Source organism: Micromonospora sp. NPDC049301, assembly GCF_040678715.1.
In the GTDB taxonomy this organism is placed as follows: domain Bacteria; phylum Actinomycetota; class Actinomycetes; order Mycobacteriales; family Micromonosporaceae; genus Micromonospora.
Map to the genome: position 1 here is coordinate 1 of NZ_JBFAQO010000013.1, position 54,712 is coordinate 54,712.

Sequence of the window (54,712 nt, forward strand, 5' to 3'; positions counted from 1 at the left end):
CACCTCCCACCGTGAACGATGAGAGACAGCCTGCCGGACGAGTCCTCAGAACCGACGGATTACACGATCAACGTTCAAAGACGAGGCACTAGCCGATCAGTTTTCCGTCAGCGTCGCCACCGCATACCGCGCTGTGTCGCTCCTGCACGACCGGGACCTGGTCGTGGGGCAGCCCGGCCGGGGCGTGTACGTGGCTGGGGAGAAGTAGTCCGGGTTCACCGCCGATGGACTCGACGGGCCACGACTAGCATCCGTTCTCATGACTATGGGGATCGCCACGACGGAGGTGACGCGGCGGCGAATGCCCGCCCTCGTCGTCGGGTCCAGCCTGCTGTTGGTGCTGAGCGGCCTGGCACGGCTGGGGCAGGTGGCCGCGGAGGCGGTCAACCAGGACGCGTACCTGACGGCGCACGAGCGGGTAGGCACGCCGAGTACGTTCGCCGCCCTGCCGATGGTGTTCCTCATGGGCGTCGCCCTGGTCGTGTCGCTGGTCGCACTCGCCATCCTGCTGCTGGCGTTGGTCAACCTCGTCGGCAGGAACTGGACCCGGGTCGTCACCTGGATCATCGGCGGCGTGACGCTTGTGGTGGCGGGGTGTTGGCGGGCCCTGGCCCTGATCCCGGACCCGTCAGGAGACGTCCCGGAGGTGCCCGAGTGGGACAGCGTCAAAGCGGTCGCCGGTCAGTTGATACCCGCGTGGGTTGAGCCCGTGGCCACTGTTACGGGGCTCGTGGCGTCGCCGTCGCTGCTGGTCGCCCTCGTCCTGCTCGCCCTGCCGCCCGCCAACGCCTTCTACCGGCGGCACCACGTGGTCGCGGACTGACAAAGGACGCCTCCTTCGAACGGCGGCTAGACACCGCCGGCGCTGGTCCTATCCCCTCCGTTGGGGGACAGGTCGCGGGCGAGTTCGCCGACCAGCACCTTGGGCCGGCGCCGCAGCCACCAGGGGTCGGTCACGCCGAACGGCCAGCAGGCCGCACCGTCGTCGACGGTCACCTCGCGGAACTTCTCGTCCAGCTCATCCACAATGACCTGCCAGTTCGCCCGCACGGGCTCGGTGAGCAGGGGCAGCGCCTGCTCAAGCCATTCGCGGCGGCTCAGGTCATTCCGGTACTCGTCGACACACCAGTCGTAGCCTTCACGGATTTCCTCGATCAGTCCGGACCACCCTTCCGCCATCTGCGGAAGGCTGAAGGCCTGTCGCCAACCCCGTTCGCGCAGCACTTCCCCTACGCGTAAGGCAGATTGGTAATCCTCGCGGCTGAGGTTCTGGCGCTCCATCGCCCCATCATGCATCTGGCAGCAGACCGCCACGCCACCGCTGGCGGGATCGCTGAAAGAACCGGAGCAGCGGCTGACTCAGTCCCGACCCAGCAGCTCGGTCAGCGTGGCGTCGCCCTGCCCGAGCTGCGCCCGACCGGCGGGCGGCACGACCAGGAAGCGTCGGCAGCCGTCGAGCTCCACGTACCGGTCGGGCCCGGCGGCGCCGTCCGGTGGGCGCAGCACCGCGAAGCGGGACGCCGGGGTGGCGCACGCCGTCGCCGGTCCGGCGGCGGCCAGTGCGCGCAGCACGGCCGTCTGCCGATCGGGAGACAGCGGCCCGCCGTACGCGAAGTCACCCGCCGGTTTGCCGCCGTGCTGCTCCGACGGGGGTACCTGGTAGACGCAGAGACGCAGCGGCTCCGTGGCCGGGATCGTCGCCGGTGTGGGCGGTCCGGGCCGTCCCGCCGTGCTCTCCACCCACACCATGTCCGCCCACCGCTGCTCGCAGCCGGCGGCCTCGGCCGCCGGGGATCCGACCTGCCCGACGGTACGGCTGTCCACGGTGGTCAGCCGCAGCCCGTCCAGCGCCGCGCGCACCTCGGCGCGGGGCTTGCCGCAGACGTCGGTCGGCAGGTACGGGCGCAGCCACCGACCCCGCTCGTCGAGCAGGGCCAGCCAGGGCGGGACGACCATGTCGAGAGTGCAGGCGATCTCCCCGTACGTTCGCCGGTTCGGCAGGCGCAGCGCGGCGACCAGCGCGGCAATGTCGTCGGCGCGCCGCTCGGTGGCCACCTGCTCCGCACCGCCACCGGGGCGTGGTCGGGTCTCCCGGCCGCAGATCACGGCGGCGACCGGCGTGAACGCGGGGTCGATCCGCCCGATAGCCGGGTCGTCCCCGGTCGGCGCGGGTTCAGCCCCGTCCGGCGCGGGCAGCACGACGCCCGCACCGGCCCGCGGTGCGGCCTCGGCGCAGGAGGTCCACTTCTCGACGATCCGGGCCGGGCCGGGCTCGTCCCCCACCTCCGGCCCGACGCTCCCACCCGCGCAGCCGCCCAGCGCGAGCAGCGCAACCGCCAGTGCCGTCCGGCCCGAACGCATCGGCCCCACCACCCTCTCCGCCAGATGATGGGACGGGCGGGAACCGCTCCCGGTTCCGACGGCGACCGGGGCGGGTGCAGCTCACATCCACCGAACGCCGTGCGCGGTTGCCGCCCGACCGCCGGCATGATGGCCGAATGGCACATCTGGGACTGGTCGCGTTGCTGGTGCGGGAGTACGACGAGGCCATCGACTTCTACGTCGGCGGCCTCGGCTTCGACCTGGTGGAGGACACCGCCCGTCCGGACGGCTCCCGCTGGGTGGTCGTCCGCCCGCCGGGCGCCCGGGAGACGGCACTGCTGCTGGCCCGGCCGAGCACCGCGGAGCAGCGGGCCCGGATCGGTGACCAGACCGGCGGTCGGGTCGGCCTGTTCCTGTACACGGAGGATTTCGCCCGGGATTACGCCCGGATGGTCGCGGCCGGGGTGCGGTTCCTGGAGGAGCCGCGGCACGAGGCGTACGGCTCGGTCGCGGTCTTCGCCGATCTGTACGGCAATCGGTGGGACCTGCTCCAGCCGCGCAACACGGCGTGACTCATCGGCGACACTCCGGGCACAATGGGTGATTGCTTGCCATCGGCCATGTTATTCTCCGATGTCGATCTATGCCGTGTGGACCCGGACCGGGTCGTTGTCGGAAGGACACCTCCCGATGCCGGCCGTTGCCGCCCCCACCGCGCCGTCGCCCGCGCTGGACAATCCGGCCGGCGGCGCCTTCACCCTCATCTTCACCACGATGCCGGCGCTGCTGCGGCTGACCTGCGGGTTGGTCGGCGCGGTGGTGGCGCTGTCGGTGCGTACCCCGCCGGTCGAGCCGACCCTGCTCCTGCCCGGCGTGGCCGTGTTGACCGCCTGGTCGTTCTGGTACGCCGTCCGCGCGCTGCGCCACGGCATCACCCCGGCCCTGGTCGCCGGTGACGTCGCGCTGACGGCGGTGGCCTGCCTGCTCATCCCCCGCCTGGTGGCGCCCGGGGTGCTTCCCGGCGAGGGCAGCTGGATCGCGGTGCTGGCCAGCACCACCGTGATCAACGCGCAGGCCACCGCCCCGGCGCGCTGGTCGGTCCCGGCCGGGCTGCTGGTCACCGCCGCGTACGTCTCGGGCACGCAGGCGGCCGGCAATCCCGCCGAGGCCCGGGCGCACGCGGCCACCCTGCTGGTGCAGACGGCCTGCACGGCGATGATGACGGCGGTGATGCGCCGCCGGATCGGCCGGGCGGACCGGGCGTTCGCCGAGCACCAACGGCTGACCCGGGACGCGATGGTCGCCCGGGCCGCCCGGGAGGCCGAACGGCGGCAGAACCGCGACCTGCACGACACCGTCCTCGGCACGCTGACCATGGTGGGGCTCGGCGCGGTGCCCGGGCCCTCGGCCGCGTTGCGCGAGCGGTGCGCCGCCGACCTGCGTACCCTCGTCGCCCTGACGGACGTCGGCCCGGTGCCCGGCGACGGCCCGGTGCCGCTGGACGGGCGGCTGCGGACGCTGCCCGACCGGCTGCCCGCGCTGCGGGTGCACCTGGACCTGGCGTCCTGCGCGGTGCCCGCCGGGGTGGCCGACGCGATCACCGAGAGCGCCTACGCCGCGCTGTCCAACGTGGACCGCCATGCGCCGGGCGCGCACGTCACCCTGCGGTTGACCCGGGACGCGGTCGCCGTCGTGGTCGAGGTCGCCGACGACGGCCCCGGCTTCGACCCGGCCACCGTCCCCCCGCACCGGTACGGGCTGCGCGAGTCGATCCGCGGCCGGATGGCCGCGGTCGGCGGGCGGGCCGAGGTCCGCTCCGCCCCCGGCGCGGGCACCACGATCCGGCTGGAGTGGCCCGGTGTCGGCTGACCTCGGCGCCCCCCGCGCGGCGGCACCCGAGGAGCCGGTCCGGGCCAGGGCGCCGCAGCCGGGTCGGGCCAGCGTGCCGGCGCCCCGGGGCCCGGCGCCCACGGCGGTGCTCGCCGCGCCGGCGGCCGTGGCACACGCCTCCGACCGGGGTGCCCGGATCGTCTCCGTCGCGATCGCGCTGGCCTGGCACGTCGCGATCGGGCTGCCGGCGGTGCTGAACGCCCGCACCGAGTTCACCGCGCCGGCGGTGGTCCTCGGCGGCTGGATGCTGGTCGCCGTGGCCGGGGTGGTGGCCGGGGTACGGCTGCTGCGGGGAGCGCCAATGCCTCCGTGGCCACTCGCCGGGCTGCTGCTCGTGGTCGACGCGGCGGTCTTCGCCGCAGCGGGCGAGAGGCAGCTCTTCGCCGCCGCGAACTGGGTGTGGAGCACACTCGGCTGGTTCTTCGTGCTGGCGATGTGGGGCCGGCGGGTCACCGGGCTGGTGGCGCTGCTCGCCACGCACGCGCTGATCGCGCTGGTCGCCGTGCTCGGCCACGGCCACGACCCGGCCGACCTGGCCCGCTACGCGATGTACGTCTACGGCACCTTCTCGCTGCCGGTGGCGGTGTTCATGGGTGGCGCGGCGATCGTCGGCCTGGCCCACGAGCGGGCCGCCGCGGCGGCCGCCGTGCACGCGATGGCCGCCGAGCGGGACGCCGCCGAGCAGGGCCTGCGGGAACGCCGCGAGCGGCTCGCCCTGGTCGGCGCGGCGGCCGGGCGGGTGCTCGGCGAACTGGCCGCCGGGCAGGCCGACCCGGACGACCCGGAGGTGCAGCGCCGCTGCGTGCTGGCCGCGGCCCGGCTGCGCCGCCTGATCGCCGAATCCGACGACGTGCCCGACCCGCTGCTGCACGAGCTGCGGGCCGCCGCCGACCTGGCCGAACGCAACGGGCTGCCGATCGACCTGGTCACCATCGGCAACCCCCCGCCGCTGCCGGTGGAGATCCGCCGCCGGCTCGCCGACCCGCTCACCGGCATCCTCGCCGACGCTCGTGGTTGGGCCCGACTGACCGTCGTCTCCGGGCCGGACGAGGTGGTCGTCAGCCTGGTCACACCGGACCGGGAGGGGCCGGAGGCGACCGGCCCACCGCCCGGGGAGCACGACGACGGGCCGGTGCAGCACCTTCACGAGCGGGACGGGGACATCAGATGGGCGCAGACCCGGTGGCGGAGGTGACCGGCGACCGGCCGGTCGGGGTGGCGATCGTGGACGACCACCCGGTCGTGGTCGAGGGCGTCCGCGCCTGGCTCGCCATCGAACCGAGACTGACCGTGCTGGCCACCGGGGACGACCCGGACGAGGTGCTGCGGGCGGCGCCGGACGCCGACGTGGTCCTGCTCGACCTGCGGCTGCACGGCCGGATGGTGCTGGACAAGCTGGCCGAGCTGAGCGCCACCGGGCGGCGCGTGGTCGTCTACTCGGAGCACACCGACCCGGACACGATGCTCGCCGCGCTGGACGCCGGGGCGGTGGCGTTCCTGGCCAAGCACGAGGGCCGTGAGCACTGCGTGGCGACGGTGCTGGCTGCGGCGAACGACCGCCCGTACGTGCCGCCCGCGCTGGCCGGCGCGATGGTCGGCGACCCGCGGCCGGACCGGCCGATGCTGTCGGACAAGGAGCGCGAGGCGCTGCTGCTCTGGTTCCAGTCGATGTCCAAGGCGTCGGTGGCCCGCCGGATGCAGATCAGCGAGCACACCGTGAAGCAGTACGTCGACCGTGCGCGGATCAAGTACACCCGAGCGGGGAGGCCGGCCGCCACAAAGGCCGCGCTGCTCGCCCGGGCGATCGAGGACGGCCTCGTCCGCCCGGAGGAGATCGGCATCTACCGGTCACAGGCGACGCACGACCGGCCGACCCCCTAACGGGTGTCATGACACCGGCCCCCGGATCCGCGAGGCTCGACGGACAGCCCAGCTGACCGGGAGGTCGTGAATGCACGCTGACGCGTCCCCCTTCTTCATCGGCCCCCACCGCTTCGACGCGCCGGACGACGATGCGGGGCCGATCCTGGACCGCCGCTACGCCCTGCGACCGGCGCCCGGCGAGAAGGTGCTCGGCCGGTACCGGTTGCTCGTCGCGGGTTACCTGCTCGGGCCGACCGAGGCACGGCGTGGCTGGCGGCTGCCCGGTCCGGTGTCGGTGACCGTCACGGACCAGCGGATCTGCTGGGTGGGCACCGGGGCGCAGCTGTCCCTGGTCGCCGACGAGACACCCCCGCACCGGCCGGCGGGTCGGCTGGCCGGCCTGATGAGCGGCCAGATCCGCTGGCAGTGGCCGTCCCGGTTGGAGCTGCCGCCGGCCGGCGCGGACGGGCCGGAGCAGCTGCTGATCGTCTGCGACGCGCTGCGCACCATCCAACAGCCGGCACTGGCCCTCGGCGGGCCGGGCGGGGAGGTCACCACGCTGGCCCGGCAGGTCCGCCGGGCGGTGGCCATGTTCCGGCTCACCCACCCGCAGCTCGTCGACCTCTCCGCGCAGGAGCGCGACGTGCTCCTGCTGCGGGCCGGCCCCGCGCTGCTCGCCGGGGCCACCCGGGTCACGCTGCCCGGCTCACTGCCGGTGGAGTTCCGGTCCCGGGAGGACTACTACCGTTCGGGGCCGGCGCCAACCTCGTGGAGCGGGCTCGCAGGCGGCGCAGCATCCGGGCGTCGGTGAAGCCGACGCTCCGCGCGGCGGCGTCCACCGTCGCGCCGTGCCCGATCAGGTGCTCGGCGCGTTCCACCCGCAGCAGCTGCTGGTAGCCGAGCGGCGTGAGCCCGGTGGCTCCGCGGAACAACCGGGTCAGCGTCCGTTCGGCCACGCCTCCGGCGGCCGCCAGCTCGGCCAGCGGCAGTGGTTCGGCGTACCGGCTGTCGATCAGGTCCTGCACGCGGTGCACCGCGTCGGAGAGGTGCGAGCGGTGTCGCATCATCGCGCTGGCCTGCTGCTCGTGTCCGTTGCGGCGCGCGTAGACCACCAGCGTGCGGGCGATCCGGGCGGCGACCGCCGGGCCGTGCCGGGTGGCCACCAGGTGCAGCGCCACGTCGATGCCGCTGGCGATGCCCGCCGAGGTGACCACCCGGTCGTCGACCACGTACAGCACGTCGCGGGCCACCAGCGCCGCCGGGTGCCGGCGGGCCAGGTCGTCCTGCACCTCGTGGTGGGTGGTGCAGCGCCGGCCGTCGAGCAGCCCGGCCCGGCCGAGGGCGTACGCGCCGGCGCAGACGCTGGCAACGGTGCCGCCGGCGGCGTGATGATCCGCCAGCCGCCGCAGGTCGACCGGGGAGACCGGCCCCTGCGGCCCGTGCGCCGACGGCCGCCAACCCGGCACCAGCACCAGGTCGTCCGGGGTCAGCTCGGGCCACCGGGTGTCGGCGACCAGCGGTACGCCCTGCACGGTGGGCACCTGCTCCCGCTCGGCGACGTAGTGCAGCTCGTAGTCGTGGCCGAGGTCGGCGGCGCTGGAGAAGACCTGGGCCGGCCCGGCGAGGTCCAGCAGGTGCAGCTGCGGGACCAGCAGGAAGACGACCCGGGTCACCCCGTCAGCTCCGGGCGCCGGTCAGGGTCGCGCCGGTCAGCTCGTCCACCGTCCGGATGGTGGCGAAGCGGCCGGCCAGCGCGTACTCGGTGCGGGTAACGATCTCCTCGGCGGACAGGGTGCGCGGGTCGGCGAGGATCTCCTCGACCGTCGCGGTCTCCGGCACGGTCCAGTGCGGGATGGGGAAGGTCAGCGTGGCGTCGCTGACGAAGGTCATCCGGTAGCCGAGGTCGGAGCCGACCCGGGCGGTGGTCTCGACGCACTGCTCGGTACGGATGCCGCAGACGGTGAGGTCGTGCACGCCGGCCAGGGTGAGCAGTTGCTGAAGGTTGGTCGTGGTGAAGGCGTTGTGTGCGGTCTTGACCAGCGTCGGCTCGCCCTCGACCGGGACCAGCCCGTGGATCAGCCGCACGTGCCCGAGGGCCGGGTCGAACACCCCGCCCGTGCCGGGCTCGGAGTGCAGGACCCAGACCACCAGGTCGCCGCGCTCACGGGCGGCGGCGACCAGCCGCTGCACCTGACCGACGAGGTCGGGGTTGGAGCCGTACGCCCAGATCGGGCGCTGGCGGAAGGACTCCTGGACGTCGATCACGACGAGTGCTGCTCTGTTCATGGCTCCGATCCTGGCCGGACGACGGCCGCGACGGCAGACACCATCCTGCCCGGATGCGGAACGATCCGGCCACCGCCGGGGTCGTCAGGCGCTGGGGGCGCGGTGCTCGGCGGCGGCGTCCAGGGCGGCGGCCTCCTCCGGCGTCGGCGCGCTGCCGCCCAGGTGCGCCGGCAGCCACCAGGTGTCCTCCGGGCCGGCCGGCGCGTCCGGGTACTCCCGCTGGGCGCGGTCCACGAGCGCGCTGAGCCGGGTGGTCAACTCGGCGGCCAGCACGTTCGGGTCCGGATGGTCCGCCGGGTTGATCGGCTCGCCGATCAGGATGGTGATCGGCGTGTGCCGGCGGGTGAGGGTGCGCGGGCGTCCCTTCGTCCAGAGCCGCTGGGTGCCCCAGAGCGCGACCGGCAGCACCGGCACCTTCGCCGAGCGGGCCATCCGGACCGTGCCGCTCTTGAGTTCCTTGACGGTGAACGACTGGCTGATCGTCGCCTCGGGGAAGACACCGACCACCTCGCCGCGCTTGAGCGCGTCGACCGCGGCGCGGAACGAGGCCGCGCCGGCCTGCCGGTCCACCGGAATGTGCCGCATACCGCGCATCAGCGGACCGGAGATCCGGTGCGCGAAGACCGACTGCTTGGCCATGAACCGGACCAGCCGGTGCGACGCGTGCGCGCCCAGCCCGGCGAAGATGAAGTCGAGGTAACTGACGTGGTTGCTGGCCAGCACCGCGCCGCCGGTGCGGGGCACGTGGTGGGCACCCTCGATGGTGATCTTCAGGTCGAGGACCCGGAACAGCGTCTTGGCGGCGGCGATAACGGGCGGGTACACGAGCTCCGGCATCCGCAGAATCTACCCCGCCGCCCTGGAGATCGGCTGAGTGGCGACGAGTGGTTCTGCCCTGGTCGGATCATCCTGGCCGGCGCGCCACGTACCGCACCGACCCCGGCCGGCCCCGACGGGGACCGGCCGGCGCTGGTGGGTCAGTCGGAGACGTTGCCGACGTCGAGCCGGCCCCGGGCGAACGCGTCCACCCGACCCCAGCGGCCCGGGATGTCCAGCACCTCGATCCGGCCCATCCCCATCGGCAACCGGGGATCAACCGCCAGGTGCCCCTCGTGTGGCTCCAGGCCGAGCATCGTGCGCAGCAGCAGCAACGGCGTGCCGGTCGACCACGCCTGCGGGCTGCACGCCGTCGGATACTCCACCGGGAACTTGGTCAGCTCGCGCGGGTAGCCACCGAACGCCTCCGGGAGCCGCCCGTCGAAGTAGGTGGCCGCGTCCAGGATGCCGCTGGCGATGGTGGCGGCCTCCTCGGCGAAGCCGTACCGGCGCAGACCCCAGGCGATGAAGGAGTTGTCGAACGGCCAGATCGTGCCGTTGTGGTAGCCGATCGGGTTGTACCGGGCCTCCCCCTCGGCCAGCGTCCGCACCCCCCATCCGGTGAAGAGCCGCGATCCCACCAGGTGCTCCGCGAGCTTCGCCGCCCGCTCGGGTTCGACGATCCCGCTCCACAGCAGGTGCCCGATGTTCGAGCTGAGGACGTCGCACTGGCGGCCGTCCGGGTCCACGGCCAGCGCGTAGTACTCGCCGTCGGCCACCCAGAAGTCCCGGTTGAACCGCTCCTTCAGCTCCGCCGCCTCCCGCTCCAACTGGTCGGCGAAATCCGGGTCACCCCAGAACGCCCGGGCCATCCGGGCCGCCCGGATCTTCGCGTCGTACGCGTACCCCTGCACCTCACAGGTCGCCCGGGGAAACGGCGGCAGGGTGCCGTCGGAGTAGGAGATGGAGTCCCAGGAATCCTTCCAGCACTGGTTCTCCAGGCCGGTGTCCGTGTTCCGCCGCTCGTACCAGATGTAGCCGTTGCCGACCAGGTCGGCGTACGCGTCGATCCACCTCAGCGCCGCCCGGGACTCCTGCTCCAGCTCCTTGACCAGCACGACGTCCCCGGTCCACCGCTCGTACTCGTCGAGCAGCACGAGGAACAGCGGCGTCGCGTCGACCGAGCCGTAGTACGGCGAGTGCGGCTGCTCCTCGAAGGCGGCCGTCTCGCCGTAGCGCATCTCGTGCAGGATCCGGCCGGGGTCCTCGTCGCGGAAGTCGTCGAACCGGCTGCCCTGCAGGGCGGCCAGGATGCGCAGCGTGGTCTTCGACAGCTGCGGGGTGAACGGCAGCGTCTGCAGGCAGGTGAGAATGCTGTCCCGGCCGAACATGGTCATGAACCACGGAAGGCCGGCAGCCGGCAGGGTGGCGCCGCCGAGCGACAACGGCGAGAAGCGCAGCGCCGCCAGGTCGATCAGGCTGCGCCGGTACGTGCTGGAAACCCGGCCGTGCTCGCTGTTGACCTTGGGCGCGTTCGCGATCCACTTCTCCAGGTCGTGCTGGAGGGCGAGCCGCTCGTCGCCGTGCACCCGCAGCCCGATCCGCAGGTCCCGGTCCCCCGGGCCGACCGCGTGCGTCTCGACCTCGATCGCGGTGTCCCACTGCTCGTTGGGTTCCAGGCGGACGGTGTACGCGAATCCCCTGCTGTCGTAGCGGGGGGCCACCGACGAGGAGATGATGGTCTCTCGCCGGAAGTTGCCCCGGCGGTAGCCCAACCGCAACCGGTCCGCCTCGACCTCGCTGTAGATCTCGCCCTTCTTGTTCACGATCTCGTCCTTGACCTGGAACAGGTCGGCGAAGTCCGACGCCGCCTCCATCCGGATCTCCAGGTCGACCGGCTTCTCATCGTGGTTGAGGATCGTGATCTGCTCCCGGAAGCTGCTGCCCACCGCCCGCTCCCGGATGATCGACAACTTCGCGTCGATGTAGTGGGTGGCCACACCCGGCACCAGGAAGAACCGCGATTCGAAGTACTGGAGGTCGTCGAAGGAGAGTGAGTTGAGCCGCTCGCCGTTGACGGTCAGCACCCAGGTGGACAGGAACCGGGTGTCGATGGAGAACAGCCCGGTCGGCTCGCTCGGCGTCGCCTCGATGTCGCCGGTGTCCTCGCAGACGACGAACGTGTTGCCGTCCAGGATCCGGATCGTGTTGCTCTGTCCCATCAGTGCACCTCCCCCGCGAATCGGCGACGCGGCCCGCGGGCGTCCGGGGAGCCCGGGAAGACCCGCTCCACCTGCACCACCAGCCGGGCGTCACCCATCACCGTCATGTCCCCCCGCAACAGGGCGGCCAGGCCGTGTTCGCGGCCCAAGGCGATGTCCTCGAAGAGCGCCGGGGTGGTCCCGATGACCGTGTCCGCCTCCCGGTCGTCCTGAGTCACGTTCACCCGGCCGCGGTCGATAGTCAGCAGCCAGTGCCGGGTCTGCGCCCCCTCGTGCAGGTCGATGCGCACTGTTCCCGAGGTTTTCGCCAGCAGGGGTTCGTACTCCCGCCGGTCCAGATCCTCGAAGAACCTCGTGGTTGCGTCCACCATCGGGTCCACTTCTCCTCCCCAGTCGCGCCGCCCGGGATCCCGCCCGCCGCGCTCGCAAGGCGCGGGGACCGGCGTCGCACGTCCCCGCACGGGTCCCCGCCGGCTCCGCGGTCAACCTCGCCCGGATCGGGTGAGCCGCCCGGCGGCTTCGGACCGGCCGGGTACCGTGCCGGGCACCAGGGTCAGAGCCGGGGGGACGTCCGTGACGGAGGGCACATGACGGGACAGGCGGCACAGGTCGACCGGCGGCAGGTGCTCGCCTACCGGGTGGCGGCCCAGCAGCTCGACCGCTCCGGCGGCCGTCGTCCGAGCGACCTGGCGGTGCTGTCCCTGGGCGTGCAGGACACGCCGTACGGCACAGCCCGGCAGGCGCTGGCGGCGCGCGGCGCGAGCGAGTCGGACGACCGGCTGGAGCTGGTGTGGTCGATGCGCGGCGCACCGCACCTGCACCGGCCTGCCGAGCTGCCGACCCTGGCCGCGGCGCTCTGGCCACTCAGCGACGCCGACGCCACCCGCCGGATCCCCGGGCAGATCGGTGCGGGGGCCCGGCTCGGGCTGGCCGCGTTCCGGGCCACGGCCGAGGCGTTCCAGGCGGTGATGACGGCCGAGCTGGACCGCGGCGTGGTCAGCCCGGCGGTCTCCGACCGGGTGCCCGCCGAGCTGACCTACGACTGCCGGACGTGCCAGGCACGGCACATCTCGGGGTCGGTGTTCCAACAGGCCGGGCTCGCCGGCGGGGTGCGCCTGGTGGTCACCGGGCGGGCCGCCCGGCTCGCCCCGCTGCCCGACTGGCCCGGTCCGCCCGCCGCCGCGGCACACACCGCCGAGTTGGTCGCGACCTACCTGCGGCTGCTCGGCCCGGCCACCCCTGCCGACGCGGCGGGCTTTCTCGGCACCGCCGCCGGCGAGCTGCGCCGGGTCTGGCCGGCCGGCCTGAGCGAGGTACGGGTCGACGGCCGGGCCGCCTGGCTGCCGGCCGACGCGCTCGACGCGTTGACCACCGCGCCGGCACCCCGCCTGGTGCGGCTGCTGCCACCCGGGGATCCGTTCCTCGCCGGCCGCGACCGCGACCTGCTGGTGCCCGCCCGCGAGCACCAGCGGCAGCTGTGGCGGGCGATCGGCAATCCGGGCGCGCTCCTGGTGGACGGCGAGGTCGCCGGCACCTGGCGGGCGCGGCAGGTCGGAAAGGGCAGGCTGGAGCTGACCGTCAGCCCGTTCTCGGCGCTGCCCGCCCGGGTCCGGCGGGAGGTCGACGCCGAGGCAGCGACGGTCGCCGCCGCTCGCGCGGCAACGGACGTGCGGGTCCGGGTCGAGTCGACCTGACCGCGCGCCCGAGCAGCGCGAACGCCGACCCTCCCCGCGAGGGGAGAGCCGGCGCGCCCGCGGCGGACGGGTCAGTTGTTCGGGTCGTCGGCGCTGATGTCGGCCAGCACCGACTGCGGTTCGCGCTCGACCGCGAGGTCGCCCATCGACACGAGGCCGACCAGTCGCCCGTCGTCGATCACCGGCAGCCGGCGTACGGCGTAGGTGCGCATCAGGTCCGCGGCGGCAACCGCGTCGTCGTACTGGCTCACCGTGACCACATTCCGGCTGGTTATCTGGTTCAGCCGGGTCGAGCCCGGGTCCATGTTCTCCGCGACACCCCGGACCGTGATGTCCCGGTCCGTGACGATGCCGACCACGCTGTCGCCGTCGGTCACCACCACGTCACCGATCGCGCTGTCGCGCATCTCCTGCGCGGCCGCGATGAGCGTGTCGTTGCCGTCCATCGTCACCAACCGGGTCGTCATGAACTCTCCGACCGTTGTCATGGTGCTCCCCTCTCGGTGTCGGCACGGCCCGTCTACCCGCCGCCCGGGGCGGGGTAACGCACGCTGCCGCCCCGGCAAAATCCGCCGGACGCCGGGACCGGCGCGGGCGGTGAGCGGGAGATTTCCGGCGCGTCAGCCCCGGGGCGGCATGCCGTAGACGCGCTCCACGTGCAGGCGCAGCACCAGCCGCTGCTCGTCGACCATCGCCCGGCGATAGTCGTCCCAGTCCGGGTGTTCGCCGCGGAGCGACCGGTAGAGCCCCACCAGCTCCTCGACGGTCGGGTCGCCCGGTTCCGTGGCCGGCGCGGTCAGCTCGGCGCGCCCCTCGACCACCGCGTACGCCCAGCCGTCCTCGCTGCCGACGTGGAAGCTGGCCCGCGGGTCGCGGCGCAGGTTGGCGGTCTTGGCCCGACTCTCGGTGACGGAAACCCGGATCAGCCCCGCCTCCCGGTCGAAGGAGTAGATCACAGTGGACAGCTGTGGCCGCCCGTCCCGCTTGATCGTCGCGAGCACGCCCATCGAGCGGCCGGCGATCAGGTCGGTCAACGCCTGCTGGGTCCGGTCATCCGGCACGGCATCCTCCAGGTGGCAGGGTCGGGCTTCGTCCATCCAAGCACGACCGGCCGACTCCCGCGCCCGCTGAGCCAGGGCCCGCGCAGACCGAGGCCCCCGCCGGTAGCCGGCGGGGGCCTGGGGTGACGGCGCGGGTCAGCGACGCTCGGCGGCGACCAGCTCGGCGATCTGCACGGCGTTGAGCGCGGCGCCCTTGCGCAGGTTGTCGTTGGAGCAGAACAGCGCCAGGCCGTACTCGACGGTCTCGTCGGCGCGGATCCGACCCACGTAGGTCGGGTCCTGCCCGGCCGCCTGCAACGGCGTCGGCACGGCGGTCAGCGCGACCCCGGGCGCGCCTTCGAGCAGCTCGTGGGCCCGCTGCGGGGTGAGCGGCCGGGCGAACCGGGCGTTGATCTGGAGCGAGTGGCCCGTGAAGACCGGCACCCGGACGCACGTCCCGGAGACCTTCAGGTCGGGGATCTCCAGGATCTTGCGGCTCTCGTTGCGGAGCTTCTGCTCCTCGTCGGTCTCGAACGAGCCGTCGTCGACGATCGAGCCGGCCAGCGGGAGCACGTTGAAGGCGATCGGCTCGGCGAACGAGCGCGGCGCGGGGAACTCCACGGCCGACCCGTCGAAGGCGAGCCCCGCGGCGTGCTCGGCGACCTTGCGGACCTGCTCGTCCAACTCGGCGACGCCGGCCAGCCCGGCGCCGGAGACCGCCTGGTAGGTCGACACGACCAGGCCGACCAGACCGGCCTCGGCGTGCAGCGGGCGCAGCACCGGCATCGCGGCCATCGTGGTGCAGTTGGGGTTGGCGATGATGCCCTTCGGGCGATCGGTGGCGGCGTGCGGGTTGACCTCGGCGACCACCAGTGGCACCAGCGGGTCCATCCGGAACGCCGACGAGTTGTCGATCACCACGGCGCCGGCCTCGGCGACCCGGGGGGCCAGCTCGAGCGAGGTGCCCTTACCGGCCGAGAAGAGCACGATGTCCAGCCCGGCGTAGTCCGCGGTCGCGGCGTCCTCGACGGTCACCTCACCGTCGCGCCACGGCAGCGTACGCCCGGCGGACCGCGCCGAGGCGAACAACCGCACCTGCTCCGCCGGGAACTCCCGCTCCGCCAGCACCCGCCGCATCACGCCACCGACCTGGCCGGTGGCCCCCACAATGCCGATCCTCATGCCCGCGAGGCTACCCAGCCCGCCCCCACGACCGGGAGCCCTTTCCCACCCCCCGGGTCCCGCATCACACCCACCCCACCCCAACCGCACCGCCGCACCCACCGCACCCGCCGCCCGTTGATCATGAAGTTGTTTGTCCCGACACGCCATGCCGGGTGACGACAACTTCATGATCAACGAGTTGGGCGGGGGGTCAGGCGGGGGTGATCATTTCGCCCAGGCCGGCGGCGGTGAGGTCGTCGCGGATGATGGCGGCGTCGCCCTCGATGACCAGGGTCAGCGCGTCCGGGTGCAGGTGGGTGGCCGCGGCAGCGGAGACCTGGGCCACGTCGGCGGCGAGCAGCGCCTCGCGTAGCTGGGCGTGGTAGTCGTCCGGCAGGTCGTGCACCACCAGCGTGGTCAACGCCGACGCGATCGCCCGCGGGCTCTGCAACTCGACCGAGAGCTGCCCGGCCCGCCAGGAACGGGCCACCGCCAGCTCGTCCTCGGTGACCCCGCCGACCTGGGTACGGGTGATCTCCCCCACCGCCTCGACCAGAGCCGGCGCGGTCACCGCGGTCTGCACCCCGGAACTGACCGCGAACCGGCCGAACCGGCGCGACGAGGCGAAGTCACCGCGAATGCCGTACGTGTAGCCGTGCACCTCGCGGATCAGGTGGTTGAGCCGGGAGGTGAACGCCCCGCCGAGCACCGTCCCGGCGAGCGTCATCGGCACGTGGTCCGGATGCGCCCGGTGCGGTGACGGGTGGCCCAGCCGCAGCGTGGACTGCACCGAGCCCGGCCGGTCCACCAGAATGATCCGCCGCCCGGTACGCAGCGGCACGTCGATCGGGCCACCCCGGTCGGCCGGGCCCCCGCCGGTGCCGGCGAACACCGCGGCGGCCAGCGCGTCCAGGTCGATCCGGTCCAGGTCACCGGCGACGACCAGGGTGCCCGGCCGCAGGAACCACTCGGAGTGGAAGACCGTCACGTCCTCCACGTCCAGCCCGGCCACCGAATCCGGGTCGCCGTACATCGGGCGCCCCCACCGGTTCTCCGCGCCGAACAGGTCCGCGCGCAGCGCGGCGTCGGCGCGCGGGCCCGGGTTCGCCCAGTCCATCCGCAGCGCGTTGGCCTCGTCGTCGCGGACCCGCCGGACGTCGGCCGGGTCCAGTCGGGGCGTCCGGACGGCCTCGGCGAGCAGCTGCACCGCGGCGGTCAACCGGTCGACCGGCACCTGCACGCTGACCTGGAACGAGTCCCAGTCCAACCCGGTCACCAGCTCGGTGCCGAGCGCCTCGATGGCCAGCGCGTACGTGGTCGCGTCCCGCTGCGCGGTGCCCTCCTCCAACGCCTTGGCGAGCACCCCGCCCAGCCCCTCCTTGCCGGTCGGCTCCCGGCCGGCGCCGGCGTCGAGCAGCAGCAGCGCGACGGCGAGGTTCTGCCCGGGCAGGTGCGCGGCGACCACCTGACCGCCGGCCACGGCGCGGCGGACCACCGGCGGGAACCGGTACGGGCGGGCGGCGCCCGGGCCGGGACGGTCGGCGATCAGCGTCATCGGGTCTCCTCGGGCAGGTAGGTCAGGGTCACCCGGTCGGCGGCGCCGAGCACGTCGGCGGCGGCCTCGGCGATCTGCTCGGCGGTCACCGCAAGCCAGGCCGGCAGGCGCTCGGCGGCCTTCGCCGGGTCACCGAACTGGGTGGCGTACCGGCCGAGCGTGTCGGCCCGGCCGTCCACCGTGGACATCTGTCGCCACCACGCGGTGCTCAGCAACGCCTTGGCGCGGTCCAGCTCGGCAGCGGTCACCGGCACGGTGGCCAGCTCGTCGACGACCTCGGCCAGCCCCTCGGCCAGCCGTTCGGCGCTCACGCCGGGGCGGGCGGTGGCCGTGGCGATCAGCGGCGCCGGAGCGTGCGCGAGGTCCACCCCGTACGCCCCGACCAGGTCCGGCTGGGCGATCCGCTCACCATCGGCGAGCCGCTGGTAGAGCCGGCTGCCCCGGCCACTGCCGAGCACGGTGGCGAGCACCGTGAGCACGTCGTACCCCGGGCTGCCGAACGGGTAGCCGCGGTGCGCGACGTACACCCGGGGGGCCGGCACGTCGGCGGTGACCTTCTCGACGGCCGGCTGTCCGGAAGCCGGGACGCTCCGCCCGTCCGGGGCCGGCGGGATGTCCTCGCGCGCGGGCAGCGCGCCGAAGTACTTGTCGGCCAGCGCGAACACCTCGCTGGCCACGGCGTCGCCGACCACGGTGAGCACCGCGTTGTTCGGCGCGTAGTACGTCTGGTGGAACGCCTGGAAGGTGGCGAGGTCGGCGGCGTTGAGGTCGGCCATCGAGCCGATCGTCGCGTGGTGGTACGGGTGTCCCGGCGGGTAGAGCAGCGGCAGCAGCCGCAGCCAGGCGTCGCCGTACGGGACGTTCTCGTAGCGCTGGCGACGCTCGTTCTTCACCACGTCGCGCTGGTTGTCCAGGGTCTCCTGGGTGAGCGCGGGGACCAGGCCGCCCATCCGGTCGGCCTCCAACCAGAGCGCCAGCTCCAGGTGTTCGGCGGGGACCGTCTCGAAGTAGTTGGTCCGGTCCGGGTTGGTGGTCGCGTTGAGAGACCCACCGGAGCCCTGGATCAGCTTCATGTGCTCGGTCTTTGCCACGTTCACCGAGCCCTCGAACATCAGGTGCTCGAAGAGGTGGGCGAAACCGGTCTGCCCGGCCGGCTCGTGCCGGGAACCGACGTCGTACCAGAGGTTGACGGCCACCGCCGGGGCGGTGCGGTCCTCGCTCACCACCACGCGCAGGCCGTTGTCCAGTCGGGACGTCTCGATGGGCCAGGGGTAACCACTGTCGGGCATGGCACGACGCTATCCGATCTCGCGGGCGGAAAGGTGACGTGCCGTCGGTCGGCCAGCCGACCCACCCGCATCGAGCCGGCCGTTCGGGGTACCGGAGGGGAATGCCCGCGTCGACCGCCATCTCGCTCGCGTCCCGCACCGCCGGCCTGGCCTCGGTGGCCGCCGCGGCCCGGGCGGACGCGCCGCGCCTGGTGCTCGCGGTCGCGTCCGCCGTGGGGCCGTGGCGGCCGGTCGGGCAGGTCAGCATCGGTGCCCAGCTCAGCGCTGGGGAGGACGCCGCGCTCGCCTTCGACCCGGTGCGCAACCTGCCGCCGGGGCTGCGGGCGGCCGGCCCGCTGACCTGGCTGCGGGAGCAGACCTACCGGGGCTCACAGCGGGCGCGCGGGGCAACCGTTCAGTCCGGTGGTTCGGACGCGACCACCGTCTGATCCGAGGTGCGGTGTTCCAGCACCGTGTCCGGGGCCGCGTTCTGGTCCTCCTCGCGAATGTCGGACTCGGTGAGAATGGCGTCGGCCTGCGCCTCCGGGTCGTCGCTGCCCACCGCCGCCTCCTCGGGCAGGAGGTGTGCGCGGGACTCCACCCGGTCCTGGTCGCTCTGCTCGTCGGTCATGGCACCCCTGTTACCCCGACTCGGGCGCCGGCACGCGGTGTTCACCGCTCGGTTGTGCGGGCCGGGCGGCGCGTCGGGTACGCTGACCTCGTGACGCGTTCGTATCGATGGTTTAGGCAGCCGGCTCGCACGCCGGTGACTTCACCATGATCTGACGTCACCACGGACCGAGCCGGCTGGGCAGGAGCTATCGTTCCTGCCCTTTTGCGTACGAGCAGCCGGCTCGTCCCGGGCACCGGCCCCGGGCACGGTCGGCGGAAGGATGCCCACCGTGACGACCCCGGAGACCGATCGGGTCAGCGATCAGCGGATCGACCGTGTCGTGCCGCTGACCACGCCCGCGCTGCTGCACCACGAGTTGCCCCTGGACGCCCCGCTCGCCTCTGCCGTGCTGAACGGCCGACGCGCGGTGGGTCGGGTGCTGGACCGCGAGGACGACCGCCTGCTGGTGGTGGTCGGCCCGTGTTCGGTGCACGACCCGGCCGCCGCCCTCGACTACGCGCAGCGGCTGCGTACGGCTGCCGACCGGCTCGCCGACGACCTGCTGATCGTGATGCGGGTCTACTTCGAGAAGCCGCGCTCCACGGTGGGCTGGAAGGGCCTGATCAACGACCCGGGGCTGGACGGCAGCGGAGACGTCAACACGGGCCTGCGGCGGGCCCGGGCGTTGCTGCTCGACGTGCTGCGCCTCGGGCTGCCGGTGGGCTGCGAGTTCCTCGACCCGATCACGCCGCAGTACATCGCGGACACGGTGGCCTGGGGCGCGATCGGCGCCCGCACCGTGGAGAGCCAGGTGCACCGGCAGCTCGCCTCCGGCCTCTCCATGCCGATCGGCATGAAGAACCGCCCCGACGGCAGCATCGGCACCGCCGTGGACGCGATCCGCGCCGCCGGCGTGCCGCACGTCTTCCCCGGTATCGACTTCTCCGGCACCCCGGCGATCATGCACACCCGGGGTAACACCGACGGGCACCTGGTGCTGCGCGGCGGGGGCGGCCGACCCAACTACGACGCGGAGTCGGTGGCCGGTGCGCTCGACCTGCTCCGCGCGGCCGGGCTGCCCGAGCGCCTGGTGATCGACGCGAGCCACGCCAACAGCGGCAAGGACCACCGCAACCAGCCGCTGGTCGCCGCGGACGTGGCCGCCCAGCTGGCCGGCGGCCAGCGTGGGATCACCGGCGTGATGCTGGAGTCGTTCCTGCTGCCGGGCCGGCAGGACCTCGACCCGACCCGGGAGCTGGTGTACGGCCGCTCGGTCACCGACGCCTGCCTCGGCTGGGACGACACCGCCGAGGTGCTCGACCACCTGGCCACCGCCGTCCGGGCGCGCCGGGCCACCCTGCCGACCCCGGCCTGACCCGCGCCGGCGGTTGTGACGGCGGACACGGCGGCGGGCGGAACAGCATCGGGGGTCGGCCGGTTGACTGAGGTGTCGGTGTGTCCAGTGTCCCCGGGCCTCACCTAAATTGCCTTCGCGGAATACCGTTCGGCTGGAGCCGCGTAGCGCCACTCGCCGAGAGGCGACCTGCACACCGACACCAGCGCCGCCCCCGGCCCACCGGCCGGGGGCGGCGCTGTCTGTACACCCAGGCCCAACCCGGACCCGGGCGAGGGGAGCCGGCCGGGCGGCCGAGGCGGCCGGGCGGCCGAGGCGGCCGGGCGGCCGAGGCGGCCGGGCGGCCGAGCCAGTACCGCTGAAGCCCTTTGCTCTGCTTCAACCCGCGCAACAAACACGGCCCGGAACTGTTGCGTGGGTTGAAGCAGAGCAAAGGCGGATCGCAGGGTCATCGGCCCGGAAACGGGCCACCGCGTGATGGCGGCGGCGGGCCCGCCAGCACGGCGCCGACAGGCCCCGTGGACGGGCCGCTAGCGCGACGTTTGACCGATTCCGGCCCGGGTAGCTGATCGGCGTGACCGACGACGCATCCGTGGCCGGCGAGGAAGACACCGGCGCCCTCGACGACCTGCTCAACGACATCTACCGGGGTCAGGAGCGGGTCACCCAGGCGGAGATCTACCGCCGGGCGGTGGCCGCCGATCTCCCGGCGGAGCTGCTCGCCCGCATCGACTCGCTGCCCGAGGGCGAGTACGCGGTGGACGAGGTCAGCGACCTGCTGGGCGGCACCGTCGGGTGAGCGACCGCAGAGGAGACATCGACATGACGCACCACGAGGACGACCACGAGAAGGTGCCGGCGCTGGGCGAACCGCCGAAGGGCACGGACACCACGCCCGAGCCGGACTTCGCCGACGAACACGACCGCACCGCGGTGGACCGGGAGATCATCACCGGGGCGGACGAGGACGAACGGGAGCCGGAGTCGCCGCACGGCTGGTCCGGCATGGAGCGCTGAACGCGTCAGCGGGGGCCGGCACGCGCCGGCCCCCGCTGTGCTCGTCTCCCGGAGTCAGTCGTCGTCGTGCCCGCCGTCGGCGGCCTGCTGCGCGCTCGCGTACGCCATCTGGAGGAAGTCGGACGCGGCGACCGCGGTCAGCGCGGTGGCCACCAGCCGGGTCAGCCGGGGCGCGAGCACCAGACCGCCGGTGAGGCCGGTGGCCACCCAGACCGCCAGGCAGAACGGGCAGCTCAGCAGCTCCCCGATGGCGTGCCGGGTGGAGCTGCCCGAGTCGCGTACCTGCTCCATCACCTCACCGCTGCCGATCGGACGGTCGTACCGCGTGAACGGAGCCCGTACCGGGCTGGTCACCGCGTCCTTCGACAGCAGCCGGCTGAGCTTGTGCGTGGCGATGGAGAGCAGCACCACGTCGGCCGGGGCGGGCCGCTCGGGCACCGGCCGCCCGGTCGCTTTGACCAGGCCGGCGATGGCGCCGGTCACCCCGGCGTAGGTGCCCATCGCCACCAGGTAACCGCCGAGCGGACGGTGCTCGTGCGGCGCGTACGCCCGGCGCAGCCGGGTCGCCTTCTGTCGCAGGCCAATGCCGGTCACCCAGGCTCCTCACATGTCGTATCGGTGCGGGAACGGGCCTCCCGCGTGGCCGGTGACGGTCTCAGCCGGCCTGAAGGTTGTCGGCGACCTCGCGGGCCAGGTTGCTCAGCGCCTCATCGGCCAGCTGGTCCGGAGCGGCCCCGTCCGAGCCGTCCGCCAGGTCGAGCTGGATCCGGGCCCCGCCGGAATCCGCCGGTTCCACCCGGATCTCGGCGGACCAGTCGGCGTCGTCGCCACCCCAGCGCGCCCGCAGCTCCTCGCCGTTGACCTCCGAGGCCGGGCTGCCGTCGCCGCGCAACGGCTCCGGCAGCCAGGCCGAGGCCCGGGCCGGGTCGGTGGCCGTGCTGAAGACCACCTCGGGCGGCGCGGACATGCCACGCACGGCGCGGGCCGGCATCACACGTCCCGCAGGCGGCTCGGGTCCACTTCCCGGCCCGGGTTGCGGGCCAGGTACTCGGTCTCGAGTTCCGCCGTGCGTCGCAGGTGGTTGGCGAGCGCGGAGTCCGCCGCGTGCCGGAGGGTGTCCAGCCGGGTGCGGTGCAGGCTGTGCATCTCGCGGATCAGATCGTCGTCGCTCAGCTCCGTCGGGTCGACGCCGAGCGCGTCGCCGTCGAGCTCCGCACCGACGCCCTCCGGGTCGGCCAGGTGATCGCCGCCCCACTCGGGCACCCGCTGCTCCGGGCTCATGTCCCTGCTGCCACTGGACGGAAAGCCGTCCTCGCGTACCGATCCGGTCATCATCGCCCCCCTGGTCTCGTTTGGGCTGGCGTCTAGACGGATGCCCACACCGGATGGCGCCAAACCATCCCCGCCGTGCGACAACTACGACACCGTGTCGGAGAACCGCCCGACCCCCGGTACCCTCGACCCCATGAGGTGGCTCTGGACCCCGGCGTGGATCGCACGTCACGTGGCCATGGTCGTGCTGGTCGTGGGCTTCCTCGGGCTGGGCTGGTGGCAGATCAGCCGGGCCACCGCCGGCAACAGCATCAGCTGGGGGTACGCGGTCGAGTGGCCGGTCTTCGCCGGCTTCGTGGTCTACGTGTGGTGGCGTGAGGTGCGGCTGGCCCGCCGGAAGGTCGCGGAGGCCGACGCGCCGCAGGTCGACACGGCAGCCGAGCCCGCGCCGGCCGTCACCACCGGGTCCCGACCGGCGGTACGCCGACCGGTACGGGTCGCCCGGGTCCCCGCCGCCAGCGAGGCTGTCGAGGACAGGGATCTGGCCGCCTACAACGACTACCTGTCATGGTTGAACGCCAATCCGGGCGCCCGGCCCGGTGACTATCCCGGCTGAGCCGGGGCTCGGAAGGACGGACGAAGGTGGGCGCAGCCCTTACCCGGTACCGCGTGATCGCCTGGATCGTGGGCGTGGCGCTGATCCTGCTGGTCGTGATCGGCATGCCGCTGAAGTACGCGTTCGACAACCCGGTCGTGGTGGAGACGGTGGGGCAGGCGCACGGCTTCCTCTACATGGTCTACCTGCTGGCCGCGTTCGACCTGAGCCGTCGGGCCGAGTGGCCGCTGAAGCGGATGCTCCTGGTGATGCTGGCCGGCACCGTGCCGTTCGTCTCGTTCTACGCCGAGCGGCGGGTCAGCGGGTGGCTGGCCCGCCCCGCGGAACGTACGCCGGAGCCGGTCGCCAGCTGAGCGGCCGCCAGCCGGCTCCGGGTCGGGTCAGCGGCTTGGCCGCCACGGGTCGGCCGAGGCGAGCGGGTCCGTCCAGCCGCCGTACCGGTTGACCTCCCGGGCCCGCAGCAGCGCCCGGGTGACCTGGCCGAACTGCCGCTCGTCGTCGGCGCTGAACAGCAGCACCTCCGCGCCCCGGTGCCACCCCCACAGCTCGTACGGTGGTGGCCGCCAGCGATCACCGACCAGGGCCAGCGCCGCCGGCAGCAGGAACACCGCTCCGAGGATGAGGTACGCCCCCGCGGTGAGCCGTTGCAGGCCGCCGGTGAAGCCGAGCAGCAGCCCGACGCCGCCGAGCATGGCGGCGGTGACCGCGACCGCCCGGACGGCGATCCGGTCGTGCGGGCCCCGGGTGGTGCGCAGGTGGGTCAGGTCGGTGATCCGGTAGCTGGTCCGGCCGACGGTGAACCGGTCGACGGTGACGATGATGCCGGGCCGCGCGTACAGCAGGGTGGACCGGGCGCCGGGCACCGTTCGCTGCGGTCGCGTCGTTGCGCCTTCACGATTCACGGTTCCTCCCGTGGGGCCGGTGCGCCGGGCTCAACCCGCTGGTCACCGGCATCGCTGCCTGCCGACGGGATTCCCGGCTCCGGATTTCATTGTGTTGTGACGCCGCCAGCCCGCCCGGCCAATTACCGGCTTCCGACAGCTCACTCGACCGGTGGACATCGTCGAGAAACAGCATCCATTTCAGGTTTTATCGGTTATGGCGCACAGGTATCCGGCGGCATGCGCCCGGAACGACGAAAGACTTCAAAGGGTCATTAACGGTCGTAAGGGGCGCAGCGGGCAGGCCCTGGAGCGCCAGCAGCCACGGTGAGTTCACCCAGCGCAGCGGCACTTCCCGCCACTTCGCCAACATTCGCCCCTGCTTCAACTGCGGACGACAGCCGTCCCGGGTTAGGTTGGGCGAGCCGGTCCGGCCCAGCGCCGTCCACCCGGATGGCCCCGGCCGGTGTCGCCGAGGGCGTCAGCAGCCCCGTCGGCGGCCGTGGGAGAGGGGCCTTCCGCTCTTGTCGTCCCTGAGAAACCTGCTGCGCACCATCGCGCTGGTCGGCACGTCGGCCGCGCTGATCGCCCCGACGGCGGTGGCCCACGCCGAGCCGTCCCCCGCCGACCTGACCCGCCGGATCGAGACGTCCTCGGCCGAGTTGGAGCGGGTCGTCGAGTCGTACAACAAGCTCACCGAGGAGATCACGACAAACAAGACCGCGGCGGCCCGATTACAGGCCCGCATCGGCCCGCTGGAACAGCAGGCCGAACAGAGCCGGGCCGACGTCGCCGCGCTGGCCAACACCGCGTACAAGAGCGGCGAACTGCGGACCGCGGACGCGCTGCTGCGTCCCGGTGGCTCGACCGCGCTGCTGGACCGGCTCGGCGCAATCGACCAGCTCACTCGTCAGCGGCAGGAACGCATCTCGGGCTTCACCGCCAGCCAGAAACGGCTGCTCGACGAGAAGCGCCGCCTGGACGCCACGCTGACCCGGCAGGCCGCGCAGGCCCGCCAACTGGCGACGGCAAAGAAGCAGATCGAGAGGGATCTGGCCAAGCTGTACGAGCTGCGCCGGCAGGCGTACGGGGCGCCCACCGAGCGGCCCGCGCCCGCAGCGGCGACCGAGGCCGGAAACGTACCCGCCATCGCCGGTGCGGCCGGCACCGCGGTGCGCTACGCCTACGGCGCGCTGGGCAAGCCGTACGTCTGGGCGGCCGACGGGCCGAACGGCTACGACTGCTCCGGGCTGACCTCGGCCGCCTGGCGGGCGGCGGGGAAGTCGCTGCCGCACAACACCCGGATGCAGTGGGGGGCGGTCGCCCACATCGGCCGGGGTGACCTACGCCCGGGAGACCTGATCTTCTACAGCGGGCTCGGGCACGTCGCCCTCTACGTGGGCGACAACCAGGTCATCGACGCGCCGAGCGCCGGCCGCAACGTGCTCAAGCGGGGCATGAACATGATGCCGATCCAGGGTTACGGTCGCGTCCGGTAGGCACGACCAATACGGCGAACGGCCGGCGTCCCCCTATCGGACGCCGGCCGTTCGCCGTCATTACTACCAGCTCAGGCTGCCTGCAGCCCCTCCGCGCGAGCCAGCTCACGGAGCCGGCCGAGGGCCTGGATCTCCAGCTGGCGGATCCGCTCGCGGGACAGCGAGAACCGGGAAGCGACCTCGGTGAGCGAGTGCTCACGGCCGTCCTCCAGCCCGTAGCGGGCCCGCATGATGCCTGCCGACCGGTCGTCGAGGTGGTTGAGCAGCCCCTCGATGCGCTGCCGCTCCAGGCCAGAGAGGACGATGTCCTCCGGCGACGGGGCGTCACTGTCGGCGACCAGGTCGCCGAGGCTCGTGTCGCCGTCGTCGCCCACCGGAGTGTCCAGCGAGACCGTGTCCTGCGACCAGCGGCGCAGCTCGTTGACCCGCTCGACGCTGACGCCGAGCGAGGCCGCGATCTGCTCCGGCTCCGGGTCACTACCCAGCTCACGGGTGAGCTGGCGGGCCACGTTGCGCATCCGGTTGACGTCCTCCACCAGGTGCACCGGCAGCCGCACAGTGCGCTCCTGCTGGGCGATGGCCCGGCTGATCGCCTGACGGATCCACCAGGTGGCGTAGGTGGAGAACTTGTAGCCACGCTCGTAGTCGAACTTCTCGACCGCCCGGACCAGGCCGGTGTTGCCCTCCTGGATCAGATCCAGCATGGGCATGCCCGAACGCACGTAACGGCGGGCGATCGACACGACCAACCGCAGGTTGGCGCGGATGAAGAGGTCCTTCGCACGGTCGCCCTCGACGACCAACCGCTCCAGGTCCTCCCGGTCGACGCCATCGGGGACGCGGTCCTCACCGAGCAGGTGCTCGGCGTAGAGGCCGGCCTCGATCGCCTTGGAGAGATCGACCTCCCGGGCGGCGTCCAGCAGTGGCGTCCGGGAGATCTCGTGCAGGTAGACGCCGACCAGGTCGCGCTCCTCGGCCACCTGATCGGTGCGCATGCCGATGTTCTTGTCCACGTTGCCCACGGTCCCCTCGCTCGCGCCGGTTGCCCGGTTCCTTGCCATCCCCACGTCTGTCAGCTCCCCCCGGTAACTTCCGCTGTTGCCCACCGGTGCTGACACCTACACAACAGATGAGACGTGTCGGGGATTCCATGTCGTGAGTCGAAAGTGTCACGAATGCCTGAGTAGTAGCTGAGAGCACGATCCATGTTTGCTGTCAGCACCCCGTCGGGTAGCTCGCCGCTGGGCACCACGAACGGGTTGGCGGGTCGACGAATCGCCGAACGCCCGCACCATGGCAACACCGCCCGCCGCGGGGGCACAGCGACCCGGGTCACCACCGCGGTGCGATCCTGGTCACTGCCAGATACGCACCGGTGGACCGGTCGGTTCATCCACGGGGGTGTTATTACCCCCCGCCCCGATGAACAATCCGGAGCCCCGTTCGCTTCCCGCTGGCGACGCGGGCGGGCCGACTCAGGAGGCGAGCAGGGCCAGGGCGCCGCGTACCTGGTCGGCGGAGCGGGCCAGCGCGGCTCGGGCGGCAGCGACCTCGGCGCCGGAGACCAGCGAGACCAGGGCGGTCTTGAGGTCGCCGTCGGCCTCGTTGAGCGCCCGCCGGGAGATCTCCTCCGAGCACCCGGTGGCCTCGACCAGGATCGAGATCATCCGCCCGCGGAGCTTCGCGTTGGTGGCCACCATGTCGATCATGAGGTTCGAGTAGACCCGACCGAGACGCACCATGACGGCGGTCGAGAACGTGTTGAGCACCAACTTCTGCGCGGTGCCCGCCTTCATCCGGGTCGAGCCGGTGACCACCTCCGGTCCGGTGTCCACCCCGATGAACACGTCCACCGACCGGGCCGCCTCGGCCTCCGGATTGGCGCAGAGCAGCACCGTCGAGGCGCCCTTCGCGCGGGACGCGGCGAGCGCCCCGAGGACGTACGGCGTGCGTCCGCTGGCGGCGAGACCGACCACCAGGTCACCGGCACGCACACATCCGGCCGCCTCGACCGCGCCGCCCCGGTCGTCGTCCTCGGAGTCCTCGACGGCCCGCCACATGGCGTCCGGGCCGCCGGCGAGGTGCGCGCAGAACCAGTGCCGGGGCGAGTTGAAGGTGGGGGCCAACTCGGCGGCGTCGAGCACGCCCAGCCGGCCCGAGGTGCCGGCCCCGAAGTAGTGCACCCGGTGGCCACCGCGCAGCGCCGCGACCGCCAGGTCGACCGTGGCGGCGATCTCGTCGAGCACCGCGGCGACCGCGGCCGGCACCCGCCGGTCGGCCTCGTTGATCACGGTGAGCACGTCCCGGGTCGACATCAGGTCGAGGTCGACGCTGAGCGGGTTGCGCCGTTCGGTGGGGGCGCCCACCCGGACAGCCGGGCGGGCGGGTGGTGCTGGCATGTCCTCGTCCGGCTCCACCGCACCGGCCGTCATCCTCGCCTCCGGTTCGCACCCACCCGGTGCGACAGGACGGCCTCGGCGGTCGCCTCGAGAGCCTTGCGCGCCCGGGACCGGTTGCGGGCGGCCACCCCGACGAAGAGGCAGTCGACCACGGTGAGTTGAGCCAGCCGGCTGGCTGTCGCGCCGGAGCGGTAGGTGGTCTCCCGGGCCGCCGTGGTCAGCACGAAGTCGGCCACCTCGGTGATCGGCGAGCGGGGGAAGTTGGTCAGCGCCACGGTGACGGCGCCCCGCGTCCGGGCCTGCTCGAGCACCTCGATCACGTCGGAGGTGGTGCCGGTGTGCGAGATGCCGACCGCCACGTCGCCCCGGCCCAGCAGCGCGGCCGAGGTCAGCGCCGTGTGCACGTCCGGGAAGTAGAAGGCGATCCGGCCGATGCGGTGCAGCTTCTGCTGGAAGTCGGAGGCCACGAACCCGCTGGCGCCCGCGCCGTAGATGTCGATCCGACCGGCGTTGGCGATGGCCTCGACGACCTGCTCACAGACGGCCGGGTCGAGCTGCTCGGCAGTCTCCTCCACCGCACGGGCGTCGTTGAACGCGATGGTGGCGATGATCTGGGCGAGGTCCGCGCCGGGCGGGATGTCACCGCCGACCACCCGGGCGTCCGGCGGTTCGACCCGGCGGGCGGCCTCGGCGGCGAGCCGGATGCGCAGCTGCGGATAGCCGTCCATGCCCACCGACCGGCAGAACCGGATGACGGTCGCCTCGGACGTCTCGGCTGCGGTGGCGAGATCGGTGATCGTCCGGCGGGCGGCGGCGGCCGGGTCGGCAACGACCAGCCGGGCGACCCGCTGCTCAGCGGGCGACAGCGACGGCAGCAGCCCGCTGATGTGGACGATCAGCCCACCGGGCTCGTGACTCACAGAAATCTTCGGACTCTTCGCCACGGATGAAACTTACTTTCACGAGGCGTGAGCGTCAACCATGACTCCACGTGTTGGGGAAAGTACCGCCGATCGGGCGAGCCCGTCAGGCCAAGCGTGCCACCGCCGAGACGGCGCCACCTCCCCCGCCGGGCCGGCTCAACCTGCCGGACGGCTCCGGAGGCGCGGAGAACCGGGTCCGGCCAGACCGTACGGCGTCCCCGAACGGCCGCACCGGGCAGGGCCACCCCGCCGACCCGTCGCCCGACCCGACCGGACGGCGCAGCGGGTCGGGGCGAGGGTGGGTCGGGGGCGGCGCTAGCGTGTGGCGCATGGCGGAGCGCAGCGTGCTGGTCACCGGGGGCATGGGTGGGCTGGGCGGGGCGGTCACCACCGCGTTCCGCACGGCCGGCTGGCGGGTGGTCGTACCGCAGCGGACAGCCCGGCCCGGGTCGGAGCCGGCGGCGGACGGGGTCGTCCGACTGCTCGCGGACCTGACCGATCCGGCCGGCACGGCACGGGCGGTCGAGGTCGCCGCCGGCGAACCGGCGGCGCCGCTGCGGGCGGTGGTCAACCTGGTCGGCGGGTACGCCAGCGGCGGGCTGGTGCACGAGACCCCGGTCGAGGAGTTCGAGAGGATGCTCACCGCCAACCTGCGGCCGACGTACCTGGTCACCCGGGCAGCTCTACCGCACCTGGTGGCGGCCGGCGGCGGCGCGGTCGTGTGCGTCTCGGCCCGCGCGGCGGTCACTCCGTTCCCGGGCGCGGCCGGCTACGTCACGGCCAAGGCGGCGGTGCTGGCCTTCGCCAACGCCGTCGCGGTCGAGTACCGGTCCCGCAACGTGCGCTGCAACACGCTGCTGCCCAGCGTCATCGACACCCCGGCGAACCGTGCCGCCCAACCCGACGCCGACCACTCCCGCTGGGTGGCCCCGACCGAGATCGCATCGGTGATCCACTTCCTCGCGTCGGCGGAGTCCGCGCCGACCAGCGGCGCCGCCGTCCCGGTCTACGGGCGGGCCTGAGCCAGCAACGGCCCGGGAGCACCGCGACCGGTCCGCTCCCCCGACGCGTCGCCCGTCGTGACCACGGGCGACGGTTCCGGCAACGACGCCGGGGGCGCGACGGCCGGCTCCGGCACGTCGGGCTGCGACCGCACGCTGGGCGGCGACGGCAGGTCGGGCGGCGACGTCTCGGCGGGCGGCTGGCCGGGGTCGGGGCGGGCGGCCGGCAGCCAGGTCGCCAGGTACGCCTTGATCTGCTCGGTCACCTCCTCGGCCGGTCGGCCGGCGTCCACCAGGACGAAGGTCGGGTACTCGGGCAGGGCGCGGTACGCGGTGTCGGCCGCGGTCAGCCAGCCCATGGTCTCGTGGTCGGTGCCCCGCTGCTCGATCCGGCGGTACGCCTCGGCCGGGTCGACGGCGAGCAGGAACGTCACCTGTGGCGTGGGAAAGAATCGGTAGCCGGCCCGGGCCAGCCGCTCCCAGCGGTGCCCGCCGTGCGCCCGGATGCTGGCGTACTGGCAGGCCGAGTAGCGGTCCATCACCGCGGTGCGCCCGGTGAGCAGGCAGCTGAGCAGGGCGGCGGCGATGGCGAGCCAGCGCAGCACGGACTCCACCGCCAGCATGCCGTCGCGCCCGACGAGTCGCTGGGCGTCCGCGCGGCCGAGCCGGTGGGCGAGCCGGCCGAGCCAACGACGCCCGCTGGCGTTGCGCCGGTAGGTGGCCGGGCGGCCGGCGGCGGTCAACGCGTCGGCCAGCCGGTGCGCCTGGGTGGTCTTGCCCGAGCCGTCGATGCCGATCAGGGCGACCGTGCGCAACCTGGCCCTGCCGCGTCGCATCCCCGATGATCTGGCCACCCTCGACAGGTTATCCGACCCGCGCTTCGACCCGCCCAGTTTGTCATGCTTGATCCCGGTTGACACCCACCCGCGACCTGGCCAGGTGTGGGCGACCGGAATGCCGGGTACGGAAGTTGGAATCCAACCGCCTGTCCACCCACACGACCGACGGGAGAACCAGATGGCTGAGCGCGGGGACGAGAGTCTGGTGCACACCCTGAAGAAGGTCGCCGCCGTGCTCAAGCAGTCCGAGATCCCGTTCGCGCTGGGTGGCAGCTTCGCCGTCTACGCCCACGGCGGCCACTCCAGCGACCACGACGTCGATTTCCTGATCCGCGAGGTCGATGTCGAGCCGGCCCTGGAGGCCCTGGTGGCCGCCGGCTTCGTCGCTGAGCGCCCACCGGAGGACTGGCTGGTGAAGGTCTTCGACGACGGGCGGATGGTGGATCTGATCCACCGGCCGATCGAGACGCCGGTCACCGAGGAGACGTTCGCCGACACGGTCGTCCGGCCGGTGGACGCGATCCACATGCCGGTCCTGTCCGCCACCCAGCTGATGGTGCACAAGCTGCTCAGCTTCTCCCAGCACTACTGCGACTTCGCGCGCGGCCTACCGCTGGCCCGGTCGCTGCGGGAGCAGATCGACTGGGAACGGGTACGCAAGGAGACCCAGCACTCGCCGTACGCCGAGGCGTTCCTGGTGCTGCTGGACCGGCTGGAGGTGGTGCCGGAAACCGGCACCCAGGCAGGAGAGGGGACACCGTGACCAACCATCGTGACAGCGGTGCCGGGCCACCCGACGAGTACGTCGAGGCCGAGATCCACCGCCTGCTCGCCGAGGACCCCGCCGTTGCCGAACAGGGCATCACCGTGGTCCGGCGGGAACGAGCGCTCGTGCTCTACGGCGAGGTGGAGAGCCCGCACCGGCGCGACGAGATCCTGCGCCGGGTGGCCGAGCGTTTTCCGGACGTGCCCATCACCAGCGACATCGGGGTGATCCGCGTCCAGGCGCCCACGGAGATCGAGCAACTGCCGTGAGGGAGGTTCCATGGTGATCCGGATCGCCGCCGTGGGCGACGTGCATCTGGACGAGGACGTGGTCGGCCGGTTCCGACCGGCGTTGGAGGAGCTGCCGGAGTGCGCCGACGTGCTGCTGCTGGCCGGAGACCTCACCCGGCACGGCACCGAGGCGGAAGCGCGCTGCGTGGCGCAGGAGTTCGGCGGGTTGGCCGTGCCGGTGGTGACCGTGCTGGGCAACCACGACCACCAGTGTGACCAGGTGCCGCAGGTGGTCAAGGTGCTGGAGGACGCCGGCATCACCGTGCTGGAGGGCAACGGCATCGTGCTGGACTGCGCGGGCGGGAGGCTCGGCATCGCCGGCGTCAAGGGCTTCGGCGGCGGGTTCGCGGGGCGGTGCGCGAGCGACTTCGGGGAGCCGGAGATGAAGGCGTTCGTCGCGACCACCACCGACAGCGCGGATCGCCTCGGTACGGCGCTGCGCTCACTCGACTGCGACATGCTGGTCGCGCTCACCCACTACGCACCGGTGCCGGACACGCTGGCCGGGGAACCGCTGGAGATCTACCCGTTCCTGGGCTCGTACCAGCTCGGGCAGGCGATCGACTCGGCGCCGACCGCGCTGGCCCTGCACGGGCACGCGCACGCGGGCACCGAGCGCGGCACCACGCCCGGTGGGGTGCGGGTACGCAACGTCGCGCACCCGGTGATCAAGCAGGCCTACAGCGTCTTCCATGTCGGCGATCAACTCGAGACCGACCAGGTTTCCCCGGTCGGAGGCTCGGGTATTCAGAGGTCATGGAGCTGATTCTCTGGATTCTCGCAGTCGTACTCGTGGTCGCCGGCATTCTCGCGCTGTTCCGCCGGCAGATCCTGTGGGGCATCGTCCTCATCATTGTCGGGCTGTTGGTCGGCCCGGGTGGTGTCAGCATCTTCAATTGACGTTCGCAACTCATAGCACACCGGGACCCGCCGGGGTCGCCGCGACCGGAGCTCCGTCCTCCCGACAGGAGCACCGGGTGTGGCGATCCCGGCGCTGTGCTGTCCGGCGGCTGACCTGGTGACCGGCGGGTCTCCGGCGGCGCCGCCCGCCGGAGACCGCCTTCGTTCCGGGGTCAGCAGCGGGGCACGCCGGGGATGTAGCCGTCGTGCCCGGTGTACACGTACGCGTCGGCGATGAAGCGGCCGGTGCCGATCCGGTCCCAGATCGAGCTGGTGCCGTAGGTGCCGGTGACCGTGGTGCCGCTGGTCTGGCAGGCGATGGTCACCCGGGTGCCGTCGGCGACGGTGCCGACGGAGGCGTACCCGGTGCCGGGGCCGGAACGGACGGTCAGCGGCGTGCCGCTGGTGTCGACCGTGCCGGAGCCGGAACCACCCGAGCTGCACCCGTTGTCGCTGGTGTAGGTCTTGGTGCCCCAGTACAGGCCGAGGGCGCCGTTGAACCGGACCTGGATGTCGGCGCCGTTGAGGCGCTGCTCGTAGTGCAGGTGGGGGCCGGTGGAGCCGCCGGTGCTGCCGACCCACCCGAGCACCTTGCCGTAGCCCACCGTCTGGCCGACCGAGACGTTGAAGCCGTTGAGGTGGGCGTAGTAGGTGCTGTAGCCGCCACCGTGGTTGATCCGGACGTACTTGCCGTAGCTGGTGCCGCCGAGGTCGGTCACCCGGTCGACGGTGCCGGGGGCGCTGGCCACCACGGGGTCGCCGAGGTCGTCGGTGCGGTTGAAGTCGACGGCGTACGCCGGGCTGTGGTCCGACCGGGTCTGCCCGGACCAGGACTGGCCGCACGGGAACGGCACCTTGAAGGTCGGCGCGGCCAGCGCCGGGCTCGCCGGGGCCAGGACTCCCCCGACGAGCAGGCCCGTCACCAGCAGGCTGATCCACCGCTTACGCATACAGGTCCTCCTATGTCGAAAACCTTCGATGTGGTGCCATCAGCCTGACAGATATCGTCATTCTTCGAAAGAGTCGAGGATCTGGCCCGGGAGCGCGCCCACGAGGCAGGTCGGAGGTTTCTGGATTGTTACTCGCTCGTGTCTGACAGGGGCTGGACCGGACTCGATGCAAGCGCTTACATGTGTGCACGCCCATTGGGACCGGCGCCGGGCCTCTGAGCACGACCGCGCCGGCTAGAAAGGAGGACGGCATGGCGGTCTTTACCAGACCACGCCAGGCCTTCGTGATCGCCGGCGTACTGGGGCTGGCGCTCAGCGCCACCGCCTGCGGTACCGGCGACGACAAGAAGAGCAGCAACGCGGACTCCCCGGAGTGTGCCGCATACCAGAAGTACCAGGGCCACGACGGCAAGAAGGTCTCCATCTACGCGTCCATCCGTGACGCCGAGGCCGACCTGCTGGAGCGCTCCTGGTCGCAGTTCACCGACTGCACCGGCATCAAGATCGACTACGAGGGCAGCGGCGAGTTCGAGGCGCAGCTCCCGGTCCGCGTCGACGGCGGCAACGCCCCCGACATCGCCTTCGTGCCCCAGCCGGGCCTGGTGAAGCGGTTCGCCGACGCCGGCAAGCTGAAGTCCCTCGGTGCCGACACCAAGGCCCTGGCCGAGCAGAACATGCCGGCCGACTGGCTGAAGTACGGCACCGTCAACGGGACGCTCTACGGCGTGCCGCTCGGCGCGAACGTCAAGTCCTTCGTCTGGTACTCGCCGAAGACGTTCAAGGAGAAGGGCTGGGAGGTTCCGACCAGCTGGGACCAGCTCATCGCCCTGAGCGACAAGATCGCCGCCAGCGGCATGAAGCCGTGGTGCGCGGGCGTCGAGTCCGGTGACGCCACCGGCTGGCCGGCCACCGACTGGATCGAGGACGTGATCCTGCGTACGCAGGGCCCCGAGGTCTACGACCAGTGGACGACCCACGCCATCCCGTTCAACGACCCGAAGGTCGTCGAGGCGGTCGACCGCGCCGGCACCATCCTCAAGAACGACAAGTACATGAACGGCGGCTTCGGCGGCGTCAAGAGCATCACCACCACCTCCTTCCAGGAGGCGGGCGTGCCGGTCACCAACGGCAAGTGCGCCATGCACCGGCAGGCGTCGTTCTACGCCAACCAGTTCCCCGAGGGCACCAAGGTGGCCGAGGACGGCGACGCGTTCGCCTTCTACTTCCCGGCCATCGACCCGGCCAAGGGCAAGCCGGTGCTGGGCGCGGGCGAGTTCGTCGTCGCGTACGCCGACCGTCCCGAGGTTCAGGCCGTGCAGACCTACCTCGCCTCCGCGGAGTACGTCAACAGCCGCGCGAAGCTCGGCAACTGGGTCACGGCGAACAACAAGCTGGACATCGCCAACGTGGCCAGCCCGATCGACAAGCTCTCCGTCCAGATCCTGCAGGACAAGACCGGCGTCTTCCGGTTCGACGGTTCCGACCTGATGCCGGCCGCCGTCGGCGCGGGGACGTTCTGGAAGGGCATGGTCGACTGGTTGAACGGCAAGCCGACCGCCCCGGTGCTCCAGGGCATCGAGAGCAGCTGGCCGAAGTGATCCCGGCGATGGCCCGGCCCGTTCGCGGGCCGGGCCATCGACCGAGGCGGACCTGAGAGGGAGGGTTGATGGAGTTCGACTTCGCCGATCAGCAGCCGAAGCTCCTCATGCTGATGTACGGGCTGGTCGCCTTCGTGGTGGTGGTGGGCGGTCTGCTCCTGCTGCTCGACGTCGTGCCGGCCTGGTTCGCCCGGCGACGTGAGGCTCAGCTCGTCGCCGCGTCCGCGAGCGGGGCGCCGATCACCCGACGGCCCAGGCAGCGGGAGGGTCTCTTCGGCCTGTTCTTCCTGTTGCCGACGCTGCTGCTGCTCACCGTCGGCCTGGTCGTGCCGGCCATCCGCACCACGCTGCTGTCCCTGATGAACTCGGACAGCACCGACTGGGTGGGGCTGCGCAACTACGGCTGGATGTTCTCCGACGGTTCGATCGTCCGGGTCCTGATCAACACCCTGGTCTGGGTGCTCCTGGTCCCGCTGGTGGCGACCTCGTTCGGCCTGATCTACGCCATCCTGGTGGACAAGGCCCGGTTCGAGGCCGTGGCGAAGTCCCTGATCTTCCTGCCGATGGCCATCTCCTTCGTCGGCGCCAGCATCATCTGGAAGTTCGTCTACGCCTACCGTGGCGAGGGCGACCAGATCGGCCTGCTCAACCAGATCGTGGTCAGCCTCGGCGGCGAGCCGAAGCAGTGGCTGCTGGAATCACCGCTGAACACGCTGCTGCTGATCGTCATCATGATCTGGATCCAGGCCGGTTTCGCCATGGTGGTGCTCTCCGCCGCGATCAAGGCGATCCCCGGCGACATCGTGGAGGCCGCCCGGCTCGACGGGGTCAGCCCGTGGCAGATGTTCTGGCGGATCACCATGCCGAGCATCCGGCCGGCGCTGATCGTCGTGGTGGTGACGCTCACGATCGCCACGCTCAAGGTCTTCGACATCGTCCGGACCGCGACCAACGGCAACTACGACACCAGCGTGATCGCCAGCGAGATGTACAACCAGGCGTTCCGGTACGGCCAGAACGGGCAGGGCTCCGCCCTCGCGGTCTTCCTCTTCGTCCTGGTCATCCCGGTCGTGATCTACCAGATCCGCAACCTCCGTCAGCAGCGGGAGGGCTGAGATGACGACCGCAACGCCCACCGTCGCCGCCGGCACGCAGAAGACCGACAGCACCCCGTCCAGCACCGCCGGGCGGGTCCGCAAGCGGTTGAACAGCCGCACCGCGACGCTCGTCTCGATCGTCATCGCGGTGGTCTGGACCATCCCGACCTTCGGCCTGCTCGTCTCCTCCCTCCGGCCGGAGGACGAGATCAAGACGACCGGCTGGTGGACGGCCTTCACCAACCCGCAGTTCACGCTGGAGAACTACCAGCAGGTCCTGTTCGGGCAGTCGTCGTCCTCCGGGCAGCTCGCCGGGTCCTTCATCAACTCCCTGGCGATCACCATCCCGTCGGTGCTCTTCCCGCTCGCCTTCGCGTCCCTGGCCGCGTACGCGCTGGCCTGGATCAACTTCCGCGGCCGGGACTGGCTCTACATCGCGATCTTCGCGCTGCAGATCGTGCCGTTGCAGATGGCCCTGGTGCCGCTGCTGAAGTTCTTCTCCACCGGTGTCACCCTCGGCGGCGTCACCCTGATGCCGGCCTGGGATCTGGTCGACGAACAGAAGTTCGCCCAGGTGTGGTTCGCGCACACCTGCTTCGCGCTCCCGTTCGCCGTCTTCCTGCTGCACAACTTCATCTCGCAACTGCCGGGCGACCTGATGGAGGCGGCCCGGGTCGACGGGGCCAGCCACCCGAAGATCTTCCGCACCATCGTGCTGCCGCTGATCACTCCGGCGCTGGCGGCGTTCGGCATCTTCCAGTTCCTGTGGGTCTGGAACGACCTGCTGGTCGCGCTGATCTTCGCTGGCGGCGGCGACGAGACCGCCCCGCTCACCGTTCAGCTCGCCGAGATGGCCGGCACCCGAGGAAACGAATGGCAGCGGCTGACCGCCGGAGCGTTCGTCTCCATCGTCGTACCGCTCATCGTGTTCCTGTCCCTGCAGCGCTTCTTCGTGCGAGGTCTGCTCGCCGGCAGCGTCAAGGGCTGACCCGCGCGCCCACCGCCGCCCGGCCCCTTGGGCGGCGGCGGGCGCGCCGGGCACCGAGCGGGGGAACCGTGACGAAAATTGATGATGTGGCCCGGTTGGCGGGGGTCTCCACGGCCACCGTCTCGCGGGCGCTGCGCGGGCTGCCGACGGTCTCGGCCGCCACCCGGCGCCGGGTTCTCGCCGCCGCCGAGCAGCTCGACTACGAGGTCTCGCCGAGCGCGTCCCGGCTCGCCGGTGGCCGCACCGGCACGGTCGCCGTCGTGGTCCCCCGGATCACCCGGTGGTTCTTCAGCACGGTCGTGGAGGCGGTCGAGGAATACCTCCACGAGTCCGGCTACGACCTGCTGCTCTACAACCTGGGCGGCCGGGAGCAGGTCCGCCAGCGGGTGCTGCGCACCGCCAACCTGCACAAGCGGGTGGACGCCATCATGCTGGTCGCCACCCCGCTGCGCCCGGCCGACCTGACCGCGCTTGCCGCCCTGGATCTGCCCGGCGTGACCATCAGCTCGGGGAGCAGGGTGCCCAACTGGCCGTGCGTGCGGATCGACGACGTGGCTGCCGCCCGTACCGCCACCCGGCACCTGCTCGACCTCGGCCACCGCCGGATCGCGCACATCTCCGGCGACCCCGACGACGAGCTGGCCTTCACCACCCACCTGGACCGACGCCGGGGCTATCAGGAGGAGCTGCGGGCCGCCGGTATGCGACCCGACCCGAGCCTGGACGTCGAGTCGACCTTCACCATCGACGGCGGCAACCGGGCGGCCTCCGAGCTGCTGGCCCGGGGCGAGCCTCCGACCGCGATCCTCGCGGCCTGCGACGAGATGGCGATGGGTGCGATGACCGCGCTGCGCGACGCCGGGCTGCGCGTACCGCAGGACGTCAGCGTGATCGGCATCGACGACCACGACCTGGCCGGCGTGCTCGGGCTCAGCACCATCGCCCAGCCCGCCGCCGAGCAGGGCCGGTTGGCCGCCCGGATGCTGCTGGACCCGCTCGGGGTTCGGAGCCTCAGTCCGATCGTCGGGCAGCGGACCGGCGGCTGCCACACCCCGGTGATCCTGCCCACTCGGCTGGTGGTCCGGGACTCGACCGCACCGCCCCGGGCACACTGACTCCAACCATCCGCCGCCGGCCGGCGCTGGCGGCGACGCGGCCGGCAGCAGCATCCGGCAGTCCACCCACGGCTCGACACGGGAGACGACCCTGAACACCGACCCGACGCAGCAGACCACCTCCGGTGACCCGATCACCGGCTGGTGGACCGAAGCCGCCATCTACCAGATCTACCCCCGCTCGTTCGCCGACTCCGACGGAGACGGCGTGGGCGACCTCCCGGGCATCACCGCCCGCCTCGACCACCTCGTCGAGCTGGGCGTGGACGCGGTGTGGCTCTCCCCGTTCTACCCGTCGCCGCAGGCCGACGCCGGCTACGACGTGGCCGACTACCGGGACGTCGACCCGCTGTTCGGCACCCTTGCCGACGCGGACAAGCTGATCGCCGAGGCCCGCTCCCGCGGCCTGCGGGTGATCGTCGACCTGGTCCCGAACCACACCTCCTCGGCGCACCGTTGGTTCCAGGCGGCGCTGGCGGCGGCACCGGGCAGCCCGGAGCGGTCCCGGTACATCTTCCGCGACGGCCTCGGCCCGGCCGGCGACCAGCCGCCGAACGACTGGCAGAGCGTCTTCGGCGGCCCGGCCTGGACCCGGACGGTCGACCCGGACGGCCGCCCCGGCCAGTGGTACCTGCACCTGTTCGACACCGGGCAGCCGGACCTCAACTGGGACAACCCGGAGGTGCACGCCGAGTTCCTGGACGTGCTGCGGTTCTGGCTGGACCGTGGGGTGGACGGCTTCCGGGTCGACGTGGCGCACGGTCTGGTCAAGCAGGCCGACCTGGCCGACTGGCAGGAGCCGCAGGAGATCCTGTCCGGCAACGAGGTGGACAAGCCGCGCCCCCCGATGTGGGACCAGGAGGGCGTGCACGAGATCTACCGTCAGTGGCGGCAGGTCCTGGACAGCTACCCCGGCGAGCGGGTGCTGGTCGCCGAGGCGTGGGTGGAGCCGGCCGAGCGGCTGGCCCGCTACGTCCGCCGGGACGAGATGCACCAGGCGTTCAACTTCGAGTACCTGCTCGCCGCCTGGACCGCGCCCGCCCAGTACGCCGTGATCACCCGCTCGCTGGAGGCGACCGACTCGGTCGGCGCACCGACCACCTGGGTGCTGTCCAACCACGACGTGGTGCGGCACGCCTCCCGCCTCGGCCTGCCGATCGGCACCGTCCGGCCCAACGGCATCGGCATCGGTGACCCGCAGCCGGACGCCGCGCTCGGCCTCCGCCGGGCCCGGGCCGCGACCCTGCTGATGCTCGCCCTGCCCGGCTCGGCCTACCTCTACCAGGGCGAGGAGCTGGGCCTGCCCGAGCACACCACGCTGCCCGACGAGGCCCGGCAGGACCCGACCTGGGCCCGCAGCGGGCACACCCAGCGCGGCCGGGACGGGTGCCGGGTGCCGATCCCGTGGGAGGCCGACGCGCCGTCGTACGGCTTCGGGCCGTCCGACGCCAGCTGGCTGCCGCAGCCCCCGATGTGGGCGGAGTACGCGCTGGACCGGCAGCGCGACGTGCCCGGCTCGACGTACGAGCTGTACCGCACGGCGTTGCGGCTGCGCCGCGCCCACGGGTTGGGCCGCGGGACGCTGGAGTGGCTGTCCTCCGGCGACGAGGTGCTGACCTTCCGCAACGGTGACCTGACCGTGCTGACCAACTTCGGCGACGCCCCGGTGCCGGTGCCGGCCGGCGCCGAACTGCTCGCCGCCAGCGCACCGCTGGACGACGACGCGGTCCCGGCCGACGTGACGGTCTGGGTGCGCGCCTGATCCCGAGCGGCCAGTCCCCGCCCGAACCGTCCTCCGGGGGGCGGCGGGGACTGGCCGGCCCCTTTGGAGCTGATGTCGCAGACGACTCAGGCCCCTACATCCTGAAGTTGCGGGCGCCGAGACGGCGGGGCCGGTCAGAGGCGGTCGGCGCGGGCGTGCAGGAGGTCGTGCACGTTCTCGATGTCGGCCGGTGAGGTCCGCGAGGCGAGCCAGTACATGATGCCGGTGGGAATGAAGAAGAGCTGGAACGCGGCCAGCCCGACGGCGTAGTTCAGCGGCGGCGGGAACGCCGCCCTCAGCCCCTGGAACGCCGCCCCGACCAACCCGTTGCCGGCCGCCCGGCCGACACCGTTGACCAGGTTGCCCAGGCTGTACACGGTGCCCCGGTGCTCCGGCGGGTTCACGTCGGCGATCAGCGCGAACCAGTTCGGCGAGTTGGCCGAGGTCAGCGCGAGCGCCACCACGGCGGTGAGCAGGCTCAGCCCGACCGACGGTTCGGTGAACACACTGGACAGCACCGCGCCGATCACCGCGCCGCCGCTGGCGCCGTCCGGCACGTCGATGGTCACCGGCACGAAGAACAGCACCAGGTAGAACGGGAGCGCGGCGAGGATGCCGACCGCGGCGACCAGTGCCCGGCCCCGGGGGGTACGCCGCTGCACCGCGTCGCCGATCAACCCGCCGACGATGGAGAGCACCCCGCCGAGCTGGAACAGCGTGGCGAAGACGCTGCCCACCACCACCGCGGTCGCCTCCGAGTAGCCCTGCGCCTCGGCCCGCTCGGCGAAGAGCACCGGGAGCCAGACCAGCGAGCCGAAGGCGGCCTGCGCGGTCAGGCCCTGCAGGATCAGCCACCGGTTGGTCCGCCGGGCCAGGATCCGCGGCAGGTCGGCGCGGCTGATCCGGTAGTCGTACTCGGCACCCTCGTGCAGCGCGGGGGCCAGCTCCGGCTCGCTCTGCCCGCGCCGGATGTCGTAGGTGAACAGGTAGGCCAGGGTGGCGGCCAGGCCCACGCCGGTCAGCACCAGGAACGGCCGCCGCCAGTCGGTCGCGCCGAGCAGCCCGCCGACCAGCGTGCCGGCCAGCGTGCCGACGCCCTGGGAGAGGCCCCAGAAGCTCATGACCAGCCCTCGCCGGGTCGGCGAGATCAGGTCGGTGACGACCGAGAAGCCCACCGAGCCGACCGCGCCGAGGCCGATCGCCGCGACCAGCTGTGCGACCAGGAACGTCAGGTACCCGTCGGCGAGCGCGCTGCCTCCGGTGCCCGCCGCCCAGATCAGCGTGCCCACCATGAGCACGGGCTTGCGGTTGGTGCGGTCTCCGACGTACGCCCAGCCGACCGCGGCCACCGCGCTGACCAAAAAGCTGACCGCGGTGACCAGGCCGAGCAACCGCCCCGACACGGCGAACGCGTCGGCGATCGGCCCGTACAGCGGTGGGACCAGCCCGATCGCCACGTTGTCCAGCGAGGCGAGCAGCACGAACACCACGACGCTGTACAACCGGTGCGCCGGGCCGCCGCCACGGGCCCGCCGGGGCCCGGCACTGGTCACGGTCATGACCGGCAGCCAACCAGACCGCGCCGGCGACGTCGTCACGCGGGTGGGTGCCGCCGGTCAGCCGCCACCGGCTCCCACCCGTGCCAGGTGCTCCCGGTAGACCACCTGGTAGCTGTCGTCGTACGCCCACTGGCATGGTTCCACCTGCCGGGCCTCGGCGATCTCCCGCTGTTGCAACCGCTTCAGCTCGGCCAGGTCCGCGGCGCCGAAGACGTCGGCCAGCCGGAGCGCGGAGCTGTCCCGCCCGGCCTGCTCGGCGGCGAGGGCCGCCCGCTCGAAGCCGTCGCGGTACCGCTCCGCGGCCTGGGAGAGCACCAGGGAACGGCTGTCCGCGCTGGAGAACCCCTTCGCCTCGATGCACCGGGTGCGTTCCGCCGCGGCCCGGACCACTCGGGGATCCCTGTCCACGGCGGCCAGGATCTCGTCCCTGCGGTCGCTCTCCTCGTCGGTCATCGCGATGGTGTCGACGTGCGGGGCGGGGCCGAACTGCTGCCGGGCGTCGCGCCGGCAGGACGCCAGCCGGGCCTGGTAGCTCTTGCGGCGCTCGGCCGTCATCTGGCGCAGCGCCGTCAGGTTGGGATCGACGCGGCGGACGCCCGGTGGCAGGTAGTCGATCAGGGTGGTGAGGCCGTAGCCATACCGCTCGGCGAACTCCTCCCGGCTCACCCCGAGCGCTATCCGGCGGTCCACCGCCCACTGGTCGACGTACGGCTGGTAGGTGAGGCCGCCGTCGGCCATGCAGCGGACCAGCGAGTCGTTGACCCGCCGCCAGTAGTCCATCGCCTCGTCGTAGTCGTCGTCGCCCCGGTCCAGGGTGAGCGTCAGCTCCCGGGCCACCCCGGCGGGGTCGGCCCGCCGGGCCGGTTCTCCGCCGCCGCAGCCCGAGAGGACCAGCGCCACGGCGACCAGGAGCAGCAGGCGTCCGCGCATCATCCGTACCTCGCTATCCGCACCGCACGAAGCCAGCCGCCGCCGCGACCGGAGCGGTCGCGGCGGCGGGGCGGGCCGTCAGTAGCCGACGTTCAGGTATTCGGGGCTCAGCGCGCCGGTGGCGGTGAGCTTCCCGCGGAAGTTGGAGTCGTAGATGCTGTCGCCGCGCGTGTCCCGGTAGGTGTACCGGTAGCCGGCCGAGTCGCAGCTGGTGCCGAACGTGCCGACCAGCGAGGGGTCGTAGTAGAGCACCGCGACGCACGAGCCGTCGCTGTAGGTGTCCCGGATCCGGCCGTAGTAGACGCCGTTGCCCTCGCAGGTCTCGGTCGACTGCGCCTCCTCGATGCCGACCACCCGGCCACCGATGCTGATCTGCTGCTGCTTCGGGGACTCGACGCACTTGGCCTGAGCCGGGGATGCCCCGGCGACGACGGTGAGCAGCGCCCCGACCAGCACGGCGGGTGCGGCCATCGCGGCCGTTCTTCTGATACGTGAGACAGGTTCCACACATCCTCCTCGGGGAGAAGCCGGAACCGGAATTCTACTGATCACCATCGATGGAAACAGTCCCACGTGTGTCGGTTCCCGTAACGGAGCCGTCACGATCTGAAAGACGGTGATCGATGGCCGCCCCGACGTCACCGCCGATCCAGGATCAACCCCCGAGCGGCGGCGTACTGGTCACGGACGGCGGGCACGGGCTCCGCGGCGTACTCCTCGGTGCCCTGAACCGTCCACCGCGGCGGCGCGTCGCCGCCCAGGGCGACCCAGGCGGCCTGCCGGGCGGCGCCGTCGGCGACGTACTCCCCCGCCGGCGGGACGACCACCGGGCAGCCGAAGACCTGCGGTGCGATCCGGCGCACGGCGGCCGACCGGGCCCCGCCGCCGACCAGGATGACCCGGCGGACGGTGGCGCCCTGCGCGGTCAACGCGTCCAGGCCGTCGGCGAGCGCGCAGAGCATGCCCTCCACGGCGGCCCGGGCCAGGTGCGCCGGTGTCGAGGTCCGCAGGGTCAGCCCGTGCACCGCGCCGGTGGCCAGCGGACGGTTCGGCGTCCGCTCACCCTCCAGGTAGGGCACCATGACCAGCCCGTCCGCCCCGGCCGGCGCGGAGAGCGCCAGCTCGGCCAGCTCGTCCAGCCCGACCCCGAGCATCGCGGCGGCGGCATCCAGCACCCGGGCCGCGTTGAGCGTGCAGACCAGCGGCAGGAACCGGCCGGCCGCGTCGGCGAAACCGGCGACCGCGCCACTCTCGTCGGCCGCCGCCACGTCGGCGACGCTGAACACCGTGCCGGAGGTGCCGATCGAGACCACCACGTCACCCGGACCGGCACCGACACCGAGCGCGGCGGCGGCGTTGTCCCCGGTGCCGGCGCCGAGCAGCGCACCGCCCGGCCCATTCAGCCCTCCGGCCGGCAGGGTGCCGGCCGACTCGGCGGGGCCGAGCACCTCGGGCACCGTCAACCGACGGCCGAAGGCACGCTCCAGCAGGTCCAGCCGGTAGGCACCCGTGGCGGGCGACCAGTAGCCGGTGCCGCTGGCGTCACCCCGGTCCGTCCGCAGCGCGGACAGCCCCGGCGCACCGGCCAGCCGCCACGTCAGCCAGTCGTGCGGCAGGCAGACGGCGGCCACCCGGGCGGCCAGCTCCGGCTCGTGCCGGGCCAGCCAACGCAGCTTGGTGATGGTGAAGCTGGCCACCGGAACGCTGCCGGTGGCCTCCGCCCAGAACCGGCGCCCCGCCGCGCCGCCGCCGGCCTCCGCAACGAGGTCGGCGGCGGCGTCGGCGGAGCGGGTGTCGTTCCACAGCAGCGCCGGGCGGACCACCCGGCCGTCCTCGTCGAGGCAGACCATGCCGTGCTGCTGGCCGGCGACGGAGACCGCCGCTACGTCGGCCAGCCCGCCGGCCTGGTCGGCGGCGCCTTGCAGCGCCTGCCACCAGGCTTCCGGGTCGACCTCGGTGCCGTCCGGGTGCGGCGCCCGGCCCTGCCGGAGCAGGGCGCCGGTCTCCGCGTCCCGGATCACCACCTTGCAGGACTGTGTGGACGAGTCGACGCCCGCGACCAGCGGCATGGCGGGCCTCAGCGGGCGCCGAGCAGGTGCTCGACGGCGAGCTGGTTGAGCCGGACGAAGGCGAAGCCCCGGGCGGCGGCCGCGTCGACGTCGAACTCCTCGAACGCGGACCGGTCGGCGAGGATGCCGTCGTAGCCCTCGCCCGGGTTCAGGGTCGGGGTGCTCAGCTCGCCGACCTTGCTGGCGGCCAGCGCCTCGATCACCTCGGGGTCGGCGCGGAACGCGGCGGCCCGCTCCTTGAGCAGCAGGTACGTGCTCATGTTGGCCGCCGCCGACGCCCACACCCCGTCCATGTCCTCGGTGCGGGAGGGCTTGTAGTCGAAGTGCCGGGGGCCGTCGTAGGTCGGCCCGCCGTTCGGGCCGCCGTTCTCCAGAAGGTCCACCAGGGCGAACGCGTTCATCAGGTCACCGTGGCCGAAGACCAGGTCCTGGTCGTACTTGATGCCGCGCTGGCCGTTGAGGTCCAGGTGGAACAGCTTGCCCTGCCAGAGCGCCTGGGCGATGCCGTGGGCGTAGTTGAGCCCGGCCATCTGCTCGTGGCCGACCTCCGGGTTGAGACCGACCAGCTCCGGGTGGGCCAGCTGGGAGATGAAGGCGAGCGCGTGCCCGACCGTCGGCAGCAGGATGTCGCCGCGCGGCTCGTTGGGCTTGGGCTCCAGCGCGAAGCGCAGGTTGTAGCCGCGGTCGATGACGTACTGGGTGAGCAGGTCGACCGCCTCGCGGTAGCGGTCCAGCGCGGCGCGGACGTCCTTGGCGACGTCGTACTCCGAGCCCTCCCGGCCGCCCCACATCACGAACGTGCTGGCGCCCAGCTCGGCGGCCAGGTCGACGTTGCGCAGCACCTTGCGCAGCGCGTACCGGCGGACGTCCCGGTCGTTGCTGGTGAAGCCGCCGTCCTTGAAGACCGGGTGGGTGAAGAGGTTCGTGGTGACCATCGGCACGACCAGGCCGGTCTCGTCGAGGGCCTTGCGGAACCGGGCGATGTGCTGGTCGCGGGTCGCGGCGTCGACCCCGAACGGGACCAGGTCGTCGTCGTGGAAGGTGATCCCGTACGCGCCCAGCTCGGCGAGCCGGTTCACCGCCTCGACCGGGTCCAGCTCCGGACGGGTCGCGTCACCGAACGGGTCACGGGCCTGCCAGCCCACGGTCCAGAGCCCGAAGGAGAACTTGTCGGCGGGGGTGGGACGGGGTGCCATGGGGGCCTCCGGGGTGGTGTCGTCCACTATTTGTTCAACCATTGAATTATTTGCGCGGCCTATGGCACTGTCAAGGGGTGAGCCTCACCAACGCTCCGGCCGGCGCCGTCCGTCAGGGCAGCCTGCGCGAGCTCAACCTCGCCCTCGTGCTCGGCCGGATCGCCGCCGCCGACCGTCCCCCGTCCCGGGCCGACCTCGCCACGGCGACCGGCCTCACCCGGGCCACCGTCTCCGCGGTGGTCGAGGACCTGCTGGCCGGCCGGCTGGTCGGCGAGGCCGACCCGGCGCCCCGGGCCGGCGCCGGCCGCCCCGCCCGGGGTCTGGTGCTGGCCGACCAGGGGCCGGCCGGGCTCGGCCTGGAGGTCAACGTCGACTACCTGGCGGTCTGCGTGGTGGATCTCGCCGGTCAGGTCCGGCACCACACCGTGCAACGGGCCGACCTGCGGCCGGTGGCGCCGGCCGAGGCACTCGCCCGACTGGTCGAGCTGGCCGGGCAGGCCCGCGCGGACGCCGCCCGGCAGGGCCTCACCCTGGCCGGCGCCGCGCTCGCCGTGCCGGGCCTGGTGGACGGGGCCGGGCTGGTCCGGCTCGCGCCGAACCTCGGCTGGCGCGACGTGCCGGTGCCCGCGCTGCTGGCCGGGCACCCACCGTTGACCGAGCAGGTGCCCGGCGTACCGGCGCTGGTGGTGGACAACGAGGCCAACCTCGCCGCGCTCGGCGAGCTGCACTCCCGGCCACCCGGGCCGGCCAGCTTCCTGCACATCTCCGGCGAGGTCGGCATCGGCGCCGGGATCGTCCTGGACGGAGCGCTGTTCCGCGGCGTACGCGGTTGGAGCGGGGAGATCGGGCACCTCCCGGTCCACCCGGAGGGCCGTCCGTGCCGCTGCGGCGGGCAGGGCTGCCTGGAGCAGTACGCCGGCCAGGAGGCGATCGTGGCCGCCGCCGGGCTGGCCCGGGCGGAACTTCCCGCGGACACCGCGACCGCCCGGCTGGCCGAGCTGGCCGAGGCCGGCGACGCCGACGCGCTACGGGCGCTGCACGAGGCCGGGACGGCACTCGGTGTCGCGGTGGCCGGCGTGGTCAACCTGCTGGACCTGGACACCGTCGTGCTCGGCGGTGGGTACGCCCCCCTGTCGCCCTGGCTGTGCCCGCCGGTGCTCGCCGAGATCGCCAGCCGGGTGCTCACCGCCGCCTGGTCACCGGTCACGGTCCGGCCGGCGACGCTCGGCGCGGAGGCCGCCGCGGTGGGCGCGGCCGGCTCGGTGGTACGCCAGATCGTCGCCCGACCCGCCGGCTGGCTGGCCCGCTCCGGCTGACCGGGCTCTCCCTGCGGGGGCTCGGTACGCTTGCCCTGAGGCAACGATCCCCGGGCGAGGAGTCCACGAACAGCATGTGCACAGGTCGTCAGACGCTCGTCGGCGTCGGGCGGTGACCACGACCCGACGGGGCGGCATCGCCGGTCCGGTCAGCGGCGACGGGGCCCCCTCCCACCCGCCGACCCGGCCGTCCACCGGCAACCCGCTGCCGGCCGACCCACGGCTGGCCCGCGAGTTGCTCGACGGGCTCGCCGAGGCCGTGTTGACGACCGACGAGACCGGCCGGGTGACCCTGGTCAACGCCATGGCGGCCGAGCTGTTCCCGGAGATCACCGCCGGCACCGAGCTGTCCCGGTGCCCGGTGCCGGCACTGGCCCGGGCGGTCGCCGACGATGCCGGGTGCTTCGACGTCGAGCACCGCGGCCGGCGACTGCGCGGCGCCCGACGGCTGCTCGCCGGCGCGCGGTACGCCTGGTACGTCCGGGACGTCACCGAGGAGCACGCCCGCACCGACGCCCTGCTGGCCGAACGCTCCCGCACCGCGTTCCTCGCCGAGGCGGGCAGCCGGCTGGGGCGCTCCCTGCACCGCGACCAGACGCTGCGGGCCACCGCGACCCTCGCCGTGCCGTACCTGGCCGACGCCGCCGTGGTGCTGCACCGCCCGCCCGCGCCGGCCGATCCGCGTGCCCGCTGGATCCGGTACGCCGACAGCGACCCCTCCCCGGTCACCGGGCTGGCCGGGGAGGAGCTGACCGGCACCGTGCCCGGGTTGACCGAGGCGCTGACCGGTGAGCTGACCGAGCCGGGTCCGTGGCGGGACGCCGGGCTCGCCGACCTGGCCACCGTGCTGCCGCCCGGGTTCGGCCGGCCGGGCACGGTGCTGGTCAGCCCGATACTCAGCGCCGGCGGCCCGGCCGGCGCCCTGCTGCTGATCCGCCGGGCCGGACGGGCCGGCTTCGATCCGCGCGACGTCGAGCTGGCCCGCGAGTTCGGCACACGGGCCGGCGCCGCGCTGGCCACCGCCGAGCTGTACGGCGAGCAGGCCCACCTGGCCCGGGTGTTGCAGGCCAGCCTGCTCCCGCCGGAGCTGCCCACGGTGCCCGGGGTGAGCCTGGCCGGCGGCTACCGGGCCGCCGGGGACAGCCTGCGCATCGGGGGCGACTTCTACGAGGTGTTCCCGCACCCCCGCGGTGCGCTGTTCGCGCTCGGCGACGTGTGCGGCAGGGGCGTCGGCGCGGCAGTGCTGACCGGCCGGGTCCGCCAGTCGTTGCAGACGCTGCGACTGGTCGAGCAGCGCCCGCTGGAGTTGATCCGGCTGCTGAACCGGGCACTGTTCGACGCGCCCGACGCGGCGCGGCGCAGCCAGTTCACCACCCTGCTGCTCGGCTCGCTGGATCGGGGGCCCGCCGGGGTGGACATCCGGATCGCCGGTGGGGGTCATCCGGCGCCCCTGCTGGTCACCGCCGGCGGGACGGTCACCCCGGTCCAGGTCGGCGGGATGCCGGTCGGCGCGCTGGCCGCCGCCCGGTTCACCGAGGCACGGGTGCACCTCGACCCCGGCGACCTGCTGCTCGCGTACACCGACGGGGTCACCGGGGCGCGCGGCGGGCCGCGCGAGGTGGAGATGTTCGGCGAGGGCCGGCTGCGCGCCGCGCTCGCCTCGGCCAGCGGGCTGCCGCCGGCCGCGCTGGTGGACCGGCTGCTCCAGCTGGTCGACGAATGGCTGAACGGGCAGGTCCACGACGACATCGCGATGCTGGCCGTGTGCGCGTCGACGCCGGCCTGACCGACGGGCCACCGCTCGACTCGGACCATGCTCGACTCGGACCGCGCTCGGCCCGAACGGCCGGGTCAGGCGGTCCGCGCCACCGGAGGCTCCCCGGTCGGCCACTCCCGGGGCGTGCCCACCGTCCGCTCGGGGCCACCCGACGCGCCCGTCCACAGCGCCTGGCTCGGCCGGTCCGGGTCCTCCGGCCAGTCGTCCGCCCGCCCGGTGGGCCGGTCCGGGTCGTCCGGCGGGGCCGGCACCGAAGCCTGGGCCTGCGCCTGCTGCCGGCGGGCGATCTCGTCGAATTCCCGCACCCCGTGCAGCAACGCGTCGCGGCCCGCGGGACTCATCTCGGCCAGCACGGCGGCGAGTTGCGCCTGACGGTCGGCCCGCAGCTCGGCGAGGAGCCGGCGGGCCTCCGGGGTGAGGTGCAGGGCGATCTCCCGCCGGTCGAAACGGCCCGGCTCGCGCTCCAGCATCCCGGCGGCGACCAGCCGGTCACAGAGCCGACTGGCGGAGCTGAGCAACATGTTGAGTCGGGAGGCGAGCCGGCGCAGGTTGATCCCGTCGTACTGCTCCACGACCATCACAGCCCGTAGCTGCGCTCCGGACACCCGGTTGGCGGTTCCCTCCCGAGCCGACTCCCACACAGTCAGCAGAGCAGCAGCCGCCGCGTCCAACGCGGCAGCCATACTCGTTTCGGGGTCCGGTGGACCGGGCAGTTCGGCCATGGTGGCCCGAGACTACTCCGAACCCACTGGTAGCCGAGCTTTGATCAAGGGAGCGGGAATGAGCGAACCGGTCAATCAGGCACGACGTACCTTGAAAGAGACACCCGCCGATCTCCTTGTCCCCCGCCTCGGGGAGCTTGTCGCCCGCTCGTACGGGATCACCGAGACGGAGCTGTACCAGGTCGACTACCGGCTTTCGCAGCTGTTGCCGCTCACCGAGGGTGACGCTCTCACGGGCGCCGGGCACCCCGCCTGGCGTGCCTTCGACCACCAGTCGCCGGTGCTCGCCGATGGCAGCGCCTGGTTTCCGGTCAGCATGCGCGGCGAGCGCCGGGGGGTGCTGCGCCTTGCACCGGTCCCGGACGACCGTGCCGTCCTCGCCGAGCTGGCCGACATCGCCACCGCGCTCGCCCACGAGCTGGCCGCCGTCTCCGCCGGCACCGACGTCTACCGCGCGGCCCGGCGCAGCCAGCGGCTCACCCTGGCCGCGGAGATGCAGTGGGACCTGCTGCCGGGTCGCAGCCGGATCCGGCCCTCGTTCAGCCTCGCCGGGCAGTTGGAGCCGGCGTACACGGTACGCGGCGACAGCTTCGACTGGTCCGACGACGGGCAGCGGCTCTGGTTGTCCACGATCAACGGCACCGGCGAGGGCGTCGCCGCCTCCCTGCTCACCTCACTGGCCACCCACGCACTGCGCAACGCCCGCCGGGCCGGGCTCGGCCTGGCCGACCAGGCCGCCCTCGCCGACCAGGCGCTCTACGACGAGTACCGGGGTGAGCGGCACCTGTCCGCGCTGCTGATGGAGCTGGACCTGCGCTCCGGGATGATGACGGTGGTCGACGCCGGCTCGCCCCGACTCGTCCTGCTGCGCGAGGGGAATGTCACCGAGCAGCCGCTGGAGGCACAGTTCCCGCTCGGCATGTTCGAGGCGACCGACTACCACGAGCAGCGGTTCCCGCTGGAGCGCGGCGACCGGCTCTTCGTGGTCAGCGACGGGGTGGTGGAGGCCGCCGGGCAGGACGCCCGCTACGGCGAGACGGCGCTGGACCGGTTCCTGCGGCGGACCGGCCCGATGGAGCCGCTGGACGCCGTCCGGTCGCTGCTCGGTGACCTGCGCGCGTTCGTCTCCGGTGACCTGGTCGACGACGCGGTGGTGGTCTGCCTGGACTGGACCGGCCCGCAGCCGTGACGGCCCGGCCGGGTGCCGGCCCGGCAGGGTGGGACACGCCGGCGGTCAGTACGCGCCGCGGCTGTTCAGCACCGCGCCGAAGGTCTTCCAGAGGATGGTGAGATCGGCGGCGAGGGACCAGTTCTCCACGTAGTAGAGGTCGAGCCGGATGCCGTCCTCCCAGCTCAGGTCGGACCGACCGCTGACCTGCCACAGACCGGTCATGCCGGGCTTGACCAGCAGTCGGCGGGCCACGTCGCCGTCGTAGCGGGCCACCTCGGAGGGCAGCGGCGGGCGCGGCCCGACCAGGCTCATCTGGCCCAGCAGCACGTTGACCAGCTGTGGCAGCTCGTCGAGCGACCACTTGCGCAGCAGCCGGCCGACCCGGGTGACCCGGGGGTCGTCGCGCATCTTGAACATCAGGCCGTCGGTCTCGTTGCGGGCGGCCAGCTCGGCGAGCAGCTCGTCGGCGTTCACCACCATGGTCCGGAACTTGAACACGCCGAACTCCTGCCCGCCCCGGCCGACCCGGACCTGCCGGAACAGCACCGGGCCCCGGCTGTCCAGCTTGATGGCCAACGCGATGAACGCGATCAGCGGCAGCAGCAGCGCCAGCGCGAGCGACGAGGCGGACCGGTCGACCAGGCCCTTCACCAGCTTCCGTGCGCCGCGGAACTCGGGTGCCTCGACGTGGATCAGCGGCAGCCCGGCCACGGGACGGGTGTGGATCCGCGGGCCGGCCACGTCCGTCAGCGCCGGCGCCACGACCAGGTCGACGCCGGTCCCCTCCAGCTGCCAGCCGAGGCGGCGCAACCGGGCGGCGGTCAACTCGCCGGAGGCCGTGACCGCGACCGTGTCCGCGCCGATCGCGGTGGCGGCCTCCGGGATGCCCCGGAACGACCCCACCACCGGCACGTCGCCCAACCGCTGGGCCACCGGCGCCAGCAGCGCGTCCGGGATGCACGCGCCGACCACGTGGTAGCCGGCGTACGGCTCCCGGCGCAACGTGTGCACCAGCTCCAGCACGTGCGCGGTGTCGCCGACCACCAGCACCTTCCGCGACCAGCCGGCGCCACGTGAGCGGGCCCGGTGCAGACGCTTGCGGGCGGCGAAGCGGGCGACCTCCAGCCCGACGGTGCCCACCGCGAAGGAGATGCCGAGGAAGCCTCGGGAGACGCCGACGTCGGCGATGTACCCGGCGATGGCGATCGCACCGGCCAGCCGGAGGCTGGCCGAGGTGACCCGCCGGTACTCGTCGGCCCCGTAACCGATCACCCGGTCGTCGTAGCAGCCGAGCGCCTTGAGCGAGACCAGCCAGGCCAGTACCAGCCCCGGCGCCACCAGCACGTACGGGATCTCCGAGCCGCTCGGCTCGTTGTCACCGAACCGGGCGACGTACCCGACGAGCAGCGCCATGACGAGGATGGTGGTGTCCAGCACCACCAGGCCCCGGATGTAGGACCGTTCGTCGGCGTGGGTCACCAGCCCGGGCGGACGGCCACGCTGCTTCGCCGATCTGCTCGCGGGGGTCAACAGTGTCGCCGCGGTCACCGGGCCTCCCACTCTGGATCAGGACGGCCCCGGCCGACGAGTCGGACCGGAGGCGGACCGACGATGCCGGAACACACGGACATCCTGCCCTGACAACTATGGCCGCCGATTACTTCCGACGTATTGCCGTCACTTTTCTTCAACAGTGGAGGGTGGCTGAGAAGGAGCCCGCCGTACCGGTTCGACGGTACGGCGGGCTCCCCCTGGCTGTGCCTCGAATCAGCGCGGTGCCGGCGGGCGGAGCGCGATGGCGTTGAGGAAGATGTTGCCGATCTCGTTCGGGTCCTTGGTGACGAAGCTGCCACCACCGGTCACCTTCGTGATCGACTCCAGCTCGGCCTTGCTGACGCCCTCGCCGATACCGATCATGACGACCTGGACCGGTCGCTCAGGGTCGGCGATCTGCTTCAGCTTGGCGAGCAGCTGGGCCTGGGTGATGCCGTTGCTGTCCTCGTTCTTGCCGTCGGTGAACAGCACGATGGAGTTGACCCGGCCGGGCTGCCAGTCCTCCTGCACCGCCTGATACGCGGCGAGCGTGGTGTCGTAGAGGCCGGTGTCGCCGCTGGACGGCTTGATCGAGCCGAGCGCCGCCTCCAACTGGGCCCGCTGGCCGGAGAGCGGCCCGATGGGGACCAGCTGCTTGTAGTCCCGGCTGCCGATCAGGTTGGTGGAGAAGGTCCACAGGCCGATCGACCAGGAGTCGTCGAAGAGGCCGAGGCCGCGGCGGGCCGCGTCCACGGTGACCTCCTCCCGGCTGCGGTTGTTGGCGCTCGGCACCTCGTCCTTCATCGACCCGGAGACGTCGATGACGGCCAGCATCCGGCCGGACTGGGTGGCGATCGACCAGCTGGAGACGACGCGCTGTATCGCGGCCGGGTCCAGGCCGCCCGCGGCGGTGCCGCCAGCGGCGGGCGCGGTCGACGCGCCGCCGGCCGGGCTCGGCGCACCCTGCGGCGCCTTGAAGCCGGAGCCCCAGTTGCCGTCCGGCGCGCGCAGCGACTGCGCCGCCAGCCGGTCACGGAACGTGGGTTGGGTGAGCAACTCGAACAGCACCCCGGCCGCCGAGGCCTTGGTCGGCTCGATGCCCGGCAGCACCGCGTACGGGTAGTCCAGCGGCATCGGCGCCGGCTCCATGTAGAGCGCGGCGAGCTTTACCGGCGGCTCCTTGCTGTTGTAGGCGATCACGTCCTCTTCGGACAGCGCCGCCGCGCCGAGACCGCTGGCGATCGACGTCGGGTCCTTGGCGGTCGGGAAACGGGCCAGCAGGTCGTTGCGGAGCGAGGAACGCCCCGTGGCCAGCGCCCGCAGGGCACCGACGGTGTTGCGCTGGGCGTCGCCACCGGCGGCGCTGGCCGCCGCGGTCAGCGAGAGCAGGCCGGACAGGCCGGCCGCGTCCCGGGTCGGCTCGACGATCCCGGTGCGGAGCGGGGTGCCCGGGTTGTTGACCTGCCTGAGCAGGTCCGTCCAGGTGAACTTCTTGTCGGGCCAGCCCAGCCGGGTGGCCACCGGCTCGGGCATCGCCACCACGACGGGACTGCGCGCGATGGAGGCGCTGTTGGTCGGAGCGAACGCCGTGGCGTCCTTCTTCAACCGCAGCAGCCAGGTGGAGGAGTCCGGCACCCAGACGTCCGGGGTGACGGCGGTGCCGCTGGCCTGCCCGACGCCGGCCAGGACGGCACCGTGCTTGGCCGCCACCACGGCGGCCACGTCGACCGGGTCGGACGCGGAGACGTCCACCCGGATGCAGGTGCCGCCTACCGCGGCGCCGTCCTTGACCCACTGGGACGAGGCGGCGTCCACCGCCGGCGCGAGCTCGGGGGCGACCGCCACGGCGAGCCGAATCTCACCCGAACAGCTGGGCTGGATCAGCTCCCGATAGCCGAACCAGACGCCGGTCGTGATGACGAGCACCGTCGCCGTTGCGGCGGCGGCGGCTAGATGAAGTTTCGAACGCATGCGATGGCGGCCTGCTGACACGGTGACCATCTTGCGTACAAGGTGCCGTCTCTGCCACATCCGTTCGGACTAAAGTTACGGAGGAGAAACAGTTGATCGCTGTTTTGCGACAGAGAGTGATGACGCCGACCCGTGGCGTTGCCAAACCGGTGTGACCCTCGCGTCTCGCCCCTCGCCGTCGCGGCTCACGGAAGCACGCAAGTCGGGCTCGGCACCGGCACCGGCTCTCCGAGCGGCGCCGGAATCCCGCTGCCGGCGTCCCGCCGGAAGACCCGCAGCATGTCCGCCCGCTCGTCGGCGACGTACAGGTGCTCCCCGATCAGCGCGAAGTGCCGGGGCCACTCGCCGCCGGTGTCCACTTCGGTCACCAGCTCGGGCAGTTCGCCGGCCAGGTCGAAGACGGCGATGGTGCCCACCCCGCGGTTGGCCACGTAGAGGAACCGGCCGTCCGGGGCGACCGCGACCTCC

Annotated in this window: 59 protein-coding genes (1 of these 59 cut by a window edge); 28 read left to right on the plus strand and 31 right to left on the minus strand. The window is 72.7% G+C overall.

The genetic code is table 11. From position 1 onward, the window contains the following. Positions 1-58 precede the first annotated feature (58 nt). The gene (locus tag AB0K07_RS27840) at positions 59-208 is read left to right on the plus strand and encodes an HTH domain-containing protein (protein ID WP_363759804.1); all 150 of its coding nucleotides are present in this window, start codon (positions 59-61) and stop codon (positions 206-208) included. 51 nt (positions 209-259) lie between these two features. Continuing rightward, positions 260-823 (plus strand): hypothetical protein, encoded by a 564-nt coding sequence (locus AB0K07_RS27845; protein ID WP_363759548.1) that lies wholly within the window; start codon positions 260-262, stop codon positions 821-823. Positions 824-849: 26 nt separating this feature from the next. Here AB0K07_RS27845 and AB0K07_RS27850 read toward each other — a convergent pair whose 3' ends face one another. Further along, positions 850-1,281 carry a hypothetical protein gene (locus tag AB0K07_RS27850; RefSeq protein WP_363759551.1) on the minus strand — a complete coding sequence of 144 codons (432 nt, stop codon included), beginning with the start codon at positions 1,279-1,281 and terminating at the stop codon, positions 850-852. Between the two features lie 78 nt (positions 1,282-1,359). Beyond that, entirely contained in the window at positions 1,360-2,361 is a 1,002-nt protein-coding gene (locus AB0K07_RS27855; protein ID WP_363759554.1) for a hypothetical protein, read from the minus strand. A gap of 137 nt (positions 2,362-2,498) precedes the next feature. On the opposite strand from AB0K07_RS27855, the gene AB0K07_RS27860 reads away from it, so the two are divergent. From AB0K07_RS27860 to AB0K07_RS27880, 5 genes are all read left to right on the plus strand, one after another. Next, positions 2,499-2,894, plus strand: a complete 396-nt coding sequence (locus AB0K07_RS27860) for a VOC family protein (protein WP_363759557.1) — start codon at positions 2,499-2,501, stop codon at positions 2,892-2,894. A 118-nt stretch (positions 2,895-3,012) separates the two neighbouring features. Next, positions 3,013-4,191 carry an ATP-binding protein gene (locus tag AB0K07_RS27865; protein ID WP_363759560.1) on the plus strand — a complete coding sequence of 393 codons (1,179 nt, stop codon included), beginning with the start codon at positions 3,013-3,015 and terminating at the stop codon, positions 4,189-4,191. A gap of 73 nt (positions 4,192-4,264) precedes the next feature. Next, positions 4,265-5,407, plus strand: coding sequence for a hypothetical protein (locus tag AB0K07_RS27870; RefSeq protein WP_363759807.1), 1,143 nt, complete (start codon positions 4,265-4,267; stop codon positions 5,405-5,407). Beyond that, the gene (locus tag AB0K07_RS27875) at positions 5,380-6,093 is read left to right on the plus strand and encodes a response regulator transcription factor (RefSeq protein WP_363759563.1); all 714 of its coding nucleotides are present in this window, start codon (positions 5,380-5,382) and stop codon (positions 6,091-6,093) included. Before AB0K07_RS27870 ends, AB0K07_RS27875 begins: the two co-directional genes overlap by 28 nt. A 70-nt stretch (positions 6,094-6,163) precedes the next feature. Continuing rightward, positions 6,164-6,886, plus strand: coding sequence for a hypothetical protein (locus AB0K07_RS27880; RefSeq protein ID WP_363759566.1), 723 nt, complete (start codon positions 6,164-6,166; stop codon positions 6,884-6,886). On the opposite strand, the gene AB0K07_RS27885 is transcribed toward AB0K07_RS27880, so the two are convergent. The 5 genes from AB0K07_RS27885 to AB0K07_RS27905 all read right to left on the minus strand — a co-directional run bounded on the left by AB0K07_RS27885 (position 6,768) and on the right by AB0K07_RS27905 (position 11,770). After that, complete coding sequence (locus AB0K07_RS27885) at positions 6,768-7,748, minus strand: DJ-1/PfpI family protein (RefSeq protein ID WP_363759569.1); 981 nt, start codon at positions 7,746-7,748, stop codon at positions 6,768-6,770. The two genes, AB0K07_RS27880 and AB0K07_RS27885, sit on opposite strands and share 119 nt — an antisense overlap. 4 nt (positions 7,749-7,752) lie before the next feature. Continuing rightward, positions 7,753-8,361 carry an isochorismatase family protein gene (locus AB0K07_RS27890; RefSeq protein ID WP_363759572.1) on the minus strand — a complete coding sequence of 203 codons (609 nt, stop codon included), beginning with the start codon at positions 8,359-8,361 and terminating at the stop codon, positions 7,753-7,755. Between the two features lie 84 nt (positions 8,362-8,445). After that, the gene (locus AB0K07_RS27895; RefSeq protein WP_363759575.1) at positions 8,446-9,198 is read right to left on the minus strand and encodes a lysophospholipid acyltransferase family protein; all 753 of its coding nucleotides are present in this window, start codon (positions 9,196-9,198) and stop codon (positions 8,446-8,448) included. 140 nt (positions 9,199-9,338) lie between these two features. Beyond that, positions 9,339-11,399: a glycogen debranching N-terminal domain-containing protein gene (locus AB0K07_RS27900; RefSeq protein ID WP_363759578.1), complete on the minus strand. Its 2,061-nt coding sequence runs from the start codon at positions 11,397-11,399 to the stop codon at positions 9,339-9,341. Next, positions 11,399-11,770, minus strand: coding sequence for an SCP2 sterol-binding domain-containing protein (locus tag AB0K07_RS27905; RefSeq protein WP_363759581.1), 372 nt, complete (start codon positions 11,768-11,770; stop codon positions 11,399-11,401). The genes AB0K07_RS27900 and AB0K07_RS27905 overlap by 1 nt, the downstream gene beginning before the upstream one ends. A gap of 216 nt (positions 11,771-11,986) precedes the next feature. Between AB0K07_RS27905 and AB0K07_RS27910 the strand changes: the two genes are divergently transcribed. Beyond that, positions 11,987-13,093 carry a crosslink repair DNA glycosylase YcaQ family protein gene (locus AB0K07_RS27910; protein WP_363759584.1) on the plus strand — a complete coding sequence of 369 codons (1,107 nt, stop codon included), beginning with the start codon at positions 11,987-11,989 and terminating at the stop codon, positions 13,091-13,093. Between the two features lie 71 nt (positions 13,094-13,164). Here the strand turns inward: AB0K07_RS27910 and AB0K07_RS27915 are convergent, their stop codons facing one another. The 5 genes from AB0K07_RS27915 to AB0K07_RS27935 form a co-directional block, all read right to left on the minus strand. After that, on the minus strand, positions 13,165-13,581 hold the full coding sequence (locus AB0K07_RS27915; RefSeq protein ID WP_363759587.1) for a CBS domain-containing protein: 417 nt from the start codon (positions 13,579-13,581) through the stop codon (positions 13,165-13,167). 132 nt (positions 13,582-13,713) lie between these two features. After that, positions 13,714-14,154: a PPOX class F420-dependent oxidoreductase gene (locus tag AB0K07_RS27920; protein ID WP_363759590.1), complete on the minus strand. Its 441-nt coding sequence runs from the start codon at positions 14,152-14,154 to the stop codon at positions 13,714-13,716. Between the two features lie 135 nt (positions 14,155-14,289). Then, a complete protein-coding gene (locus AB0K07_RS27925) occupies positions 14,290-15,315 on the minus strand; it encodes an aspartate-semialdehyde dehydrogenase (RefSeq protein ID WP_363759593.1) in 1,026 nt (341 codons plus the stop codon). 193 nt (positions 15,316-15,508) lie between these two features. Further along, on the minus strand, positions 15,509-16,852 hold the full coding sequence (locus tag AB0K07_RS27930; protein WP_363759596.1) for a pitrilysin family protein: 1,344 nt from the start codon (positions 16,850-16,852) through the stop codon (positions 15,509-15,511). Further along, positions 16,849-18,141: a pitrilysin family protein gene (locus tag AB0K07_RS27935; protein ID WP_363759599.1), complete on the minus strand. Its 1,293-nt coding sequence runs from the start codon at positions 18,139-18,141 to the stop codon at positions 16,849-16,851. Before AB0K07_RS27935 ends, AB0K07_RS27930 begins: the two co-directional genes overlap by 4 nt. A gap of 101 nt (positions 18,142-18,242) precedes the next feature. On the opposite strand from AB0K07_RS27935, the gene AB0K07_RS27940 reads away from it, so the two are divergent. Continuing rightward, positions 18,243-18,569, plus strand: coding sequence for a hypothetical protein (locus tag AB0K07_RS27940; protein ID WP_363759602.1), 327 nt, complete (start codon positions 18,243-18,245; stop codon positions 18,567-18,569). Here the strand turns inward: AB0K07_RS27940 and AB0K07_RS27945 are convergent. After that, positions 18,536-18,751, minus strand: a complete 216-nt coding sequence (locus AB0K07_RS27945) for a hypothetical protein (protein ID WP_089019304.1) — start codon at positions 18,749-18,751, stop codon at positions 18,536-18,538. The genes AB0K07_RS27940 and AB0K07_RS27945 overlap by 34 nt on opposite strands. Before the next feature lie 262 nt (positions 18,752-19,013). Here AB0K07_RS27945 and AB0K07_RS27950 point away from each other — a divergent pair, with 262 nt between their 5' ends. From AB0K07_RS27950 to AB0K07_RS27960, 3 genes are all read left to right on the plus strand, one after another. After that, a complete protein-coding gene (locus tag AB0K07_RS27950; protein ID WP_363759605.1) occupies positions 19,014-20,108 on the plus strand; it encodes a 3-deoxy-7-phosphoheptulonate synthase in 1,095 nt (364 codons plus the stop codon). Positions 20,109-20,661: 553 nt separating this feature from the next. Then, positions 20,662-20,886: a hypothetical protein gene (locus tag AB0K07_RS27955; RefSeq protein ID WP_363759608.1), complete on the plus strand. Its 225-nt coding sequence runs from the start codon at positions 20,662-20,664 to the stop codon at positions 20,884-20,886. Between the two features lie 23 nt (positions 20,887-20,909). Beyond that, a complete protein-coding gene (locus tag AB0K07_RS27960) occupies positions 20,910-21,104 on the plus strand; it encodes a hypothetical protein (protein WP_363759611.1) in 195 nt (64 codons plus the stop codon). Between the two features lie 54 nt (positions 21,105-21,158). Here the strand turns inward: AB0K07_RS27960 and AB0K07_RS27965 are convergent, their stop codons facing one another. The 3 genes from AB0K07_RS27965 to AB0K07_RS27975 form a co-directional block, all read right to left on the minus strand. Then, positions 21,159-21,698, minus strand: a complete 540-nt coding sequence (locus AB0K07_RS27965) for a DUF1360 domain-containing protein (RefSeq protein ID WP_363759613.1) — start codon at positions 21,696-21,698, stop codon at positions 21,159-21,161. Between the two features lie 61 nt (positions 21,699-21,759). Further along, positions 21,760-22,095: a hypothetical protein gene (locus AB0K07_RS27970; RefSeq protein ID WP_363759615.1), complete on the minus strand. Its 336-nt coding sequence runs from the start codon at positions 22,093-22,095 to the stop codon at positions 21,760-21,762. Continuing rightward, positions 22,095-22,439 carry a DUF6158 family protein gene (locus AB0K07_RS27975; protein WP_363759618.1) on the minus strand — a complete coding sequence of 115 codons (345 nt, stop codon included), beginning with the start codon at positions 22,437-22,439 and terminating at the stop codon, positions 22,095-22,097. The genes AB0K07_RS27970 and AB0K07_RS27975 overlap by 1 nt, the downstream gene beginning before the upstream one ends. Before the next feature lie 130 nt (positions 22,440-22,569). Between AB0K07_RS27975 and AB0K07_RS27980 the strand changes: the two genes are divergently transcribed. Next, positions 22,570-22,992, plus strand: a complete 423-nt coding sequence (locus AB0K07_RS27980) for a hypothetical protein (RefSeq protein WP_363759621.1) — start codon at positions 22,570-22,572, stop codon at positions 22,990-22,992. A gap of 26 nt (positions 22,993-23,018) precedes the next feature. After that, positions 23,019-23,345: a DUF3817 domain-containing protein gene (locus tag AB0K07_RS27985; RefSeq protein ID WP_363759624.1), complete on the plus strand. Its 327-nt coding sequence runs from the start codon at positions 23,019-23,021 to the stop codon at positions 23,343-23,345. Positions 23,346-23,372: 27 nt separating this feature from the next. Here AB0K07_RS27985 and AB0K07_RS27990 read toward each other — a convergent pair whose 3' ends face one another. After that, positions 23,373-23,894, minus strand: a complete 522-nt coding sequence (locus AB0K07_RS27990) for a DUF6232 family protein (RefSeq protein ID WP_363759627.1) — start codon at positions 23,892-23,894, stop codon at positions 23,373-23,375. Between the two features lie 503 nt (positions 23,895-24,397). On the opposite strand from AB0K07_RS27990, the gene AB0K07_RS27995 reads away from it, so the two are divergent. After that, positions 24,398-25,372, plus strand: coding sequence for an NlpC/P60 family protein (locus AB0K07_RS27995; protein WP_363759630.1), 975 nt, complete (start codon positions 24,398-24,400; stop codon positions 25,370-25,372). Between the two features lie 71 nt (positions 25,373-25,443). Here AB0K07_RS27995 and AB0K07_RS28000 read toward each other — a convergent pair whose 3' ends face one another. The 3 genes from AB0K07_RS28000 to AB0K07_RS28010 all read right to left on the minus strand — a co-directional run bounded on the left by AB0K07_RS28000 (position 25,444) and on the right by AB0K07_RS28010 (position 28,715). After that, positions 25,444-26,433, minus strand: a complete 990-nt coding sequence (locus AB0K07_RS28000; RefSeq protein WP_363759633.1) for a sigma-70 family RNA polymerase sigma factor — start codon at positions 26,431-26,433, stop codon at positions 25,444-25,446. Between the two features lie 414 nt (positions 26,434-26,847). Continuing rightward, positions 26,848-27,804, minus strand: coding sequence for an N-acetylmuramic acid 6-phosphate etherase (locus AB0K07_RS28005; RefSeq protein WP_363759636.1), 957 nt, complete (start codon positions 27,802-27,804; stop codon positions 26,848-26,850). Continuing rightward, positions 27,801-28,715, minus strand: coding sequence for a MurR/RpiR family transcriptional regulator (locus AB0K07_RS28010; protein ID WP_363759639.1), 915 nt, complete (start codon positions 28,713-28,715; stop codon positions 27,801-27,803). The genes AB0K07_RS28005 and AB0K07_RS28010 overlap by 4 nt, the downstream gene beginning before the upstream one ends. Before the next feature lie 308 nt (positions 28,716-29,023). Here AB0K07_RS28010 and AB0K07_RS28015 point away from each other — a divergent pair, with 308 nt between their 5' ends. Further along, positions 29,024-29,716: an SDR family NAD(P)-dependent oxidoreductase gene (locus AB0K07_RS28015; RefSeq protein ID WP_363759642.1), complete on the plus strand. Its 693-nt coding sequence runs from the start codon at positions 29,024-29,026 to the stop codon at positions 29,714-29,716. On the opposite strand, the gene AB0K07_RS28020 is transcribed toward AB0K07_RS28015, so the two are convergent. After that, positions 29,701-30,531: a thymidylate kinase gene (locus AB0K07_RS28020; RefSeq protein WP_363759810.1), complete on the minus strand. Its 831-nt coding sequence runs from the start codon at positions 30,529-30,531 to the stop codon at positions 29,701-29,703. The genes AB0K07_RS28015 and AB0K07_RS28020 overlap by 16 nt on opposite strands. Positions 30,532-30,649: 118 nt before the next feature. Here AB0K07_RS28020 and AB0K07_RS28025 point away from each other — a divergent pair, with 118 nt between their 5' ends. From AB0K07_RS28025 to AB0K07_RS28040, 4 genes are read left to right on the plus strand one after another with little or no spacing between them, the layout of a single operon-like run. After that, complete coding sequence (locus AB0K07_RS28025; protein WP_363759645.1) at positions 30,650-31,297, plus strand: nucleotidyltransferase family protein; 648 nt, start codon at positions 30,650-30,652, stop codon at positions 31,295-31,297. Continuing rightward, the gene (locus AB0K07_RS28030; protein ID WP_363759648.1) at positions 31,294-31,569 is read left to right on the plus strand and encodes a hypothetical protein; all 276 of its coding nucleotides are present in this window, start codon (positions 31,294-31,296) and stop codon (positions 31,567-31,569) included. Before AB0K07_RS28025 ends, AB0K07_RS28030 begins: the two co-directional genes overlap by 4 nt. A 10-nt stretch (positions 31,570-31,579) precedes the next feature. Beyond that, on the plus strand, positions 31,580-32,356 hold the full coding sequence (locus tag AB0K07_RS28035) for a metallophosphoesterase (protein ID WP_363759651.1): 777 nt from the start codon (positions 31,580-31,582) through the stop codon (positions 32,354-32,356). Further along, positions 32,347-32,490 carry a GPGG-motif small membrane protein gene (locus AB0K07_RS28040; protein WP_165435832.1) on the plus strand — a complete coding sequence of 48 codons (144 nt, stop codon included), beginning with the start codon at positions 32,347-32,349 and terminating at the stop codon, positions 32,488-32,490. The genes AB0K07_RS28035 and AB0K07_RS28040 overlap by 10 nt, the downstream gene beginning before the upstream one ends. A 173-nt stretch (positions 32,491-32,663) precedes the next feature. On the opposite strand, the gene AB0K07_RS28045 is transcribed toward AB0K07_RS28040, so the two are convergent. Next, positions 32,664-33,440, minus strand: a complete 777-nt coding sequence (locus AB0K07_RS28045; RefSeq protein ID WP_363759654.1) for a peptidoglycan DD-metalloendopeptidase family protein — start codon at positions 33,438-33,440, stop codon at positions 32,664-32,666. Between the two features lie 251 nt (positions 33,441-33,691). Between AB0K07_RS28045 and AB0K07_RS28050 the strand changes: the two genes are divergently transcribed. The 5 genes from AB0K07_RS28050 (at position 33,692) to AB0K07_RS28070 (ending at position 40,000) form a co-directional block, all read left to right on the plus strand. Further along, positions 33,692-35,038 carry an ABC transporter substrate-binding protein gene (locus tag AB0K07_RS28050; RefSeq protein WP_363759657.1) on the plus strand — a complete coding sequence of 449 codons (1,347 nt, stop codon included), beginning with the start codon at positions 33,692-33,694 and terminating at the stop codon, positions 35,036-35,038. Positions 35,039-35,106: 68 nt separating this feature from the next. Continuing rightward, entirely contained in the window at positions 35,107-36,153 is a 1,047-nt protein-coding gene (locus tag AB0K07_RS28055) for a sugar ABC transporter permease (protein WP_363759660.1), read from the plus strand. A gap of 1 nt (position 36,154) precedes the next feature. Beyond that, positions 36,155-37,123, plus strand: a complete 969-nt coding sequence (locus AB0K07_RS28060) for a carbohydrate ABC transporter permease (protein ID WP_363759663.1) — start codon at positions 36,155-36,157, stop codon at positions 37,121-37,123. A 68-nt stretch (positions 37,124-37,191) separates the two neighbouring features. Next, a complete protein-coding gene (locus AB0K07_RS28065; protein WP_363759666.1) occupies positions 37,192-38,238 on the plus strand; it encodes a LacI family DNA-binding transcriptional regulator in 1,047 nt (348 codons plus the stop codon). A gap of 91 nt (positions 38,239-38,329) precedes the next feature. Further along, a complete protein-coding gene (locus AB0K07_RS28070; protein WP_363759813.1) occupies positions 38,330-40,000 on the plus strand; it encodes a glycoside hydrolase family 13 protein in 1,671 nt (556 codons plus the stop codon). A gap of 134 nt (positions 40,001-40,134) precedes the next feature. Here AB0K07_RS28070 and AB0K07_RS28075 read toward each other — a convergent pair whose 3' ends face one another. The 5 genes from AB0K07_RS28075 to xylA all read right to left on the minus strand — a co-directional run bounded on the left by AB0K07_RS28075 (position 40,135) and on the right by xylA (position 45,754). Then, positions 40,135-41,559 (minus strand): MFS transporter, encoded by a 1,425-nt coding sequence (locus tag AB0K07_RS28075; RefSeq protein ID WP_363759669.1) that lies wholly within the window; start codon positions 41,557-41,559, stop codon positions 40,135-40,137. Positions 41,560-41,616: 57 nt separating this feature from the next. Beyond that, complete coding sequence (locus AB0K07_RS28080; RefSeq protein ID WP_363759672.1) at positions 41,617-42,492, minus strand: hypothetical protein; 876 nt, start codon at positions 42,490-42,492, stop codon at positions 41,617-41,619. A gap of 75 nt (positions 42,493-42,567) precedes the next feature. Beyond that, positions 42,568-42,960 carry a hypothetical protein gene (locus tag AB0K07_RS28085; protein WP_363759675.1) on the minus strand — a complete coding sequence of 131 codons (393 nt, stop codon included), beginning with the start codon at positions 42,958-42,960 and terminating at the stop codon, positions 42,568-42,570. A 167-nt stretch (positions 42,961-43,127) separates the two neighbouring features. Then, positions 43,128-44,558, minus strand: coding sequence for a xylulokinase (gene xylB, locus AB0K07_RS28090; RefSeq protein ID WP_363759678.1), 1,431 nt, complete (start codon positions 44,556-44,558; stop codon positions 43,128-43,130). A gap of 8 nt (positions 44,559-44,566) precedes the next feature. Further along, positions 44,567-45,754, minus strand: coding sequence for a xylose isomerase (gene xylA / locus AB0K07_RS28095; RefSeq protein WP_363759681.1), 1,188 nt, complete (start codon positions 45,752-45,754; stop codon positions 44,567-44,569). A gap of 77 nt (positions 45,755-45,831) precedes the next feature. Here xylA and AB0K07_RS28100 point away from each other — a divergent pair, with 77 nt between their 5' ends. Next, positions 45,832-47,070 carry an ROK family transcriptional regulator gene (locus AB0K07_RS28100; protein ID WP_363759684.1) on the plus strand — a complete coding sequence of 413 codons (1,239 nt, stop codon included), beginning with the start codon at positions 45,832-45,834 and terminating at the stop codon, positions 47,068-47,070. A 112-nt stretch (positions 47,071-47,182) separates the two neighbouring features. Further along, positions 47,183-48,856 (plus strand): SpoIIE family protein phosphatase, encoded by a 1,674-nt coding sequence (locus AB0K07_RS28105; RefSeq protein ID WP_363759687.1) that lies wholly within the window; start codon positions 47,183-47,185, stop codon positions 48,854-48,856. Positions 48,857-48,921: 65 nt separating this feature from the next. On the opposite strand, the gene AB0K07_RS28110 is transcribed toward AB0K07_RS28105, so the two are convergent. Next, entirely contained in the window at positions 48,922-49,452 is a 531-nt protein-coding gene (locus AB0K07_RS28110) for a MarR family transcriptional regulator (protein WP_363759690.1), read from the minus strand. Positions 49,453-49,627: 175 nt separating this feature from the next. On the opposite strand from AB0K07_RS28110, the gene AB0K07_RS28115 reads away from it, so the two are divergent. Further along, the gene (locus tag AB0K07_RS28115) at positions 49,628-50,758 is read left to right on the plus strand and encodes a PP2C family protein-serine/threonine phosphatase (RefSeq protein ID WP_363759693.1); all 1,131 of its coding nucleotides are present in this window, start codon (positions 49,628-49,630) and stop codon (positions 50,756-50,758) included. 45 nt (positions 50,759-50,803) lie between these two features. Here the strand turns inward: AB0K07_RS28115 and AB0K07_RS28120 are convergent, their stop codons facing one another. The 3 genes from AB0K07_RS28120 to AB0K07_RS28130 form a co-directional block, all read right to left on the minus strand. Then, positions 50,804-52,219, minus strand: a complete 1,416-nt coding sequence (locus tag AB0K07_RS28120; RefSeq protein WP_363759816.1) for a sugar transferase — start codon at positions 52,217-52,219, stop codon at positions 50,804-50,806. Between the two features lie 288 nt (positions 52,220-52,507). Next, positions 52,508-54,265: a substrate-binding domain-containing protein gene (locus tag AB0K07_RS28125; RefSeq protein ID WP_363759696.1), complete on the minus strand. Its 1,758-nt coding sequence runs from the start codon at positions 54,263-54,265 to the stop codon at positions 52,508-52,510. A gap of 164 nt (positions 54,266-54,429) precedes the next feature. Beyond that, positions 54,430-54,712, minus strand: the 3' portion of a protein-coding gene (locus tag AB0K07_RS28130) for a lactonase family protein (RefSeq protein WP_363759699.1). It continues 755 nt past the right edge of the window; 283 of the gene's 1,038 nt are visible here — the last part of the coding sequence; its start codon lies beyond the right edge, outside the window; its stop codon occupies positions 54,430-54,432.

Coding starts and splice junctions, on each gene's coding strand:
- AB0K07_RS27860 (WP_363759557.1), top strand. CDS start 2,499: ATGGCACATCTGGGACTGGTCGCGTTGCTGGTGCGGGAGTACGACGAG.
- xylB (WP_363759678.1), bottom strand. CDS start 44,558: ATGCCGCTGGTCGCGGGCGTCGACTCGTCCACACAGTCCTGCAAGGTG.
- AB0K07_RS27875 (WP_363759563.1), top strand. CDS start 5,380: ATGGGCGCAGACCCGGTGGCGGAGGTGACCGGCGACCGGCCGGTCGGG.
- AB0K07_RS28045 (WP_363759654.1), bottom strand. CDS start 33,440: ATGCGTAAGCGGTGGATCAGCCTGCTGGTGACGGGCCTGCTCGTCGGG.
- AB0K07_RS28055 (WP_363759660.1), top strand. CDS start 35,107: ATGGAGTTCGACTTCGCCGATCAGCAGCCGAAGCTCCTCATGCTGATG.
- AB0K07_RS28080 (WP_363759672.1), bottom strand. CDS start 42,492: ATGATGCGCGGACGCCTGCTGCTCCTGGTCGCCGTGGCGCTGGTCCTC.
- AB0K07_RS27930 (WP_363759596.1), bottom strand. CDS start 16,852: ATGACGCTGATCGCCGACCGTCCCGGCCCGGGCGCCGCCCGCCCGTAC.
- AB0K07_RS28115 (WP_363759693.1), top strand. CDS start 49,628: ATGAGCGAACCGGTCAATCAGGCACGACGTACCTTGAAAGAGACACCC.
- AB0K07_RS27845 (WP_363759548.1), top strand. CDS start 260: ATGACTATGGGGATCGCCACGACGGAGGTGACGCGGCGGCGAATGCCC.
- AB0K07_RS27855 (WP_363759554.1), bottom strand. CDS start 2,361: ATGCGTTCGGGCCGGACGGCACTGGCGGTTGCGCTGCTCGCGCTGGGC.
- AB0K07_RS27925 (WP_363759593.1), bottom strand. CDS start 15,315: ATGAGGATCGGCATTGTGGGGGCCACCGGCCAGGTCGGTGGCGTGATG.
- AB0K07_RS27915 (WP_363759587.1), bottom strand. CDS start 13,581: ATGACAACGGTCGGAGAGTTCATGACGACCCGGTTGGTGACGATGGAC.
- xylA (WP_363759681.1), bottom strand. CDS start 45,754: ATGGCACCCCGTCCCACCCCCGCCGACAAGTTCTCCTTCGGGCTCTGG.
- AB0K07_RS28060 (WP_363759663.1), top strand. CDS start 36,155: ATGACGACCGCAACGCCCACCGTCGCCGCCGGCACGCAGAAGACCGAC.
- AB0K07_RS27905 (WP_363759581.1), bottom strand. CDS start 11,770: ATGGTGGACGCAACCACGAGGTTCTTCGAGGATCTGGACCGGCGGGAG.
- AB0K07_RS28035 (WP_363759651.1), top strand. CDS start 31,580: ATGGTGATCCGGATCGCCGCCGTGGGCGACGTGCATCTGGACGAGGAC.
- AB0K07_RS28015 (WP_363759642.1), top strand. CDS start 29,024: ATGGCGGAGCGCAGCGTGCTGGTCACCGGGGGCATGGGTGGGCTGGGC.
- AB0K07_RS28050 (WP_363759657.1), top strand. CDS start 33,692: ATGGCGGTCTTTACCAGACCACGCCAGGCCTTCGTGATCGCCGGCGTA.
- AB0K07_RS28040 (WP_165435832.1), top strand. CDS start 32,347: ATGGAGCTGATTCTCTGGATTCTCGCAGTCGTACTCGTGGTCGCCGGC.
- AB0K07_RS28020 (WP_363759810.1), bottom strand. CDS start 30,531: ATGCGACGCGGCAGGGCCAGGTTGCGCACGGTCGCCCTGATCGGCATC.
- AB0K07_RS27895 (WP_363759575.1), bottom strand. CDS start 9,198: ATGCCGGAGCTCGTGTACCCGCCCGTTATCGCCGCCGCCAAGACGCTG.
- AB0K07_RS27945 (WP_089019304.1), bottom strand. CDS start 18,751: ATGACCGACGAGCAGAGCGACCAGGACCGGGTGGAGTCCCGCGCACAC.
- AB0K07_RS28025 (WP_363759645.1), top strand. CDS start 30,650: ATGCCGGGTACGGAAGTTGGAATCCAACCGCCTGTCCACCCACACGAC.
- AB0K07_RS27900 (WP_363759578.1), bottom strand. CDS start 11,399: ATGGGACAGAGCAACACGATCCGGATCCTGGACGGCAACACGTTCGTC.
- AB0K07_RS27880 (WP_363759566.1), top strand. CDS start 6,164: ATGCACGCTGACGCGTCCCCCTTCTTCATCGGCCCCCACCGCTTCGAC.
- AB0K07_RS27950 (WP_363759605.1), top strand. CDS start 19,014: ATGCCCACCGTGACGACCCCGGAGACCGATCGGGTCAGCGATCAGCGG.
- AB0K07_RS27975 (WP_363759618.1), bottom strand. CDS start 22,439: ATGATGACCGGATCGGTACGCGAGGACGGCTTTCCGTCCAGTGGCAGC.
- AB0K07_RS27940 (WP_363759602.1), top strand. CDS start 18,243: ATGCCCGCGTCGACCGCCATCTCGCTCGCGTCCCGCACCGCCGGCCTG.
- AB0K07_RS27890 (WP_363759572.1), bottom strand. CDS start 8,361: ATGAACAGAGCAGCACTCGTCGTGATCGACGTCCAGGAGTCCTTCCGC.
- AB0K07_RS27935 (WP_363759599.1), bottom strand. CDS start 18,141: ATGCCCGACAGTGGTTACCCCTGGCCCATCGAGACGTCCCGACTGGAC.
- AB0K07_RS28000 (WP_363759633.1), bottom strand. CDS start 26,433: ATGGCAAGGAACCGGGCAACCGGCGCGAGCGAGGGGACCGTGGGCAAC.
- AB0K07_RS27865 (WP_363759560.1), top strand. CDS start 3,013: ATGCCGGCCGTTGCCGCCCCCACCGCGCCGTCGCCCGCGCTGGACAAT.
- AB0K07_RS27910 (WP_363759584.1), top strand. CDS start 11,987: ATGACGGGACAGGCGGCACAGGTCGACCGGCGGCAGGTGCTCGCCTAC.
- AB0K07_RS28085 (WP_363759675.1), bottom strand. CDS start 42,960: ATGGCCGCACCCGCCGTGCTGGTCGGGGCGCTGCTCACCGTCGTCGCC.
- AB0K07_RS28075 (WP_363759669.1), bottom strand. CDS start 41,559: ATGACCGTGACCAGTGCCGGGCCCCGGCGGGCCCGTGGCGGCGGCCCG.
- AB0K07_RS28005 (WP_363759636.1), bottom strand. CDS start 27,804: ATGACGGCCGGTGCGGTGGAGCCGGACGAGGACATGCCAGCACCACCC.
- AB0K07_RS27980 (WP_363759621.1), top strand. CDS start 22,570: ATGAGGTGGCTCTGGACCCCGGCGTGGATCGCACGTCACGTGGCCATG.
- AB0K07_RS27960 (WP_363759611.1), top strand. CDS start 20,910: ATGACGCACCACGAGGACGACCACGAGAAGGTGCCGGCGCTGGGCGAA.
- AB0K07_RS27970 (WP_363759615.1), bottom strand. CDS start 22,095: ATGCCGGCCCGCGCCGTGCGTGGCATGTCCGCGCCGCCCGAGGTGGTC.
- AB0K07_RS27850 (WP_363759551.1), bottom strand. CDS start 1,281: ATGGAGCGCCAGAACCTCAGCCGCGAGGATTACCAATCTGCCTTACGC.